Source organism: Collinsella sp. AM16-21 (genome assembly GCF_003471905.1).
In the GTDB taxonomy this organism is placed as follows: Bacteria; Actinomycetota; Coriobacteriia; order Coriobacteriales; family Coriobacteriaceae; genus Collinsella.
In genome coordinates this window covers 1-57,671 of record NZ_QRKJ01000015.1, presented here as the reverse complement: position 1 = coordinate 57,671, position 57,671 = coordinate 1, and the positions used below count along the sequence as shown (strand labels likewise).

The 57,671-nt window shown below is 59.5% G+C and carries 44 protein-coding genes (1 of these 44 running past the window's edge); 38 read left to right on the top strand and 6 right to left on the bottom strand.

The window, feature by feature from the left end; translation table 11 throughout:
- The 9 genes from DW180_RS08495 to larD all read left to right on the top strand — a co-directional run.
- Positions 1-641, top strand: partial view of a YhgE/Pip domain-containing protein gene (locus DW180_RS08495; protein ID WP_118238398.1) — the 3' end only. 1,549 nt of this gene lie to the left of the window's left edge; the window shows 641 of its 2,190 coding nt (coding positions 1,550-2,190); its start codon lies off the left edge, out of view; the stop codon is at positions 639-641.
- 339 nt (positions 642-980) lie between these two features.
- On the top strand, positions 981-1,964 hold the full coding sequence (locus tag DW180_RS08490) for a DMT family transporter (RefSeq protein WP_117765433.1): 984 nt from the start codon (positions 981-983) through the stop codon (positions 1,962-1,964).
- Between the two features lie 116 nt (positions 1,965-2,080).
- Positions 2,081-3,376, top strand: coding sequence for a M20 family metallopeptidase (locus DW180_RS08485; protein WP_118238397.1), 1,296 nt, complete (start codon positions 2,081-2,083; stop codon positions 3,374-3,376).
- A 40-nt stretch (positions 3,377-3,416) separates the two neighbouring features.
- Positions 3,417-3,599, top strand: coding sequence for a hypothetical protein (locus DW180_RS08480; RefSeq protein ID WP_117637367.1), 183 nt, complete (start codon positions 3,417-3,419; stop codon positions 3,597-3,599).
- The gene (locus DW180_RS08475; protein ID WP_199569960.1) at positions 3,556-3,825 is read left to right on the top strand and encodes a hypothetical protein; all 270 of its coding nucleotides are present in this window, start codon (positions 3,556-3,558) and stop codon (positions 3,823-3,825) included. The genes DW180_RS08480 and DW180_RS08475 overlap by 44 nt, the downstream gene beginning before the upstream one ends.
- Before the next feature lie 304 nt (positions 3,826-4,129).
- A complete protein-coding gene (gene hisS, locus DW180_RS08470) occupies positions 4,130-5,443 on the top strand; it encodes a histidine--tRNA ligase (protein ID WP_118238396.1) in 1,314 nt (437 codons plus the stop codon).
- Positions 5,444-5,700: 257 nt separating this feature from the next.
- Positions 5,701-8,514, top strand: a complete 2,814-nt coding sequence (locus DW180_RS08465) for a phosphoenolpyruvate carboxylase (RefSeq protein ID WP_369831527.1) — start codon at positions 5,701-5,703, stop codon at positions 8,512-8,514.
- Positions 8,515-9,047: 533 nt separating this feature from the next.
- The gene (larA, locus tag DW180_RS08460; protein WP_118066398.1) at positions 9,048-10,325 is read left to right on the top strand and encodes a nickel-dependent lactate racemase; all 1,278 of its coding nucleotides are present in this window, start codon (positions 9,048-9,050) and stop codon (positions 10,323-10,325) included.
- A gap of 49 nt (positions 10,326-10,374) precedes the next feature.
- Positions 10,375-11,106 carry a D/L-lactic acid transporter LarD gene (larD, locus tag DW180_RS08455; RefSeq protein WP_118238394.1) on the top strand — a complete coding sequence of 244 codons (732 nt, stop codon included), beginning with the start codon at positions 10,375-10,377 and terminating at the stop codon, positions 11,104-11,106.
- Between the two features lie 303 nt (positions 11,107-11,409).
- On the opposite strand, the gene DW180_RS08450 is transcribed toward larD, so the two are convergent.
- From DW180_RS08450 to serB, 4 genes are all read right to left on the bottom strand, one after another.
- Positions 11,410-11,949, bottom strand: a complete 540-nt coding sequence (locus tag DW180_RS08450; RefSeq protein ID WP_118238393.1) for a TetR/AcrR family transcriptional regulator — start codon at positions 11,947-11,949, stop codon at positions 11,410-11,412.
- Positions 11,950-11,951: 2 nt separating this feature from the next.
- On the bottom strand, positions 11,952-12,869 hold the full coding sequence (locus DW180_RS08445; protein ID WP_117773177.1) for a LarC family nickel insertion protein: 918 nt from the start codon (positions 12,867-12,869) through the stop codon (positions 11,952-11,954).
- Positions 12,870-12,879: 10 nt separating this feature from the next.
- Positions 12,880-13,662: a nickel pincer cofactor biosynthesis protein LarB gene (gene larB, locus DW180_RS08440; protein ID WP_117773175.1), complete on the bottom strand. Its 783-nt coding sequence runs from the start codon at positions 13,660-13,662 to the stop codon at positions 12,880-12,882.
- Between the two features lie 114 nt (positions 13,663-13,776).
- A complete protein-coding gene (gene serB, locus DW180_RS08435) occupies positions 13,777-14,412 on the bottom strand; it encodes a phosphoserine phosphatase SerB (RefSeq protein WP_117563673.1) in 636 nt (211 codons plus the stop codon).
- A gap of 256 nt (positions 14,413-14,668) precedes the next feature.
- Here serB and aspS point away from each other — a divergent pair, with 256 nt between their 5' ends.
- The 17 genes from aspS to ligA all read left to right on the top strand — a co-directional run bounded on the left by aspS (position 14,669) and on the right by ligA (position 35,083).
- Positions 14,669-16,456 carry an aspartate--tRNA ligase gene (aspS, locus tag DW180_RS08430; protein WP_117817672.1) on the top strand — a complete coding sequence of 596 codons (1,788 nt, stop codon included), beginning with the start codon at positions 14,669-14,671 and terminating at the stop codon, positions 16,454-16,456.
- A gap of 143 nt (positions 16,457-16,599) precedes the next feature.
- Positions 16,600-16,848, top strand: a complete 249-nt coding sequence (locus DW180_RS08425) for an HPr family phosphocarrier protein (RefSeq protein ID WP_035136856.1) — start codon at positions 16,600-16,602, stop codon at positions 16,846-16,848.
- Positions 16,849-17,084: 236 nt separating this feature from the next.
- Positions 17,085-17,327, top strand: coding sequence for a FeoA family protein (locus DW180_RS08420; protein ID WP_040358815.1), 243 nt, complete (start codon positions 17,085-17,087; stop codon positions 17,325-17,327).
- A gap of 40 nt (positions 17,328-17,367) precedes the next feature.
- Complete coding sequence (locus tag DW180_RS08415; RefSeq protein WP_006234774.1) at positions 17,368-17,589, top strand: FeoA family protein; 222 nt, start codon at positions 17,368-17,370, stop codon at positions 17,587-17,589.
- Positions 17,590-17,712: 123 nt separating this feature from the next.
- Positions 17,713-20,040, top strand: a complete 2,328-nt coding sequence (locus DW180_RS08410) for a ferrous iron transporter B (protein ID WP_118238392.1) — start codon at positions 17,713-17,715, stop codon at positions 20,038-20,040.
- Between the two features lie 175 nt (positions 20,041-20,215).
- The gene (locus DW180_RS08405) at positions 20,216-20,416 is read left to right on the top strand and encodes a hypothetical protein (protein ID WP_035136858.1); all 201 of its coding nucleotides are present in this window, start codon (positions 20,216-20,218) and stop codon (positions 20,414-20,416) included.
- 135 nt (positions 20,417-20,551) lie between these two features.
- The gene (locus DW180_RS08400) at positions 20,552-22,501 is read left to right on the top strand and encodes an NAD(P)/FAD-dependent oxidoreductase (protein ID WP_117805988.1); all 1,950 of its coding nucleotides are present in this window, start codon (positions 20,552-20,554) and stop codon (positions 22,499-22,501) included.
- 367 nt (positions 22,502-22,868) lie between these two features.
- Positions 22,869-24,122 (top strand): ATP-binding protein, encoded by a 1,254-nt coding sequence (locus tag DW180_RS08395; protein ID WP_158570974.1) that lies wholly within the window; start codon positions 22,869-22,871, stop codon positions 24,120-24,122.
- Between the two features lie 514 nt (positions 24,123-24,636).
- The gene (locus DW180_RS08390) at positions 24,637-25,368 is read left to right on the top strand and encodes a GntR family transcriptional regulator (protein ID WP_147348630.1); all 732 of its coding nucleotides are present in this window, start codon (positions 24,637-24,639) and stop codon (positions 25,366-25,368) included.
- A 125-nt stretch (positions 25,369-25,493) separates the two neighbouring features.
- Complete coding sequence (locus tag DW180_RS08385; protein ID WP_118238390.1) at positions 25,494-26,516, top strand: LacI family DNA-binding transcriptional regulator; 1,023 nt, start codon at positions 25,494-25,496, stop codon at positions 26,514-26,516.
- A gap of 134 nt (positions 26,517-26,650) precedes the next feature.
- Positions 26,651-27,988 (top strand): glutamine synthetase family protein, encoded by a 1,338-nt coding sequence (locus DW180_RS08380; RefSeq protein WP_118238389.1) that lies wholly within the window; start codon positions 26,651-26,653, stop codon positions 27,986-27,988.
- 50 nt (positions 27,989-28,038) lie between these two features.
- Positions 28,039-28,701: a response regulator transcription factor gene (locus tag DW180_RS08375; protein ID WP_006234733.1), complete on the top strand. Its 663-nt coding sequence runs from the start codon at positions 28,039-28,041 to the stop codon at positions 28,699-28,701.
- Positions 28,702-28,885: 184 nt separating this feature from the next.
- Positions 28,886-30,013 carry a hypothetical protein gene (locus DW180_RS08370; protein WP_117583360.1) on the top strand — a complete coding sequence of 376 codons (1,128 nt, stop codon included), beginning with the start codon at positions 28,886-28,888 and terminating at the stop codon, positions 30,011-30,013.
- A gap of 8 nt (positions 30,014-30,021) precedes the next feature.
- Positions 30,022-30,378 (top strand): hypothetical protein, encoded by a 357-nt coding sequence (locus DW180_RS10175; RefSeq protein WP_117648531.1) that lies wholly within the window; start codon positions 30,022-30,024, stop codon positions 30,376-30,378.
- 3 nt (positions 30,379-30,381) lie between these two features.
- Positions 30,382-30,966 carry a hypothetical protein gene (locus DW180_RS08365; RefSeq protein ID WP_117628960.1) on the top strand — a complete coding sequence of 195 codons (585 nt, stop codon included), beginning with the start codon at positions 30,382-30,384 and terminating at the stop codon, positions 30,964-30,966.
- 172 nt (positions 30,967-31,138) lie between these two features.
- A complete protein-coding gene (locus DW180_RS08360; RefSeq protein WP_118238388.1) occupies positions 31,139-32,608 on the top strand; it encodes a S1C family serine protease in 1,470 nt (489 codons plus the stop codon).
- Positions 32,609-32,854: 246 nt separating this feature from the next.
- Positions 32,855-35,083, top strand: a complete 2,229-nt coding sequence (gene ligA, locus DW180_RS08355) for an NAD-dependent DNA ligase LigA (RefSeq protein WP_118238387.1) — start codon at positions 32,855-32,857, stop codon at positions 35,081-35,083.
- Between the two features lie 57 nt (positions 35,084-35,140).
- Here ligA and DW180_RS08350 read toward each other — a convergent pair whose 3' ends face one another.
- Entirely contained in the window at positions 35,141-35,989 is an 849-nt protein-coding gene (locus tag DW180_RS08350) for a MerR family transcriptional regulator (protein WP_118238386.1), read from the bottom strand.
- Positions 35,990-36,043: 54 nt separating this feature from the next.
- A complete protein-coding gene (locus DW180_RS08345) occupies positions 36,044-37,390 on the bottom strand; it encodes an MATE family efflux transporter (RefSeq protein WP_118238385.1) in 1,347 nt (448 codons plus the stop codon).
- A 316-nt stretch (positions 37,391-37,706) separates the two neighbouring features.
- Between DW180_RS08345 and DW180_RS08340 the strand changes: the two genes are divergently transcribed.
- From DW180_RS08340 to DW180_RS08285, 12 genes are all read left to right on the top strand, one after another.
- Positions 37,707-38,744, top strand: a complete 1,038-nt coding sequence (locus tag DW180_RS08340) for a hypothetical protein (RefSeq protein ID WP_118238384.1) — start codon at positions 37,707-37,709, stop codon at positions 38,742-38,744.
- A gap of 233 nt (positions 38,745-38,977) precedes the next feature.
- Positions 38,978-40,033, top strand: coding sequence for a GTP 3',8-cyclase MoaA (moaA, locus tag DW180_RS08335; RefSeq protein WP_233545233.1), 1,056 nt, complete (start codon positions 38,978-38,980; stop codon positions 40,031-40,033).
- A 4-nt stretch (positions 40,034-40,037) separates the two neighbouring features.
- Positions 40,038-41,339: a molybdopterin-guanine dinucleotide biosynthesis protein B gene (mobB, locus tag DW180_RS10610; RefSeq protein WP_118238383.1), complete on the top strand. Its 1,302-nt coding sequence runs from the start codon at positions 40,038-40,040 to the stop codon at positions 41,337-41,339.
- 242 nt (positions 41,340-41,581) lie between these two features.
- Positions 41,582-42,166, top strand: a complete 585-nt coding sequence (locus DW180_RS08325) for a histidine phosphatase family protein (RefSeq protein WP_118238382.1) — start codon at positions 41,582-41,584, stop codon at positions 42,164-42,166.
- Positions 42,167-42,414: 248 nt separating this feature from the next.
- Complete coding sequence (locus DW180_RS08320) at positions 42,415-43,260, top strand: PRD domain-containing protein (RefSeq protein ID WP_117765392.1); 846 nt, start codon at positions 42,415-42,417, stop codon at positions 43,258-43,260.
- A gap of 118 nt (positions 43,261-43,378) precedes the next feature.
- Positions 43,379-44,818, top strand: a complete 1,440-nt coding sequence (locus DW180_RS08315; protein WP_118238381.1) for a PTS transporter subunit EIIC — start codon at positions 43,379-43,381, stop codon at positions 44,816-44,818.
- A 652-nt stretch (positions 44,819-45,470) separates the two neighbouring features.
- Entirely contained in the window at positions 45,471-46,919 is a 1,449-nt protein-coding gene (locus DW180_RS08310; RefSeq protein ID WP_117563637.1) for a glycoside hydrolase family 1 protein, read from the top strand.
- A gap of 236 nt (positions 46,920-47,155) precedes the next feature.
- On the top strand, positions 47,156-48,436 hold the full coding sequence (locus tag DW180_RS08305; RefSeq protein WP_158570973.1) for an MFS transporter: 1,281 nt from the start codon (positions 47,156-47,158) through the stop codon (positions 48,434-48,436).
- A gap of 224 nt (positions 48,437-48,660) precedes the next feature.
- Entirely contained in the window at positions 48,661-49,482 is an 822-nt protein-coding gene (locus tag DW180_RS08300; RefSeq protein ID WP_117817750.1) for an HAD family hydrolase, read from the top strand.
- Positions 49,483-50,020: 538 nt separating this feature from the next.
- Positions 50,021-53,458, top strand: a complete 3,438-nt coding sequence (locus tag DW180_RS08295; RefSeq protein WP_118238379.1) for a Spy0128 family protein — start codon at positions 50,021-50,023, stop codon at positions 53,456-53,458.
- A complete protein-coding gene (locus DW180_RS08290; RefSeq protein WP_158570972.1) occupies positions 53,451-55,118 on the top strand; it encodes a SpaA isopeptide-forming pilin-related protein in 1,668 nt (555 codons plus the stop codon). The genes DW180_RS08295 and DW180_RS08290 overlap by 8 nt, the downstream gene beginning before the upstream one ends.
- A 114-nt stretch (positions 55,119-55,232) precedes the next feature.
- A complete protein-coding gene (locus tag DW180_RS08285) occupies positions 55,233-57,002 on the top strand; it encodes a SpaA isopeptide-forming pilin-related protein (RefSeq protein ID WP_158570971.1) in 1,770 nt (589 codons plus the stop codon).
- The last annotated feature ends 669 nt before the right edge of the window (positions 57,003-57,671 follow it).

The window sequence follows — 57,671 nt, the reverse complement described above, 5'->3', positions numbered from 1 at the left end:
CGGTCTATCCGATCCGCAACTACGGTTCGGCCATGGCACCGTTCTACACGATTCTGTCGCTGTGGGTGGGCTCGATTGTACTGGCGGCCATGATGAAGGTCTCGGTTGACGATGAGCTCATCAACGAGCTGATCCCCGTGCGCCTGCACGAGATCTACCTGGGCCGCTACCTGTTCTTTGGAGGTCTGGCCCTGCTGCAGGCGACACTCGTGTGCGCGGGTGACATCCTGTTCTTTGGCATCCAATGCGACAACCCGCTGCAGTTTGTACTTGCCGGCTGGGTCGCGAGTCTCGTGTTCTCCAATATCGTCTACACGCTCACGGTTTCGTTTGGCGATATCGGCAAGGCGCTCGCCGTCGTGCTGTTGGTTATGCAGGTCGGCGGTTCGGGCGGTACGTTCCCCATCGAGATGACCGGCCCTGTGTTCCAGGCGATCTATCCGTTCCTGCCGTTCACCCACGGCATCAACGCCATGCACGCCGCCATGGCTGGCGCCTACCATATGGAGTACTGGATTGAGCTAGGCATTCTGGCGAGCTATCTGATTCCGTCGCTGGCACTGGGCGTCGTCTTCCGCCGCCCGGTCATCAAAGCCAACGACTGGATCATCGAAAAGCTGGAATCAACAAAGCTTATCTAGTACAGCAACGTTAACGCCGATGCAGCGCTAATGCCAGCGAGCGAGCCGCATTTGCGCCAAGGTGACGTGAAATGAAAGGGCGCTGACCTTCTGGTCGCGCCCTTGAAATTGAACGTCAGATTGGCGTGAATGCGGCTCGCGCAGCGTCGGCCGGTCCGCCGTTCGGTAGAACGGCGGAACAAAATGCTTTAGTGGGCTGGATTGCGGTGCAACGCTGGTTGTTGCTACAGTAGCGGGGCGTGCCGGGGGTCCGGCGCGTCCCGTTTTTATTTGACCATGAGGCGGCACGCAGCCATACGCGTGCGGACACCACGCCCAGATTGAGTGCGAGGATGTTCCATGGCCCAATACGCTGCCAACGAAATCGAAAACATGCCCGATAGCCCTGTAGCCCGTGAGGATTTGGGCGCGGGTGGTATTCCCCGGGGTGCCGGCGCACGCTCGCCGTTGTTCTGGAAAGTTCTACTGCTTTCGGTGGCGATTATCTGGGGCTACTCCTTTACCACTATGAAGGACGCACTCGACACCATTCCGGTGTTCGAGCTGGTCTATGTTCGCTTTCTCCCGGCATCACTGGTTATGTTTGCAATTTTCCATAAGCGCATCATCGCTCATTTCAATGCCCGCAACCTGATCGTCGGGCTTGGCATGGGCGCGCTCATGTGGGGTGCCTACGGTTTGCAGACGATCGGCCTGGCACAGACCACGGCGGGCAAGAGCGCTTTTTTGACCGGCACGTATTGCATCCTTGTGCCGTTTGCAAGCTATGTCCTGAGCGGTGAAAAGCTTACCCGGTATAACCTGGGTGCAGCGTTGTTGTGCCTGGCGGGTATTGGCCTGGTAGCGCTCGATAGCGTCGAGTTCAATGCCGGCGATGTTATTACCTTGGGCGGCGCGATCTTCTTCGCCATCCAGATGGCGGTGACTGCCAAGTACGGTCGCAAGATGGACATCAACGTCATCACGTTTTGGATGTTTGTGGGCAATGGCGTTTTGAGTTTAATCACGTCGCTGCTATTCGAGACTCAGGCGCCCCTCTCTGCATGGACGCCGGAGTTTATCGGTGTGGCTGTTTTCCTCTCGGTGGGCTGCACATGCGCGGCGCTGCTCGTCCAAAACGTCGGTTTGGCGCATGTCCCCGCCTCGACGGGCTCACTGCTTCTTTCGATGGAGTCGCCTTCGGGCGTGTTGTTTTCGGTGCTGCTGATGGGGGAGGCGCTCACCTCGCGCCTGCTCGCCGGCTTCGTACTTATCTTCCTGTCGATTATCTTGAGCGAGACTCACTTCGATTTTTTGCGCAAAAAGCCGCGCCCGCAATTGTAAACAACTTGTTGCGCCGCCCTCTCGGGGCGGCATTTTTTATGCGTCGCCCTTAAAGTTGTACCTTGCACTTTACGCTATCAAAGTGCTTGCTGCAAAAACGTTACTGGAGGGCATTTATGGCACCAGCTCTGTCCGATCTTCAACCGCAATCAGCGCCCAAGGCCACCGCAGCGGCGCAGGCCGCTATCGGTGACGGTCTCGTTGCAGAAGCTCAGGCTTTTGCAGACGAGCTCGCTGTGTGGCGACACGATTTACACCAGATGCCCGAGCTGGGTAATAGCCTCCCGCAGACCTCTGCGTATATTCAAGCGCGCCTGACCGAGATGGAAATCCCATTTGCCACGCTCGTCGATGGTTCCTGTGTTGTGGGCCTTGTCGGCGCCGGTGCCGCCGCGGCCCAGGGCAATGGCGTCTGCACGGACGAACAGGCCGGTACGGTCATCATGCTTCGCGGCGACATGGATGCCCTGCCCGTTGTCGAGGAATCGGGCGAGCCTTTCGCTTCCACCAACGGCTGCATGCACGCTTGTGGCCACGATATGCATGCGACGGCGCTGCTCGGCGCGGCCCGTTTGCTCAAGGCCCGCGAGTCCGAGCTTGTCGACGCTAACGCCACAGTTAAGTTGCTGTTCCAGCCGGGCGAGGAAACCTTTGAGGGTGCCCGCGCCGCCATCGCCGACGGTCTGCTGCAGAACCCGCGTCCCCAGGCCGCCTTTGCCATGCATGTCAATAGCCAGTCGCCGCTTGGCCTGGTGCTCTATGGGAGTCCGGCGCTCTCGGGCGTGTACGGTTTCCGCATCACGCTGCAGGGCAAGGGTGGCCATGGCTCGAGCCCCGAGATCTGCATCGACCCCATCACGGCCGGCGTGCATGTGCACCTGGCGCTTCAGGAGCTTATCTCTCGCGAGGTGCCGGCGGCCAAGGAGGTCGCGCTTACCGTGGGTAAGTTCGCTGGCGGTTTGGCGGCCAACGTCATCCCCGACACCTGCGTGCTCGAGGGAACGTTGCGCGGCTTCGATGTCGAGCTCATGGCTCACCTTAAGACCCGCATCGCGGAGGTCGTCAACGGCGTTGCCGCAACATATCGTACGCCGGCAACCATCGAGACGCTTTCGGACGTTCCGCCGCTGGTACTCGACGACGGCATGACGCAGGCGTCGCTTGGCTACGTGGGCGCGGTGCTGCCCAAGTCCGCCTTCCTGCCGCTGTTCCACGCCATGGCGAGCGAGGACTTCGCGTTGATCTCGAGCGAGATCCCGAGTGCGTACTTTACCGTGGGCGCTGCCGTGACTGATACGGACGAGCATTTTGCTCAGCATCATCCCAAGGCACGTTTTAGCGATGCCGAGCTTCCCCTTGGCGCCGCGGCTTATGCCGCCGTCGCTTTGGGCTACATCGCCGACCACCGGTAGCACCCAATCTTGCTACTCGTTTGTTTAAAAAAGGAACAGCATGTCTCAGCAACGTAAGCTCTTCCCCGGCTGGCTCGTGGTGGCCTCTGGCTTCGTGATCATGGCCACGTGCTACACGATTTTCGTCAACTGCATGAGCCTGTTCCAGCCGTTGATCGTCAGCGACCTGGGCATTTCCCTTGCGCAGTACACCATCTCCAACGCCCACGATCGCTGCGTCTAAGCAGTTTGGCATTGCCGACCTCGGTAAGGTCACGGGCACCATTACCTCGCTCGAGATGGTCGGCGGCACCGTGGGCGCCATCGTCTCGGGCGTGCTGTTCGATGCCACGGGCTCCTTTGCGAGCATCTGGATTGTGTGCCTGGCGTGCTCCGTGGTCATGCTGGCGTTCTTGCTGGCGTCTGAGCCCATCGCCGCCAAGCTGCGCGCGAGCGTGGCGGGGGAGTAGACGTCAGTCGCTCTTTTCTGTTTGCCCCGTTCTGTTCGTGGCCGCCCTGGAAGCCGAATGGATGCTCGTACCATCATTCGGTTTCCAAGGCGGCCACGGGCCTACGAAATGATCCGTTTTCCTCCGTCCCCAGCAGATCATGTGACCCAAAGGGGTCGGAGGAAAGCGGATCGGCTGCCGCGGCGGCGCATCTGGCCGAACGAGCCCCCATACCCTCGTTCGGTCAGATGCACCGCCGCGGTTTGTGTTTGTGCCGTATAATGTCCACTATCTATGACGCGATACAAAAGAAAGGTGTTTGCCCATGCAGGCACAGAAGGCGGAGGGAACCCGCGACCTTATCGGCGCCGAGATGCGCGCTTGGCAAAAGATGCAGCAGATTGCGGCCGGCGTATTCGAGCCGTTTGGCTTTAAGCCCATCGAGACGCCCGCGATCGAGCAGGTGGACGTCTTTGTCCACGGCATCGGCCAGTCGACCGACGTCGTGCGCAAGGAGATGTTCCGCGTCTTTAGCGGCGCCAACCTGGAGCGCGTCTTTGCTGAGGGCACCGATAGCAAGCTCAAGCCCAAGCAGCGCCTGGCGCTTCGTCCCGAGGGCACGGCCGGTGTGGTGCGCGCAATCGTGGAGAACAACCTGGTGCCCCAGGGCTCCACGCCGTTTAAGGCTTATTATGCCGAGGCCATGTTCCGTGGCGAGCGTCCCCAGAAGGGTCGCCTGCGCCAGTTCCACCAGGTGGGCATCGAGTGGCTCGGCGCTCCCGATCCGGCAGCAGACGCCGAGTGCATCATCATGCTCATGGAGTTCTACAAGCGCCTTGGTTTCGATCTTTCCAAGCTCCGTCTGCTCATTAACTCGATGGGCGATGCCCAATGCCGTCCGGCCTATCGCGAGCAGGTCAAGCAGTTTATCCTCGATCACGCCGACGAGATGTGCGACGAGTGCCGCGAGCGCGCCGAGCTCAATCCGCTGCGTGCCTTCGACTGCAAGAACGACCACTGCCGCGAAATCATGGCCGACGCACCGCTGATGGGCGACAACCTGTGCGATGAGTGCCGCGAGCACTACGAGCAGGTCAAGCGCTATTTGGATGCGGCGGGTATCGAGTATGTCGAGGATCCCACCTTGGTGCGTGGCTTGGACTACTACACCCGTACCGTCTTTGAGGTCGAGGCTCCCGGCGCCGGCGTCGGCTCCATCGGCGGCGGCGGCCGCTACGATGGCCTGGTCGAGCTCGAGGGTGGCAAGCCCACGGCGGGCGTCGGCTTCGCTGTCGGTTTTGAGCGCGCCCTGCTGGCCCTGCAGGCCTTTGGCAGCGATCTGGGTGCCGAGGAGGCCCCGTGCGTCTATGTCGCCAACGCCGGCAAGGAGCTGCGCCAGAACGTCTTTGCCATTACGCAGGAGCTTCGCGCCGCAGGTATCGTGACCGAGGCCGACTATCAGGGCCGTTCGCTCAAAGCTCAGTTTAAGCAGGCTGATAAGGTGGGCGCCAAGCTCATCCTGGTCCTGGGCGGCGACGAGCTTGCCGCCGGCAAGGTCAAGGTGCGCGACATGGAGAGCCACGAAGAGGTCCTTGCCGAGCTGGCCAACGTCGTCGAGGCGGTTCGTGAGCGCCTGTAGCGCATCTTTTTGAGCTGCGGACCCGCTTGAGTGTCTCGTCCATTGCGAGCGATTGTTACGGGGGTGTTTCGCATTTATGCGGAATGCCCCCGTTTGTGTATGCCGTCCACCGAGAAATACGACCATTTAGAGCAAAAACCCTTGCAATGCAGAAAATACTTTTGTGTGGTAAAGCGCAATCAGTGTCGAAAGTATTTCGCAAGCGCCTATAATGAATACCGCATGTTACGTGCATAGAAGGAGGAATGGGAGGAAACGTGGCTGAGAACCTAAGCAACCAGTCTGTACCCGAAGCCGCGGCGCGCGTCGCTGCCGTGGTCAACCGCCTCGTTAACCGAATCGGCTCGAATGCCGAGTCCAGGGAGCGTCTCGCCGAGATCGAGATCCCCGAGGAGCTGCGCGACAATCTGGCGCTGTTCCTGCGCCTGGAGCGTCGTGTGCTTAGCGAGTATGATCCTGAGATCGCGGACCTGTTCGACAAGATCCTGTCGGCCGAGATTGTGGCCAATGCCGGCAACCCCGGTACCCGCGCTGCCGACGAGGCCGTCGACGAGCAGGGCGTGCCCACCGCCGACGAGCCCACCGCCGTGGCATTCCGTGAGGTCGTCGATCTTATCGACAGTCTGCCGCTCGATAAGCAGCAGGTCATCGTTCGCGCCTTTACGAGCTTCTTCCACCTGGCAAACCTGTCGGAGGAGAACTACCGTGTGGCGCAGCTGCGCGAGCGCGAGGCCGGCGCATCGACCGATACCGAGGTCGATCCCGCCAACGAGCTCACCGTCGCCTATCACCGGTTGGTAAACGAGATGGGTGTCGAGGGCGCCAACGAGCTGCTCGGCAAGCTCGAGTTCCACCCTGTCTTTACCGCACATCCCACCGAGGCCCGTCGCAAGGCCGTCGAGGGCAAGATTCGCCGTATCTCCAATCTGCTGGAGGAGCGTCCGCGTCTGGGCGGCTCCGACCTGGTGGAGAACGAGCGCCATATGCTGCAGGAGATCGACGCCCTGGTGCGTACGAGCCCCATCGCGCTCAAGAAGCCCACGCCGGTCGAGGAAGCCGATACCATCATCGACATCTTCGATAACACGCTGTTCGACGTCATCCCCGTCATCTATCGTCGCTTTGACGACTGGGTGCTGGGCGACAAGGCCGGTACCGTGCCGCCGCTGTGCCCGGCGTTCTTCCATCCCGGCAGCTGGATCGGTTCCGACCGCGACGGTAACCCCAACGTCACCGCCAAGGTGAGCCGTGAGGTCGCCGCCAAGTACTTCACTCACATGGTGCTCAAGCTCGAGGACAAGTGCCGCCGCATCGGCCGCAACCTCACGCTCGAGGCCACCTACAGCAAGCCTTCTGCCGAGCTCATCAACCTGTGGAACCATCAGGTCGAGATGAGCACCCAGTACACGGCCCGCGCCGAGCTGATCTCCGAGCACGAGCCGCATCGCGCCGTCATGCTCGTCATGGCCGATCGTCTGAACGCCACCGTGCGTCGCATCACCGACACCATGTACCACAGCGCCGATGAGTTCCTGGATGACCTGCGCGTCGTCCAGCGCTCGCTGGCCGCTTGCGGTGCCGTCCGTGCTGCCTACGGCCCGGTCCAGACCATCATCTGGCAGGTCGAGTCCTTCGGCTTCCATATGGTCGAGATGGAGTTCCGTCAGCACTCCGTGGTGCACGCCCGCGCCCTCAAGGATATCCACGAGAACGGTATCCACGGCGATCTGCAGCCCATGACGCGCGAGGTCATCGATACCTTCCGTGCTATCGGCTCCATCCAAAAGCGCTACGGCAAGAAGATGGCGCACCGCTACATCATCTCGTTCACCAAGAGCGCCCAGCATGTGGCCGACGTCTTTGAGCTTGCCCACCTGTCCTTTGCACACGAGGAGGATGTCCCCGAGCTCGACGTGATCCCGCTGTTCGAGCAGCTCGAGGACCTCGAGGGCTGCGTCGACGTGCTCGACCAGATGCTTACGCTGCCCGTGGTGCAAAAGCGCCTTGCCCAGACCAACCGCCGCATGGAGGTCATGCTGGGCTATTCCGACTCCTCCAAGGATGCCGGTCCTACCACGGCCATGCTCGCGCTGCACTCCGCGCAGGAGCGCATTGCCAAGTGGGCCGAGAAGAACGATATCGACCTGGTGCTCATGCACGGTCGCGGCGGTGCCGTGGGCCGTGGCGGCGGTCCGGCCAACAAGGCCGTGCTGGCGCAGCCCAAGGGTTCGGTCAACTGCTTCTTTAAGCTCACCGAGCAGGGCGAGGTCATCTTTGCCCGTTACGGCAACCGCACGCTGGCTCAGCGCCATGTTGAGTCCGTTGCCGCCGCAACGCTTTTGCAGTCGGCCCCGAGCGTCGAGAAGACCAACACCGAGACCACGCAGAAGTTTTGGGATATGGCGGAGAAGCTCAACGCAGTAAGCCATGAGCGCTATCTGGACCTGCTGAATACCGAGGACTTTACACCGTGGTTCTCGACCGTGACGCCGCTGACCGAGGTCGGTCTGCTGCCGATCGGCTCGCGTCCCGCCAAGCGCGGTCTGGGTGCCAAGTCGCTCGACGACCTGCGTACCATTCCGTGGATCTTCAGCTGGAGCCAGGCGCGCATTAACCTGGCCGCTTGGTACGGCCTGGGCACCGCCTGCGAGCAGCTGGGCGATCTTGACCAGCTCAAGGCTGCCTACCAGGAGTGGCCGTTCTTCCGCACGTTCATCGACAACATCGAGATGTCGATCGCTAAGACCGATCAGCGCATCGCCAAGATGTACCTGCACCTGGGCGATCGCCAGGATCTGTCCGAGAAGGTCTTCACCGAGATGCAGCTTACCCGTAAGTGGGTCCTTGCCATCGTCGGTGACGAGTGGCCGCTGCAGCGTCGCCGCGTGCTTGGCTGCGCCGTTCGTGTGCGCAACCCCTACGTCGACGCCCTGTCCATCGCTCAGGTCCGCGCCCTTCGCGAGGTGCGTATGAACCAGGACGAGATGGCGGAGGAGAAGAAGGCCGAGTACATGAGCCTGATTCTTTCGACTGTGACCGGCGTCTCGGCAGGATTGCAGAACACGGGGTAATCGATAGCCCTGTAGTCGCTGTCCGGGGCCGCCGTATGTTTACTTTCCGGCGCGTCCTCGGACATGCAAGAAGCCCTCGCTGCGCACTTCGTGCGGCGAGGGCTTCTTGCGTCCTGTGGAGTGCGCCGGAAAGTAAACATATGGCGGCCCCTGCGATGTCCGGTCTTCGGAGGATTACTGGCTGGGGAAAAGATGGCGCGCTTCGCGCACTTTGATGGGGCTTCGTGCTGCGGAATGCATTCAGAGGGAAACCCGTCGGGTCCCTTCGTCCTCGGTCTTCTGGGATTAAAGCTGAAGGGAATAAGGCGCGCTTCGCGCCTCGCGTCTTATCGATCGGGATTGAGATGCATGTGGCGCTTCTTGACTTACGACTGTAGCGGCTGCGGTCCCGTTTGGGATCACGGCCGTTTTGTTGTGGGTCAAATATGAACGTTGTGTTAATGAGTCGGTGGACGGTGGAGTTTTTCGGTGAGCGGCGTATCCTTCCAACGGTTTATCTAGTGTGTCAGTTGAAAGGAAGAGGGCGCTCGTCATTGTTTGAATGTGAACTGCCGTTTGACCACAAGACGTTGCATCTGGAGCTCGAGGATAAGAACTTCGCGGGTGTGATGGAAGGTCATCAAAACGAGTTTAAGACTACAAAATCTCAGGAAGAGCTGGTAGAGGAGTCACTTGCCAACCCTTATGGCTCGCCTTCGCTCGAGGAGCTTTGTGCTGGCAAGAAGGATATCGTTATCATTAGCTCCGACCATACGCGTCCCGTTCCCTCGCGTGTGACGATGCCTATTCTGCTGCATCACATCCACGCTGCCGCTCCCGAGGCACGTGTGCGCATCCTGGTCGCGACCGGCATGCATCGCCCCTCGACGCACGAGGAACTCGTTAACAAGTACGGCGAGGAGATCGTCGCTAACGAGGAGATCGTCATGCATGTCGCGACCGACGACAGCATGATGAAAAAGATCGGTACCCTGCCTTCTGGTGGCGAGTGCATCATCAACAAGATTGCTGCCGATTGCGATCTGCTGCTTGCCGAGGGCTTCATTGAGCCGCATTTCTTTGCCGGTTTCTCTGGTAGCCGCAAGTCCGTCCTGCCCGGCATCGCCAGCTACAAGACCATCATGTACAACCACAACGGTCAGTTTGTGAACGATTCCCACTCGCGTGCCGGCAACCTGTGCCACAACCACGTGAGCGAGGATATGTTTGCCGCTGCCGAGATGGCTCACCTTGCCTTTGTGCTCAACGTGGTGCTCAACGGCAAGCACGAGGTCATTGGCTCCTTTGCCGGCGACATCCACAAGGCGCACGAGGCCGGCTGCGACTTCGTGAAGAGCCTTGCCGGCGTTGAGCCCGTCGAGTGCGAGATTGCCATCACTACCAACGGTGGTTACCCGCTCGACCAGAACATCTATCAGGCCGTGAAGGGCATGTGCGCTGCCGAGGCCACGCTTCCCGAGGGCGGTGTGATCATCGATGTCGCCGGTTGTGCCGACGGTCACGGTGGCGAGGGCTTCTATCACAACATCGCCGACAACGATCCGGCAGAGTTTGAGCGCGCCTGCATCGACCGTCCCAAGGACGAGACCCTGCCCGACCAGTGGACGAGCCAGATCTTTGCCCGCATCCTGGCGCATCACCCCGTGATCATGGTCACCGACCTGTGCGATCACCAGATGCTCAAGGATATGCACATGACGCCGGTCAACACTATCGAGGAGGCGCTCAAGCTCGCCTTTGAGATGAAGGGTGCCGATGCCAAGGTTGCCGTCATTCCCGATGGCCTGGGCGTTGTCGTCGCGCAGCACTAGTGCGTGGCCCAAACGAATCGTTTATAACCGACAAGAAAGATAAGGTTTTATGCTTACCAAACTCCTCTGCGAATTCGGCGCGACGGCCCTCATGATCGTCTTTGGCGTGGGCGTGCACTGCGATACCGTGCTCAAGGGCACCAAGTATCAGGGCTCTGGTCATATGTTTGCCATCACCACCTGGTCTTTTGGTATCTCGGCCTGCCTGTTTATCTTTGGCGGCGCCGTGTGCATGAACCCCGCCATGGTGCTTGCCCAGTGCATCGTCGGCCTGGTGCCGTGGGGCAACTGCATCCCCTTCATGCTTGCCGATATGCTCGGCGGCTTTGTGGGTGCCGTGATCGCTTGGTTTATGTATGCCGATGAGTTCAAGGCTTCCGAGGGCGTCGTCGACCCCATTGCCCAGCGCAACATCTTCTCGACCAACCCCACCACCGAGGGTACGAACTATGCCCGCAACTTCTTCTGCGAGGCCATCTGCACCTTCGTGTTCATTAGCGCCATCCTTGCTGCTGCTAGCCGTGCTGGCGAGAACGTTTTGATGCTCGCCATCTGCGTCGGCCTGATTGTCTGGGCCGTTGGCATGGGCATGGGCGGCATCACCGGCTTCGCCATGAACCAGGCACGCGACCTTGGTCCCCGCATGGCCTATCAGGTGCTACCGATCAAGAACAAGGCTGACAACAACTGGAAGTACGGTCTGCTTGTTCCTGGTATCGCTCCGTTTGTCGGTGCCATTGTGGCTGCGCTGTTTGTGCATGGTTTCTTGGGCATGTTTTAGTCCAAGGCTACATAGGTTGTCCGCCGTCCGCATGGGGTAACTTCCCAGCGCGTCCTCGGACATGAAAGAACCCCCGCTGCGCACTTCGTGCGGCGGGGGTTCTTTCGTCCTGCGGAATGCGCTGGGAAGTTACCCCATGCGGACAGCTGCGGGATCTTAGTCGCGTTGGAACAAGCAACCCAACATATAAATCTGAATTTGGATGGGAGGGGCTTGTTGCTGGTAGGGGCGTTGAAGCGCGAGTGACACTTTGGGATGCGTGGCGGCTTGGGTTGGGGCGATGCTTTGGGATGGGCTTCTTACTTAGCTGAAGAGAGGCTTAATGGCTGATAGGTAGTCTTTGGCTACTTCGGCTTTGTCTGCTTGGAAGTTGTGCCAGGCCCACCATTGGACCATTCCTACGAAGCTTGAGGCTATGTGGTGTAGTAGGAAGCTTCGGTCCATGGTGGCGGCGGGGCCGTTTGGGTCGGTGGGGACGGTTTCGGCTGCTCGTGACATGATGGTCTTGCGTAAGCAGTCGGCGAAGACGCGTGAGCCGGCGCCGGCTACGAGGGCTCGTACGCCCTGGCGGCGTTCCCAGAGGTTGTTGAGGATATGCTCGACTTGTACGAGCGGATCATCGAGCGGTGTGCCATCGTCGTCGAGGGCGTGGGTGCAGATGTCGCTCACGAGCTCGGACAGTAGGTCATCTTTGCTCTTGAAGAGGCCGTAGAACGTGGCCCGACCCACATGGGCGCGAGCGATGATGTCGCCGACGGTGATCTTGCCGTAGTCCTCCTCGCGAAGGAGCTCGGAGAATGCTGCAACGATGGCGGCGCGGCTTTTTTCCTTGCGGGCATCCATGGCTATGCGTCCGCGTGAACGAGCAGGCAGCGGAGCGTGCCGGAGCAGCCCTCGTAAGGGCGCTTGCCGGCGCCGTAGCCGACGGCCTCGATGTGGTAACGGACCGGCAGGTGCTCGGACGTGCGCAGTGCGGCGACGACGGCAGCGCCCGTGGGCGTCACGAGCTCACCAGCGACCGGTGCAGGCGTGAGGGCGATATTGCCCGCCTGACACAGGTTGACGACAGCGGGGACGGGAATGGGCATAAGGCCGTGGGCGCAACGGATGGTTCCGTGGCCCTCGGAGAGCGACTCGACCACGATATCCTCAATACCCAGATCGTCGAGGCAGATGGCAACGGAGCAGACGTCGACGACGGAGTCGACGGCGCCCACCTCATGAAACAGGACGGTGTCGGGCGTTTTGCCGTGAGCCTTTGCCTCGGCATCAGCGAGTACGGAAAAAATGGCGAGGGCGCGACGCTTGGCGCCATCGCTTAGCTGCGAGCCATCGATGATGGCGGTGACGTCCGCCAAAGAACGGTGGTGATGGCCGTGGGCGTGATGGTGACCCTCGTGGCCATGACCGTGGGCCTCATGGTCATGCTCGTGGCAGTGCTCGTGCTCGTGCTCGCCATGATCATGATGGTGGTGCTCATGCTCGTGTGTGTGCTCGGCAGCCGCTTTGTTGCCGTAGAGCCAGGCCATATCGTGATCGTGGTTCTCGAGTTCCTCTGCAAGCTGGACGTCAAAGTCGCAGGCGTCGATGCCATGCTTGCTTACGCGTGTGACGGCGATCGTAAAGCCGTCGACCGGCAGCGTGGCGAGCTGCTCGCGCAGGTGCTCCTCGCTGGCGCCTAGGTCGAGCAGGGCCGCGACGGTCATATCGCCGCTGATGCCCGAGGTGCCGTCGATGATAAGCGTGTGCTGATGATTGGACATGGAATGCTCCTTAACGGGCGCAGGGCGTGCCGGCGCCCAGATGATTGATAAGACTTGCCTGGTAGGCGGCACCAAAGCCGTTGTCGATGTTGACGACCGAAACGCCGCTGGCGCAGGAGTTGAGCATGGCGAGCAGCGCGGCTACGCCACCAAAGCTCGCGCCGTAACCCACGCTGGTGGGAACGGCTATGACCGGACAGCTTACCAGGCCGCCGACAACGCTCGCCAGTGCGCCCTCCATGCCGGCGATGGCGATGACCACCTGCGCCTGAGCAAGCTCCTCGGCATGCGCGAGTAGGCGGTGCAGGCCGGCGACACCTACGTCGTAGAGGCGGTCGACCTCGTTGCCATAGAACTCGGCCGTCAACGCGGCTTCTTCGGCGACGGGCAGGTCGCTCGTGCCGGCGCAGGCGACGACGATGCGTCCGTTGCCGGTGGGGGAGGGCTTGCCGCCCACGAGGGCGAGCTGGGCGTCCGGGACATATCCCAGGTCGATGCCGTTGCCGAGAAGCTCAGCGGTGCGCGCGGCTTTTTCGGCATCCAAGCGCGTGACCAGGATGCGCTCCTGGCCGGCATCGCGCAGTGCTTCGATAATGGCGGCAATCTGATCGGCGGTTTTACCGGCCCCGTAGACAACCTCGCCGGCTCCCTGGCGCACCCCGCGCGAAAGATCGAGCTGCGCAAAGCCCAAATCGGCGGTCGGAGCCGTCTGGATGCGCGTGAGGGCGTCGGCAGGGGTGACTGCTCCGCCGGCAACATCGCTCAGCAATTGCTCAAGATCTCGCTTATCCATATATGTTCCCTTCGACGGCGCAAAGTCTAGCACTCAAAGGGTATGTTTCCGAACACTAAGACAAAATTGTTCGGAAACTATAGGACAGACTGATTCACTTGTTAGATGGATTGACTAGTCGCGCAGGATGATGTCCATGGCGAGCATCAGGTTGCGTTCGTCGATGGCAAACGGGGCCGCCTCGCGCGTCTTGGGCTTGGCGCAAAACGCGATGCCCGTGCCCGCGGCCTGAATCATGGGGATGTCGTTGGCGCCGTCGCCGATCGCGACCGTGTGGGCCATATCGACGCCGCACTCAACTGCCCAATCTAGCAGCTGGATGAGCTTGGACTCCTTGGTCACGATGTCGGCCGCCAGCTTGCCGGTGAGCTTGCCGTCCACGACTTCCAGGCGGTTGGCCAGGCAAAAATCGATGCCCGCGGCGGCCACGATCTTGTCGGCGACCTCGTGAAAGCCGCCGCTTACCACGCCGACCTTCCAGCCCTTGCTGTGCGCTGAGCGCACAAGCTCCAACGCGCCGGGGGTAAATGTCACGCGCTCAAAGGTGCGCTCGAACACGCTCTCGTCCAGGCCGGCGAGCAGCCCCACGCGCTCCTCGAGCGCCTGCTTAAAGTCAAGCTCGCCGCGCATGGCGCGTTCGGTGATCTGTGCCACCTGCTCGCCCACGCCGGCCTCTTCGCCCAACAGGTCGATGACCTCCTGGTTGATGAGCGTGGAGTCGATATCCATAACGATGAGGCGTGCAGTCATGGCGGGCCTTTCCGAGTGCTGTTTTATTGGGGCATATTGTCGCACGTGACGAGTGCGGGCGGGTGCCGCGGCGTGTCAATTGTTTCGTCTCCGTCAAGTCTTTGGGCAAGAGCTACTTTTTCGCGGCACATCGACACAGGTGCGATAAGATAGAACGCCATGTCTGGCTGCGCGGTTTACGCAGGCCAGGCAAATCTGTACGACGCCGCCCGGAACGACACGGGGCGGCACAGATCCATAAAGGAGGATCACTGGTATGAGCCAGACCCGTCCCATCGACGAGCATTCCATGCACACCCGTACCTGCGGCGAGCTTCGCCGCGAGAACGTGGGCGAAGAGGTCACCCTCACCGGTTGGGTGAGCCGTCGCCGCGACCACGGCGGCCTTATCTTCTGCGACCTTCGCGACCGCGAGGGCATCACGCAGCTCACCTTCGACCCCGAGCACTCCGACGGCGACGCCTTTAAGATCGCCGAGACCATGCGTCCCGAGTGGCCCATCAAGATTCACGGCGTCGTGCGCGCCCGTGGCGAGGAGACCACCAACACCAAGCTCGCGACCGGCGAGATCGAGGTCCTGACCGACCACGCCGAGGTGCTCAACACATCCGTCACCCCGCCGTTCCAGATTGAGGACGGCATCGAGACCAGCGAGGACACCCGTCTGCGCTATCGCTATCTGGACCTCCGTCGTCCCGAGATGATGGCCAACCTCAAGCTGCGCTCCGACTTTACCTTTGCCATTCGCGAGGCGCTGCACAACCGTGAGTTCATGGAGGTCGAGACGCCCTCCCTGTTCAAGTCCACGCCCGAGGGCGCCCGCGACTTCATCGTTCCCAGCCGCATCCAGCCGGGCAACTTCTACGCCCTGCCGCAGTCCCCTCAGCTCCTGAAGCAGCTGCTTATGGTCGGTGGCGTCGAGCGCTACTACCAGGTTGCCAAGTGCTTCCGCGACGAGGACTTGCGTGCCGACCGTCAGCCCGAGTTCACCCAGGTCGATATCGAGATGTCCTTCGTGGACCAGAACGACGTTATGAGCGCGCTCGAGGAGGTCCTGGCCGACGCCTTCGGCCGCATGGGTGTCGAGATGCCCACGCCGCTGCGCCGCATGGACTATTGGGAAGCCATGGACACCTATGGCTCTGACAAGCCCGATACCCGCTATGGCATGCACCTGGTCGACCTGACCGACATCTTTGCCAACTCCAAGTTCAAGGTCTTTGCGACTGCCGCAAACGAGGAGGGCTCCGTCGTCAAGGCCATCAACGCCAAGGGCGCCGGTGCCTGGGCTCGCGCCAAGATCGATAAGCTCGCCGGTGTGGCCTCCACGTTTGGCGCCAAGGGCCTGGCCTGGATCGCATTCCGCGAGGACGGCTCCATCAACAGCCCCATCGTCAAGTTCTTCTCGGACGAGGAGATGGCGGCTCTGCGCGAGCGCATGGGCGTCGAGCCCGGCGACCTTGTGATGTTCGCCGCCGGTCCGCGCCTGCTCTCCGACGAGATCCTGGGCGGCATGCGTTCCCACATGGCCAATGCGCTCGAGATCAAGCGCGAGGGCCACGACTTCCTGTGGGTCGTCAACTTCCCGCTGTTCCACTGGGACGAGGATCGCAAGGCTTACGCTGCCGAGCACCAGCCCTTCACCCTGCCGACCGAGACCGACATCGCCAAGATCGAGGCCGACCCGCTGGCAGCCGGTTCGTGCACCTACGACTTTGTCATGGACGGCTTTGAGGCCGGCGGCGGCGGTATGCGTATCCACAACGCCGAGATGCAGATGTCCATGCTCAAGCTCCTGGGCTTTACCGAGGAGCGCGCCGAGTCGCAGTTTGGCTTCCTCATGGAGGCGCTCAAGTTTGGTGCACCCCCGATGGGCGGTTTCGCTCTGGGTCTGGATCGCGTGTGCATGCTGCTCACCGGTTCCGACTCCATCCGCGACGTCATGGCGTTCCCCAAGACGGCCAGCGGCTCCGACCTTATGTCGGGCGCTCCGAGTGCCGTTTCCGGCGCCCAGCTCAAGGATGTCAGCCTGCGCCTGATGTAAGCGAGCGGCTACATATTGCCCGCAACGAGGGAAGGACGCGTGCCTTCCCTCGTTTTTTGTGGGACGGGGGTGCGCCGGTAACGTACAATAACTACCACGTGGCTGGGTTTGCCGGCCGAATGTGCGATGCCGCGGGAGGGGACATGGTCGAGTTTACAAAGACGATTAAAGATCCGTTGGGATTGCATGCCCGCCCGGTTGCGCTGCTCTATGACATTATTGCCAAGCATCGTAGCGACGTATCGGTCAGCATCGGCGATCGCCATACCGACGGCCGCGATGTGATGGGGCTCATGGCTCTCTACGGCGAATGTGGCGAAGACATCGTGTTCCGCGTTTCGGGCGTGGATGAGGCCTCCTGCGTCACATCGATCAGAAACCTCTCGCTCTAACCTCAACAATGTGACAAGGGGACAGGCCCCTTTGTTGCATAAATTGGTATGACAAGGCACCGCAAAGAGATGGTCTTTGCGGTGCCTCTTTTGTTTCGTATAGGAAACTTTTTCGAAAACTGAATGGGGACCCTTCCAAAAAAGTTAACCACGTGCTAGTTTACTAAAGCGAACATAGACGTGGCTAACTTTTGCCATGTCGATGTTGAGGACGAACCGATGTTAGGAGCTCACTCATGTCTTGCGGACCGCAGATGCCGGCTATGCCGCTTTCGATGGTAAAGGCGGGCGAAACCGTGCGCGTGTCTCGTGTAAAGGGCAATGAGGACATGAAGCACCACCTCAAGGACCTCGGCTTTGTCGAGGGCAGCGAGATCCACGTGGTGAGCTCGAGTGGCGCCAATATCATCGTCACGGTGCTGGGTGCACGCTTTGGTATCGATTCCAAGGTTGCCATGCACATCATGACCGTCGGTTAGTTCGCAGCATTTCGCAAAAAGCTGAAAGGGGGACAAGTACATGAAGACGTTGGGTGACGTCAAGGTGGGCGAGAGCTCTACCATCGTCAAGCTTCACGGTGAGGGTGCACTGCGCCGTCACCTTATGGACCTGGGGCTCATCAAGGGCACGTCGTTTAAGGTCGTAAAGGTCGCACCGCTCGGAGATCCGGTCGAGATCAACGTGCGCGGCTACGAGCTTTCCATCCGCAAGGAGGAGGCTGCCGTCGTCGAGGTCCAGTAAGGGCCAGCGGCGAGTATTTCTGCAGATAAAGTTAGGTTTTTCTAACTTAATGCAGCAACTTTGAAGCACATTATCCAGCTCGCGCGGAGAAAGCAGCGCGGGCACACAAGGAAGAAGGATTGAATGGCGGACTCTCAGATCCATGTCGCGCTGGCGGGTAACCCCAACTGCGGCAAGACCACGCTTTTCAACCTGATCACCGGCGCCAACGGCTACGTTGGCAACTGGCCCGGCGTCACGGTTGAGAAAAAGGAAGCCAAGCTCCTGAGCGACAAGAACGTTACCATCACGGACCTCCCTGGCATCTACTCGCTTTCCCCCTACAGCCCCGAGGAGCAGTGCTCGCGCGATTACCTCATGAGCGGCGAGCCTGATGTCGTCGTCCAGGTGGTCGACGCTACCAACCTCGAGCGCAACCTGTACCTGGCGCTTCAGGTTATCGAGACCGGCCTGCCCGTGGTCGTTGCCCTCAACATGGCCGACTTGGTCGAGAAGAACGGCGACAAGATCGACACGGACAAGCTCTCCAAGAAGCTCGGCTGCCCGGTCATGATGATCTCCGCTCTTAAGAACAAGGGCATCACGGAGCTATTCGAGCAGGTCAAAAAGTCCGCTGCTTCCAAGGGCCAGGTGCCGAAGCACAAGTTCGATTCCTCCATTGAGGACGTTCTGGACCACATCGAGAACAATCTGCCGGCGAGCGTTCCCGCCAACAAGCGTCGCTACTACGCCGTCAAGCTGTTCGAGCGCGACGCGGACGCCTGCAAGCTCATCAACCTCACCAAGGAGAAGGCCGCTCGCGTCGAGCAGCTGGTCGCCCAGTGCGAGCAGGATTGCGACGACGACGCCGAGTCCATCATCACCGGCGAGCGCTACGGCGTGATTGCCCACATCATCGACGAGTGCCTCACTAAGGCTCCGGCAAAGATGAGCACCTCCGAGAAGATCGACCGCGTGGTTACCAACCGTATCCTGGGCCTGCCGATCTTTGTGGTCATCATGTTCTGTGTGTACTACATTGCCGTCTCTACCTTGGGCGGCACGGTGACTGACTTCACCAACGACCAACTCTTCGGCACCGACGGCTGGTACGTGCTCGGTCAGGGTCGCGACGCCTATGACGCAGCTGTTGAGGCTGCGGGCGACAATGCCGACTCGGTCGACCCGGCACAGTACGGCCCCTATGTCCCCGGCATCACCACCGTGGTGCACGACGCCCTTGTGGCGGGCGGTACCGAGGACGGTGGCCTGGTCGATTCGCTGGTCTGCGACGGCATCGTCGGCGGCCTGGGCGCTATCTTCGGCTTCGTCCCGCAGATGTTCCTGCTCTTTGTGATGCTGTCTTTCCTGGAGGACTGCGGCTACATGGCCCGCGTCGCCTTCATCATGGACCGCGTGTTCCGCCGGTTTGGCCTGTCCGGTAAGTCCTTCATCCCCATGCTCGTGTCCTCGGGCTGCGGTGTCCCCGGTGTCATGGCCACCAAGACCATCGAGAACGAGAAGGACCGCCGCATGACGGTCATGACCACCACGTTTATTCCCTGTGGCGCTAAGCTGCCGATCATCGCCCTGCTCATGGGTTCCATCATCGGCGATTCTTCTACCACTGCCGCATGGATCAGCCCGCTCTTCTACTTCCTGGGCGTCTTTGCCGTCATCGCCTCGGGCCTCATGCTCAAGAAGACCAAGCTCTTCGCCGGCCGTCCGACGCCGTTCGTTATGGAGCTTCCTGCCTACCACTTCCCGGCGATCCGCTCTTGGGCGCTGCATGTGTGGGAGCGCTGCTGGGCCTTTATCAAGAAGGCCGGCACGGTCATCTTTGCCTCCACTGTCGTGGTGTGGTTCCTGTCCAACTTTGGTAGCTACAACGGCACGTTTGGCTTCCTGCCTGCTATGGAGGGCATCCCCGAGGAGTTCATGGACTACTCCGTGCTTGCCATGCTGGGTAACCTGGTCGCCTGGATCTTCGCCCCGCTCGGCTTTAGCACCTGGCAGGCAACTGCGCTGACCGTCTCGGGCCTTGTCGCTAAGGAGAACGTCGTCGCCACCGCCGGTTCGCTGCTGTCCGTCGCCGACGCCGGCGAGACCGACCCGAGCCTGTGGACCGCGTTCGCCGGCATGTTCCCGACTATGGGCGCTTGCGTTGCCTTTGGTGCGTTCAACCTGCTGTGCGCTCCGTGCTTTGCCGCCATGGGCACTATCCGCAACCAGATGGATTCCGGCAAGTGGACCGCCATCGCGATCGGTTACGAGTGCGCCTTTGCTTGGGTCATTGGTCTGTTCATCAACCAGTTCTACAACCTGTTCGTTCTTGGACAGTTTGGTATCTGGACGGTTGTGGCCATCGTGCTGCTGGTTGCGATGCTCTTCCAGATCTTCCGTCCCATGCCTAAACATGCTTGGACCGACGAGGACGAGACCAACACTGCTTCCGCCGCAGTTTCCGCTTAAGTCCGAATAAGGATTAACCCCTTTCCATGAGCCCGGGTGTCCCAGCGACACTCGGGCTTTTTGGTGAGGGAGATGTGGCGTTTCCGCAGATAAAACCGACCAAAATATACCTGTCCCTTTTTGGCAGGTGGAGAATGGGGTAAAGTAAGTGGTGGTTAACTAGAGGAGGCTTGCTATGGCACCTATCGATATTGTTGTACTGGCTGTTATCGGCATTGCGTTTGTCGCCGTGTGCGTGCGCATTTATCGCAAGGGCACCTGCGCCGACTGCGCTCAAGGTGGCGTTTGCACAGGACATTGCTCCAACAAAAAGACCTGCGCCGCACTTAAGGGCGTAGACAAAATCGCCGAAGACTTGGGCCGCGGTATCAAATAAGGTGAACGGGGACGTCTCTGTTTCTCCTTTTGACGAGTGCCGTGCAATCTGCGATCTGTCGGGTGCTGCGCAGTTACTGCTACGATAGGTACGTTAGCAACTGCCGCCGAGCGGCTCAAACGAAAGGAACCCTGTATGGAGTCCTCCGCCTATCCGATGCTCTTTAGCCCGATCAAGGTCGGTACAACCGAGGTCAAGAACCGCGTCTTTATGCCGCCGGTATCTACCAACCTGGCCGATCATGGCTATGTGACCGACGACTTGGTCGATCATTACCGTGCCCGCGCCAAGGGCGGCGTGGGCCTCATCATCACCGAGGTCGTGACGGTCGAGCCCACCTATACCTATCTGCCGGGTGACATGTGCTGCTACGACGACACGTTTATCCCCGGCTGGGAAAAGCTCGCCGCGGCCGTCCACGAGTACGGCTGCAAGATCATGCCGCAGCTCTTCCACCCCGCCTACATGGCCTTTAACATTCCGGGCACGCCTCGCCTGATCGCTCCGTCCTTTGTGGGCCCGTCTTACGCCCGCGAGGCACCGCGCCCCATCACGGTCGACGAGATCCACGAGCTCACGCACCAGTTTGGCGACGCCGCCGTGCGTATGCAAAAGGCTGGCGTCGATGGCGTCGAGGTCCACGCGGCGCACGCCCACGGCATGCTCGGCGGCTTTTTGACCCCGCTCTACAACAAGCGCACCGACGAGTACGGCGGCTCGCTCGACGCCCGCATGCGCTTTTTGCTCGAGGTCATCGCCGAGATTCGCGAGCGCTGCGGCAAGGACTTTATCATCGACGTCCGCATCTCGGGTGACGAGTACACCGATGGTGGCCTGACCCTCAACGACATGATCTACGTCTCGCGTCGCCTGGAGAAGGCCGGCGTCGACATGATTCACGTGTCGGGCGGCACCACCATCAAGCGCGGCTCTGCGATTCCCGCCGCCGGCACGCAGCAGGCCTCGCACGCCGCCTGCTCGCGCGAGATCAAAAAGCACGTCAACATTCCCGTCGCCACCGTCGGACGTATCAACGAGGCTTGGATCGCCGAGGAGCTGATCGAGGACGGTGCTGCCGATATCTGCATGATGGGTCGCGCCAATCTGTGTGATGCCGAGTTCTGCAACAAAGCCGCTGCCGGCAACGCCGACGACATCCGCCCCTGCATTGGCTGTCTGCGCTGCCTGAACGGCATTATGTTTGGCAAGCGCATCTCCTGCACCGTCAACCCGGACGTGGAGCGCGATGAGGCCGGCTACGAGCCTGCCGCCGAGGCCAAGAACGTACTGGTTGTGGGCGCTGGTCCTGCGGGCATGGAGGCAGCCTACATTGCCGCCAAGCGCGGTCACAATGTGGTGCTCGTGGATAAACAGGACGAACCGGGCGGCGAGATGCGCATCGCGGCCGTTCCGCCGGCAAAGCAGGAACTCACCCGCGTGATCAAGTACCAGTATCGCCGTCTTGCTAAGGCGGGCGTGAAGTGCGTCTTTGGTACCGAGCTTTCGGCCGAGGACATTCAGCGTGACTACGCGGGCTACGAGGTTGTCCTGGCTTATGGCGCCGAGCCCATCGCCCCGGCCTTCATGCAGGGATTTAAGCAGGTCATGACGGCCGACGACCTGCTGGGTGGCAAGGCTTTCCCGGGCAAGAAGATTGTCATCGTGGGCGGCGGCACCGTCGGTTGCGAGACGGCCGACTACCTGGCCCCACTGGTCAACGATCTGTCGCCGGCCAATCGCGACGTCACCGTTATCGAGATGACCAAGACGCTCGCCGCCAACGAGGGTGGTGCCGGTCGCGCGGTGCTCATCACGCGCATGCTCTCCAAGGGCGTCCACGTGCTGACCGAGGCCAAGGTGACCGAGATCACCGAGGATGCCATCAGCTACGAGAAGGATGGCGAGGCCCATACCATCGCCGATGCCGATACGCTGGTGCTCGCCATGGGCTATCGTCCCAATACCAAGTTGGCCGACGACCTTGCCGCTGCCGGTGTTGCCACCCACGTGCTGGGCGATGCCAACAAGTGCGGCAACATCCGCGATGCCATCGGCGATGGCTACAAGGTTGCCTGCGAGCTCTAGTCAACCCCTTGTTGCGTGGGGGCAGGTTACTTTGCACCAACTTGGTGCATGTAAATCTGGCCCCATTGCACCATTGCGGCTTCATGGAGTAGCGCCCGTACGCATCGAATTTCTCCTCTCATAGATGTGCGGCACAAAGAGCCCCGAGTTCATACGAGCTCGGGGCTCTTTTCGTTTGGATTGCAGGCGTATTGACAGACGAAAACAGTCTGTGTCCGGTATTGAGCCATACGAAAGCGAAATTATGCGTCTTAATTCCGTACGCAAATAAAGACGAAAACCGTTTGCGTCTTTGATAAATCAGTACGCAAACGGTTTTCGTCTTATAATACGGTTATGAATGGTACGAAACGAGAGGGTTGTGCATATGGTTGTTAGAGAGAACCCTACAGTCGAATACAAGGAAAGCGTTACGCCGACGTTTCTTAAAACGGTGAGCGCCTATGCAAACTACGGGACGGGCAAGATTGAGTTTGGCGTTGATGACGAGGGCGTGGCTGTCGGCCTTGCAGATCCGGTCGCAGAGTGTCTCCGCATCGAGAACATGATTAATGACAGCTTGGATCCCGCTCCCCGTTACACGCTCGAGCGCGATGAGAAACACGGGACCGTAATCCTTACGGTTTATGAGGGCCAGGACAAACCCTATCGAAGCAAGGGAAAGGCCTACAGGCGAAACGATTCGGCAACGGTGGAGGTCGACCGGTTTGAGTATGGCAGGCTGACGCTCGAAGGCAGCAACGTAACGTTCGACGCGCTCACGTCGGCTCGCCAGGACTTGAGTTTTCACACGCTCGAGCATAAGTGTGTTGAACATCTCGGCATTTCCGAGCTAACGCCGGATATTATGCGCACGCTTCGCTTGCTCGGCAAAGATGGCTATACCAACGCTGCGGCGATTTTGGCGGATAAGAATGATTTTCCGGGCATCGACTGCGTCCGTTTTGGCGATACCGAGGATGTGATCTTGGACCGTGAGACGGCGACAAATGTATCCGCAATTGAGCAGGTGGACAGGGCGGTGGCTATGTTTGCACGCTACTACCGTTTTGAGCGTATCGAAGGGATGGAGCGCGTCCAAACCGATCGAATTTCTCTTGAGGCATTCCGCGAAGCTGTTGCAAACGCTTTGGTGCATCGGACGTGGGACGTTCGAGCGAATGTTCAAATTGCCTTGTACGACGATCGTGTTGTTGTGACTTCGCCCGGATCACTGCCCGCCGGTTTGACGACGGAACAATACCTGTATGGGCAGATATCCGTGCTCAGAAACCCAATTGTCGCCGAGGTCTTTTTAAAGCTGGATTACATCGAGAAATTTGGCACGGGAATCGCGCGCATTAGACGTGCCTATCGCGATTCGATCAATCAACCAATTTTTGATGTTCGCGGCGGCATGGTGGCCGTCACATTGCCCGCTACCGATGCCTTTGAAGGGTCCGAGGAAGAGATCCAGGTTCTCAATGCCTTGTCGGGCGGGCGAATTATGTCGCGAAGCGAGATTGAAAAACAGACGGGGCTGAGCCGCATGCGGACGTTGGCGGCACTCGAATCTCTGCTTGAACGGAATGCAATCGTAAGGCAGGGAACCGGGCGGGCCACGAAATACGAGCGCTCATAGTCCAAAAGAGCCATGGTACAAGACGGACCCCAAGCCAGCGTTGGCTTGGGGTCCGTTATATCCCGGATGGTAACGGGCCGATTATTGTCAAGTTATAGCAAAGTATAGCGACGTACAGCAAAGTATAGTGAAATATGGCAAGCCATATAGCGCGCCTTGATTATCAACCCTTGATTATCAACCCTTGATTATCAACCGTCCGTATTTCACAGCAACTTATAACAGGCTCGGGGTGCCAATTTGGGGTGCGGTAGTGCTGCGTCACGAAAAGGGCCTATCTACTACGTTTAAGCCGCAGGGGTCAACCATAGTCGGCTTTTTCGATAATTGACAAGCTGTCTACCTGCGGTTTTGTTTTCACGGTTTTCGGTATGGTCGAGGCTATCCGTGTTAACGTAGTAGATGGGCCACTTTTGTGGCAAGGGGCCGATCTGCGAGCCAGGGTAGCTAAAAGAGCCCCGTCCCAAAAAGACTGATTGGGAGCCGGGGCGTGTCGATGCGATAGTATTACGTGGTGGAATTCGACAAACCGTGGGCTTCATCCGAGGGCTTTATGGAACAACACCAGCATTATCAGAGCCTGCAAGATCAGGCATACAACGCACTGCGCTCCAAGATTATCTATGCCGAGCTCAAGCCCGGCACGCGCCTTTCGGCGATTGGTCTGGAAAAGGAGACGGGGATCGGGCGCACGCCAATTCGCGAGTCCTTTGTGCGCCTGCGCGAGCAAGAGCTGGTGGAAACGCGTCCCAAGAGCGGCACCTACGTCTCTAAGATCAGCATGGAACACGCCGAGAATGCCTGTTTCTTGCGCGAGAAACTCGAAAGAAGCGTACTCATTAAATGTTGTCCGGCTGCCACGTCCGAGCAAAAGCATCGGCTCGAGCAGATTCTTGCCGAGTCCGAGTCGCTCGACCATAGCGAGACGCGTCGCTTTTTCGACTTGGATAACCTGTTTCATGAGACGTGTTTTGAGATTGCCGGTCGTCACATGCTGTGGGATTGGATGAAGAGCGTCAACACGCATTTTGAGCGATACAACTGGTTGCGTATGGTGTCGCAGGATCTGGATTGGGAGCCGATTCGTCGACAACATCGTCGGATTCTCGAGGCCATTAAGAGGGGCGATACCGACACGGCGAGCTACCTGGCAGAGACGCACTTGCACCTGATGCCCGAGGAGCAGGGCCCGGTTATCGCCTTGCATCCCGACTATTTCGAGCTGTCCAAAGACTCGTATATCTAGCCCATCACCGCATCTGCTCGAGACGCAAAAACGATGCTGCTCACCTACAGCGTTTTGCAAGCGAGATTTTTAAAAAAATGCCTAACATGGCCCAGACTGCCGACAATTAGGAAACGGGGTGCGCTATGGCGCAGATGAGAATCAAGGACATTGCCGCCGAGGCGGGCGTGAGCCCGGCCACGGTTTCGCGCTATCTCAACAACCGCCCCGGGCAGATGACCGAGGAAACTCGTGCGCGCATCGCTGAAGTCATCGAGCGCACCGGCTATCGCCCGCGTGCCGCCGCGCGCAATCTGCGCAGCTCGCGCACCAACCTCATCGGCGTGATCCTGGCCGACATCGCCAACCCGTTCTCCAGCGCCATGCTCGAAGGGCTTTCCGCCAGTGCCGCCGCGCGCGGCTGCTCGCTTATGACTGCCATTAGCGGCAATGATTCCGCCAAGGAAGCAGAGTCGCTCACCAGACTTATCGATGCCGGCGTGGACGGCCTGGTCGTCAACACCTGTGGCGGCAATGACGAGGCAATCGCCGCGGCCGTGGGGCGCCTGCCCGTCGTGCTGCTCGACCGCGATGTCGCCGCCGGCGGTGTCGATCTGGTGACCTCCAACAACCGTGAGCTGGTCGCCGGCCTGGTAGACGCCTTGGCTGTCGCGGGCAGCGAGCGCCTGTGCCTGCTCACCGAGGCAAGCGATGACAGCCCTGTGCGTCGCGAGCGTGCCGAGGCCTTTGCCGACGAGCTTTCGCGACGCGGCCTTGCGGGTGAGGTCGTCACCCTGGCCGATGGTGGCGTCGAGGGTGTCAGTCGCCTGGACGAGACCATCCGCGGCTATGCGGGTAAAAAGCTCGGCCTCATTGCCGTCAACGGCTTGGTTTTCCTGCGTCTGACCGAGGCGCTGGCCCAGCTGGGGCCCTCGTTGCCGGCGGGTCTCAAGATTGCAACGTTTGACGACTATCCCTGGAACCACGTCCTCTTTGGCGGTGTGACCACGGCCGCGCAAGACACCCTTACCATTGCCGAGCGCGTAGTCGAGCGCCTGTCCGAGCGTATCGACATCGTTACCACTACGGTGGGCGATGCCGCAAAGCTCGCCCCCAAGCGCATCGAGATCCCCGGCCACATCGAACACCGCGCCTCGACCTCGCGCTAACTACTCGTTCGCAACTGCCTGTTCGCACACGTTTTTTGAGCGCTTGATACGCTTTAACCCTGCGGAAACATTTTTCTGCGATAGTATCTGCGATATAGACCAGTCGAAACCCGCCCGAAAGAAAGGGGAGCGACATGAACCAGCAGAACATCGATTACGTACTCCGCTCCGTAGAGCAGCGTGACATCCGCTTTGTGCGTCTGTGGTTTGTCGACATTCTCGGCCGCCTCAAGAACTTTGCCATTAGCCCCGAGGACCTCGAGGTCGCTTTTGAGGAGGGTATTGGCTTTGACGGCTCCGCTATCGAGGGCTTTGCCACGCCCGAGGAAGCCGACATGCTCGCATTCCCCGATGCTTCGACCTTCCAAATCCTGCCGTGGCGCCCGAGCCACAACGGCGTCGCCCGCGTGTTCTGCGACGTGTGCACTCCCGATCGCAAGCCGTTTGCCGGCGACCCACGCGATGCCCTGCGCCGCATGTTCCGCAAGGCCGAGAAGGCTGGCTATCTGCTCAACGTGGGTGCCGAGCTGGAGTATTACTACTTCCCCGACGAGCACACCCCCGAGCCGCTCGACAACGTGGGCTACTTCGATCTTTCGGTGAGCGATGCCGCCCGCGACCTGCGCCGCAACACGGTCCTCACGCTCGAGAAGATGTCCGTGCCCGTGGAGTACACCTTCCACGCCGCCGGTCGCTCGCAGCACGGCATGAGCCTGCGCCACGCCGAGGCCCTGAGCATGTCCGACGCCATCACCACGGCCAAGCTCATCATTAAGCAGCAGGCCTACGAGAGCGGTTGCCACGCTTCCTTTATGCCCAAGCCGTTGGCGGGCGAGGACGGCAGCGCCATGTTTTTGCATCAGTCGCTGTTCGACCACGACGGCAACAACGTCTTTTGGGGCGAGGACGACGAGAAGTACCACCTCTCCGAAATCGCCAAGCACTACATGGCCGGCATCTTGGCGCACGCGCGCGAGATCAGCGCCATCACCAACCCCACGGTCAACTCGTACAAGCGCATCACCACGGGTGGCGACTCCGTGCCGCAGTACGCCACGTGGGGCCTGCGCAACCGCGCGAGTATGGTCCGCATCCCGGTCTACAAGCCCGGCAAGCCGCTGTCCACGCGCATCGAGCTGCGCAGTCCCGACCCCATGGCCAACCCGTACCTGGTCAACGCCGTCACGCTGGCGGCTGGTCTGGACGGCATCGAGCGCAAGCTGGAGCTCCCGCCCGAGGCCACGGCCGAGACGCTCAAGCTTACCGACCGTCAGATGGTCGAGGCCGGCTACACGCCGCTGCCGCGCTCGCTCAAAGAGGCGCTCGACGTCTTTGAGGACTCGCAGTTTATGAAGGATGCCCTCGGCGAGCACATCCACAGCTTCTTCCTCAAAAAGAAGCGCGACGAGTGGCATAAGTTTGAGTCTACGATCACCGAGTGGGAGATCAAGCACTACCTGGCGAACTCCTAATCGCGCTGGCTTGTTCCAGTACGATTGAGCTCATTTCTTTGGAGGCCGATATGTCCGAAAAGAGTGCCCTGTTCATGGCGCGCACGACGCGCTTCCACGAGTTTGCCCGCAGCTTGACGACCACCCTGGGTGTCGAGGTGAGCCTTGCCACACCCGATTCGCCGACTGCGGCGCACGACTTCGACCTGCTGATCCTCGATTCCGATGGCATCCGCAGCGACCGCATCGATCAGATTGCCAAGTGGCTTGACGATCGCGGCGGTGTCCCCATGCTGGTGATCGTTGACGACGAGGCACTCGGTACCCTGCGCCTGCCCAATCACGCGCATGCCGACTTTGTGTGCCCCACGGCGACGCCCAACGAGCTCAAGGCTCGCGCGCAGCGCCTGATGGGCGAGGAGGAGACCGTCACCGCCGACGATGTGCTCAACATCGATAACCTCGAGATCAACCTGGCTACCTACCAGGTGACGCTCGATAACGAGCCCATCGACCTGACGCTGATGGAGTACTCGCTGCTGAGCTTTTTGGCGACGCACCCCAACCGCGCCTACAGCCGCGAGGTGCTGCTGCACCGCGTGTGGGGCTTTGAGTACTGCGGCGGCACGCGCACCGTCGACGTGCACATTCGACGCATCCGCTCCAAGGTGGGCCCGCAGATCGCGGCACACATCACCACCGTCCGCGGCGTGGGCTATCTGTTTAAGGACTAGCAAGTAAATAGAGGGCAATGTGAGGGTACCGGAGATTTCACCAGTACCCTTTTCTCGTTTAGGGCGAAAAGAAGACCTTTCACCGATTAAAAGTGTGTCAGTAAAAACAATATCAAACGTATAACACTATCTAGCAAATATCATCTAGTTACCGTATCTCCCTACTACACGGATGGAGGAAGAAATGCGTTATTCGAGAAAGGTGATTGTCGGATTCATAGTGTTGCTTGCCGCCCTGATGTCTCCAAGGTTGGTTTTTGGAGACGACGACTTGGTCCGTGTCACACCGCAAATAGCTGTGGAGCAAGCGCAGGCTTTCTTTGATGATGTATCGGATGAGCCGGTGACCGCTTGTGACCCAGTAAAAATGGTGAATTCCGATGGGGAATCAATCGGGTATATCGTTCGTGCGAAGCGGGATGACGTTAACTATGGCTACGTCGTATTTGATTCAGAGCGATCTTGGTGGATCAGCGAATACTGCTTGGCTCCGAACGCTCTTTTACCTATCGAGAGTGCAAGCGAAGAAATTGCACTCCTCGCATCCTCGGATAACGTCGTTGCGTTAAAGATTGACGAGCTAACTGTTGGCGTTGCCGACTTAGATAAAAACATTGTTTTAGACGCAAGTGGAAAAAAAGTACCAAATAAATTGTCCTCGGGAGGCAATCGCAGCGGATCGCCGGAACATTTCGATGACGTTTTTGTATCTGCCAAGGATTTGTATAAACAGGGATATGTTGTTGATGCGAGCAAAACGGTTTCGGGAATAATAACGCCAACGCAAACAGAAGTTATCAAAGAAACGGGGACTTATGCTTGCGCTGTTTCGGCAATGTTTGCAGTTAGCAGTCACTATGTGACTTTGAACCGCCTTAAATTGTCCGATTTATACTCGGAGCTTTGGAGGCTGTCGGGGACATGGGAAGAAGAAGAAAAGAAATATGATCAAGCGACTGGTCTGTACTTTACTCAAGGCAAGACTTCTCCTGACAAACCCGCTCCGGCCTTAAAGGAGTTTTGTGCAAGACGAGGCAAGGAGCTTGAGACGTCATTCGTTTGGTATCCGTCATGGGATTCCTTTAGGGTGAATACCGACTCGGGGAATCTGAGTATTTTCTCTGGAAGGCTCCGGTCAAATGGCAGCGGGCACGCAATGGCAGTTGTGGGCTACGTGGCAATGCATAACACATACTCGAATGCCAAGAAGTACCTGCTTGTTGTTTGGAATGGATGGACAAACCAGCTACAGTTTCTTCCATATGACGTATCAATTTACACGTCTCACGATGGCACATATTGCAAGGGTTGATTGTACTCGTGAACGGCGACAAGTTCATTCGAAGGGCAATGCTCCTATTGGTGCTTTCCTTTGCTTTGCTCACCGCAGCGAGCTTCTTTCTGTTAAGGGCGACTAATGGGGGAGAAAACGACACGGTTGTTGCAGTCGAGGTGCGCGCTCTATCGGATGTTCATAACGGGCAATTTGAGGCGCTTATGCCAAGTGGTTGCCGTAAGAGAATCGATATGCGCCGTAAGTCAAGTTCCGGATATGTCTCAGGGTTGAAAGCAGGTGATAAATGGATTCTAGTTTTTGTGGAAGATAAGGAACTTGACGGGACTGTTCTGTATCCCCATTCAGCTGAGAAAGTCAAATCAAGTAGACAAGGGGAATGAAGAATGATTGATAGAAAGCAGTTCTTAGGTCTGATGGCGGGGGCTCCTATTTTGATGCGAGCCGGGATGGCAGAAGCCGTGGAGTTGCCGGACGCTCAGAAGCGATTGACGCTCGTGGTCGACACGGTGGTCAGAGATGAAAATGGCAATGAAAAAACGCGAACAAGAAGCAGAGAGACTATTTTCACGCCAGAGAGCAAAACTGTGTCTGCCGACGCTATGGCCGGTGATGTCATAACAATCCAGAGGGAATCAGATGAAACGTTGCCGCTGCTTGCCAAGATTGAGCTCACAGTCGCTTATTATAACGATAAAACAGAAATTGAGATTCGTTCCGGAAAGTACTCGATAGTCCAAATCGATCCGCTTGTGATGTATGCAAACGCTTGGTATGCGCTCATGCAGAAAGATAAATATGTGATGAACTACTTCGCAGAAGGCGAAGCATCATATGAAACGGGGTGGGGGCCAACGCCATACGACGCGGAGAAGGATAAGTGGACGTGCGGATCAGGCATGGGCGCGACGATTACGGACTTCATTAACGATTCAACATATAGCTTTGCTATCGACTGTTATATCGAATAGACATGACGGCATAAAACGAATTGGCCTATAAGCATGTCATTACTTAAGCAAAGCTGAAATCTTGGCATCTAGTGCTCGGGACTGCCCAGCTTGGGGTACAACTCAACGTGAACAATGATGGCCCGCCACATGTTTGGCGGGCCTTTGGTTATTTGACGAAAGGATCGCAGCTATGAGCGAGTACGATTCCCAGCGTCCCCAGGATGCGGGCAACGCCGGCGAGACCCAACAGCAGCCGCGTGTGCAGGTAGAGTCGACGCCTGCCGATGGCAGCAACATTCCTTACGTGCAGGCCTACGACACGCAGACCGGAAAGCCGCTGGGCAGCCAGCAGGTTGTAAACAAGCACACAGTGGTCAAGACTAAGACCAAAAAGCTGCCGATCTTTATTACGGCGCTTGCCGGCTGTGCCTGCGGCGCCCTGCTGGTCATTGCGCTCATTATGAGCGGCACGCTCAACATTGGCGGCGGAAAGAATGCCGTGACGGCGGGTGCTTCGGGTTCATCGACGCAAAAGATCACGATCGACTCCGAGGACACCACGCTGCCCGAGGCCGTTTCTGCCAAGGCGTTGCCCTCCGTCGTTTCCATCACCGCCACTTCGAGCGGCGGCCAGAATGGCTCGCTTTCGCAGTCTGCCGACGAGTCGGACAGCTCGGGCAGCGTCGGCTCGGGCGTGGTGCTCGATACCGAGGGTCACATCCTCACCAACAACCACGTGGTCGATGGCTATGACCAGTACGTGGTGACCATGGACGACGGCACCACCTACGAGGCCGAGTTCGTGGGCAACGATGCTTCGAGCGACCTGGCCGTCATCAAGCTCAAGGACGCCGACGCCTCTAAGCTCACGCCGATCGAGATCGGCGACTCCTCCAAGCTCAACGTGGGCGAGTGGGTCATGGCGATTGGCTCGCCGTTCGGCAACGAGCAATCTGTCTCCACGGGTATCGTGTCGGCGCTGTATCGCTCAACAGCCATGAGCTCTACCAACGGTAACACCATCTATGCCAACATGATTCAGACCGATGCCGCCATCAACCCGGGCAACTCCGGTGGCGCGCTCGTTAACGACAACGGCGAGCTCGTGGGTATCAACTCGCTCATCGAGAGCTACTCGGGCTCCAGCTCGGGCGTGGGCTTTGCCATTCCCGTTAACTACGCCAAGAACATTGCCGACCAGATTATTGACGGCAAGACGCCGGTTCATCCGTACCTGGGCGCCACGCTTTCGAGCGTCAACGCGCTCAATGCCCGCACCAACAAGCTGAGCACCGATAGCGGTGCCTATGTGGCAAGCGTTGTCGAGGACGGCCCCGCCGCTAAGGCCGGTATCCAGGAGGGCGATGTCATTACCAAGCTGGGCGACGACGAGATCACGAGCGCCGACGGCCTGATCATCGCGCTGCGCAGCCACGAGGTGGGCGAGAAGGTCGAGATTACGCTCATGCGCGGCAAGGAAGAGAAGAAGGTCACCGTCGAGCTGGGCTCCGATGAGAAGCTGCAGAACCAGCAGCAGGACGACAGCGCGACTGACACCGGCAACGGTGGCATTACTGACGAGCAGCTGCGCCAGTATCTGGAGGAGCTGCTTGGACAGCAGGGCCAGGGCCAGGGTCAAGGCTACGGTCAGGGTTTCTAACGAGCTGTATCGCACATATCGAAGCTAGAGGGGCTGTTCCGCCAGCGCGGGACGGCCCCTCTTTTCTTATTGATCCGTTGGGGACGTGGAAACGGATCATTTAGAAATGGCACGGATATGAGTTGATCGCGCGATCCACTCCGGTCTGGCGGCTGCCGATTCGATGCGGTTCGAAAGGGTTATTCGGCGCCATGGTGACCGGTGGTACTCTTGTATCCGTTTGAAATCGAGCGAAGGAGTGCCGCTATGGAGCAATCGAGCCTGTTTGGTGACGGTGTGGACATCGATACCGAAACGCCCGCGAGCGTGGATGCCGCCGCACCGGCCGATGCCCGTGCCCAGGCGGCGGCGCGTGCGGCCGAGCTGCGCCACGAGCTCGATTACCACGCCTATCGCTACTACATGCTCGATGCGCCCGAGATCACGGACGCCGCCTTTGACAAAATGCTCGTTGAGCTGCAGGAAATCGAGGCGGCCTACCCCGATCTGGTGACGCCCGACAGCTATACCCAGCGCGTGGGCGGCTACGTGAGCGAGCAGTTTACGCCGGTCACGCATATGGCACGCATGTATTCCATGGACGATGCCATGGATCTGGACGAACTCGACGCGTGGCTCCAGCGTACCGAGGATGCGCTCGGTGCCGGTAGCGTCACCTATACCTGCGAGCTTAAGATCGACGGCCTGGGCGTGGCGCTTACCTACCAAAACGGAACCTTCGTGCGCGCCGCCACACGTGGCGATGGCACAACGGGCGAGGACGTGTCGCTCAACGTGCGTACCATCAAGGATGTGCCCATGCACCTGTCCGAGCCGGCGCTCGCCCACATGGGCGCCGACCGCGAGCGTACCATCGAAGTACGTGGCGAGGTCTATATGCCCAAGGGCAGCTTTGTTCGTCTGAACGATGAGGCCGATGCCGAGGGCCGCGACCCTTTTGCCAACCCGCGCAACGCTGCTGCAGGATCCCTGCGCCAAAAGGACCCCAAGGTCACGGCGCGTCGCGACTTGGCCACCTTTATCTATGCCATTGCCGATACCGACCCACTGCACGTCCACAGCCAGCGCGAGTTTCTGGACTGGCTGCGTAGCGCCGGCTTTAGCGTCAACCCCAACGTGGCCCGCTGCGCCACGCCGGCCGAGGTCCACGAGTTCTGTGCCCAGGCCCTCGAGCATCGCGGTGACCTGGACTACGACATCGACGGCGTGGTCGTAAAGGTCGACAGCTTCCAGCAGCAGCTCGACATGGGCTTTACCGCTCGCGCACCGCGCTGGGCCATTGCCTTTAAGTTCCCGCCCGAGGAAAAGCAGACCGTACTGCGCGAGATTCGCATCCAGGTAGGCCGCACCGGTGTGCTCACGCCGGTCGCCGAGTTCGACCCGGTGACGGTTGCCGGCTCCACTATCGCGCGCGCCACGCTGCACAACATCGACGAGATCCGTCGCAAAAACGTGCGCGAGGGCGACACTATCATCGTGCACAAGGCGGGCGACGTGATCCCCGAGGTCGTGGGCCCGGTGCTCGACAAGCGTCCGGCCGATTCGGTCGACTGGCACATGCCCGAGGTCTGCCCCGTGTGCGGTAGCCCCGTGGTCCACGAGGATGGCGAGGTTGCCTACCGCTGCGTGTCCATCGACTGCCCCGCACAGCTCAAGGAGCGTTTGCTCCACTGGGTGAGCCGCGGCTGCATGGACGTCGATGGCCTGGGCGACGAGATCGTCGACAAGATGATCGCCGCCGGCCTGATCCACGATGTCGCGGACTTCTACCAGCTCACGGTCGACGACATCGCCGGTCTGGACACGGGGCGCACCTATGCCAGCTCCAACAGCAAAAAGGGCGTCAAGAAGGGCGATCCCATTCCGGTGGGCCTCAAGACGGCCGAGAAAATCATCGCCGAGCTCAACAAGTCCAAGAGCCAGCCGCTCGGTCGCGTGCTGTTTGCCCTGGGCATCCGCCACGTGGGCAAGAGCGTGGGCGAGGTCATCGCCGAGCGATTCCTGTCGATTGACAAGCTCATCTTGGCGAGCGAAGAGGACATCGCCGAGTGCGAGGGTATCGGTCCCAAGATTGCGGCGAGCGTCAAGCAGTTCCTGGCCGTGCCCGAAAACCTTGCCGTGCTGGAGCGCCTGCGCCAGGCGGGCCTGTCGCTCGAGGTCGACTTGGGCGCCGCGCATGCACAAGCCGCAGCCGACGCTGGCGTGGCAGGCGATCTCGCTGACGCACAGCCGCTCGCGGGTCTGACCTTCGTGCTGACGGGCACGCTCGTCAACCGCACACGCGACGAGGCGGGTGCGGCGCTCAAGGTGCTCGGCGCCAAGGTTTCGGGCAGTGTTTCAAAGAAGACGAGCTATCTGGTCGCCGGCCCCAAAGCGGGCTCCAAGCTCACCAAGGCCGAGCAGTTGGGCGTGCCTGTATTGGATGAGGACGCACTCGAGCAGATCTTGGCTACTGGTCAGGTGCCAGAGGTGTAAGGCATCGATAGCCAAATTGAAGAACCGCCCGGAAGCACGATGCCTTCGGGGCGGTTCTTACTTTGCTGGGGAAACGGGCACCGTGATCTGCGTCACGTAGGTCTCTGGATCGTCGCTGATGATGTCATCGATAAGGGCGATCTCGCGTGAGGGACCGGCGGGGGTCAGGCCGTGCTCGCACATATAGCCGAGCAGCTGCTCGTAGCGTGGGGCTGCTTGCCCATGTGTACCGCGGAAGCTTATGGTCAGACAGCGCGCGGCGGGCCGCACCTCGACGTCGCCCACGTAATCATCGGTGTCATCGAGCAGCAGGAAGACCTCGTCGTAGCCATCAAAGTCGCCGGCGGCGAGGCGCTCGGCGCCAATCCCGACGCCCAAGTTGCCCAGAAAGACAAAGGTCTCGTGCTGGCCCTTCTGCAGTTGACGAATCTGCCACTCCAGCGCATAGGCGTCGGTAGGGTTGACGCGTTCGCGCAACACGGCGCAGCGAAGCTCGGGCGCATCGATTTCGCGGATGGTATCGAGCTCGGTGCTCAAGGCATCGTGTAGCAGAGCAAGCCGGTTGTCGATCTTGCGCGATACGCGCTCCAGCTCGCGGTGCTTGCGCTCGATGAGTTCCTGCTGCTGAGCCAGCTGCCGCTGCATGAGGTCCACATCGCGCGTGGTCACAAACTCGCGGATCTGTGCCAGCGGCAGGTCCAGAACACGCAGGTGGCTGATGGTGTTGAGGGTGGAGAGCTGCCGCGATCCGTAGTAGCGGTACCCACTCGCCGGATCGATGTGCGCCGGGTCCAGTAGGCCCATCTGCTCGTAATGGCGCAACGTGCCCACGCTCAGGTTAAACAGGCGCGCCACCTCGCCAATGCGGAGCAGGCCCTCGGTATGTTCAGTTGGCGAGTCGGCCATAGGAACGCTCCTTTCAATAGAGCCGGGGAGGGGCGCCGGGCTCGCGTTGCCCCGCTACGCCATCAGCTTGTCAAAAGCCCCGCGCCGGTTGAGCACGGTAAATGCAATCACACAGATGACCGCCGACAGAATGGACCCGCACGGCGAGGCAATGCCCATGGGAAACAACGTATCGGAATAGGCGTTCGACAGCAGCCATGCACCGGGCACGCGAATGAGCGCCACGGCCAGCACGTTGTGCGCAAAGCCGATGTAGCTCTTGCCGTATGCAGCGAAAAAGCCGCTAAAGCAAATGTGGATGCCGGCAAAAATCGCGTCGAAAATATAACTGTGCATATAGCCAGTACCGGCGGCGACCACCGCGGGGTCCTTGGCAAAAAAGCCGATAAACGCCGGCGCCACCAGCCACATCAGCACCGTGATCAGGCAGCCGTACACCACCGAGATGGTCATGGCGTCCTTGAGTACCTGACGCGCGCGATCGCCCTTGCCCGCGCCGGCATTTTGCGCCGTGAGCGCGCTGACGGTAGCGCCCATGGAACTCGGCACAATGAACAAAAAGCTGATCATCTTTTCGACCAGGCCCACGGCGGCGGCGTCGACCAGACCGCGGTGGTTGGCGATGACGGTGATGAACATAAACGCCACCTGGATGCAGCCGTCCTGCACGGCCACGGGCACGCCGATCTTAAGAATGCTACCGAGCACCTCGGGCTGGGGGCGCAGGTCGCTGCGCTTAACGTGGATGTTCGTGCGGCGGCTCTTGAGCCACACGAGCGCGAGGGCAACGCTGGCCGTCTGCGCGGTCACCGTGCCGAGCGCCGCGCCCACGGGGCCGAGCCCCATGTGGCCGATAAACAGAAAATCGAGCGCGATGTTGATGATGCATGCCACGCCAATCACGTACATGGGCGAGCGCGAATCGCCCAGGCCGCGAAAGATGGCCGAAAGAATGTTGTACGCGGCGATAAAGGGAATGCCGATAAAGCAGATACGCAGGTAGGCGGCAGTGCCTTCGACGGCTTCGGCGGGAGTGCCAATGAGCGCCACGATCTGCGGGCAAAGCGCGAGCAGGACAGCGGCCAGTACCACCGAGACACCCATAAAGAGCGTGATGGTGTTGCCGATGGCAGTCTCGGCGCGATCGAAGCGGCGCGAGCCCACGGCGTGGCCGACGATGACCGTCGTTCCCATGGCCAGACCCACGAGCGTCACGGTTATGATATAGAGCGTCTGCGCGCCATTGCCCACGGCGGTGATGCCGGCGGCGCCGCTAAACTGCCCCATCATGTACAGGTCGGCCATGCCGTAGAGCATCTGCAAAAAGTACGAGAGCATATAGGGCAGGGCAAAGACCGCGATGGTCTTGAGGACATTGCCGCGTGTGAGGTCGTGTTCCATGGGCGGGGCTTTCTGGCTTGGTCTGTTTACGTACCAGTGTAGTGAAAACCCTACAACGATTGTAGAGTCAAGGTTTGTGTTGGCGGCGGGGCGAAAAAGTCACGCTCCAAGCACGATGCTTTGACCCCTCCGTGCCTCTCACCTCGCCTCAAACCATCACAACATTCGACGTTTTTTGCCAAAAACGGGAAAAGCATCGAATGTTGTGATGGTTTTTCTGCCACTCGATCGGGTGGAATCGCTTTCTTGTGCACGAAGGTGTGCGGACCCGTGGGCAGGGGAATAAGGTTGGTTATCCGACTCCATTGGAGGGCTCATGGACCTGCCGATCGTCCTGTCCCATAAGACTGCCTGGCTGTACCACAACGTGGCGCGCCCGTTCGAGCCGCTCTCGCGAGCAAGCAGCCTATACGATGAGGACTCGCTTGCTGGCGAGGCGGAGCCGACTGCGAGCCTGCCCAAATTGGGGCTCGATGCCAAGGGGCTGAGGGCTTCAACGGCAGTTGGGATCGTTACCGACTATCTGGTTTCGCTTGGTATTCCACGAGAAGAGCTCGATCATATCGACACGCTCGTCAACTTCGATTTTGAGCGCTCGACGCCGGCTGGATTTAGGTGCCATGTGTTTGGAGCACCGGTACCTCCAGGCCATCTTATCGAGGTGGCAGAGGGCCTTCTGGTGGTTGATGAGGCCATGTGCTTTGTCCAGGCGGGTTCGTGGATGAGTGAGCCCGAGCAGTTGGAATATGGCTACGAAATCTGCGCCCGATACCATTTGAATCATCTGTCGACAGGCGATTATATCGAGATGGGGCAGAGGTATACCGTTGCCGACTTGATTGCCTATTGCAATGAGAACCGATCTCGTCAGGGGGCCATACGCGCGGCCGCCGTGCTCAAGCGCGTGCACGATGGCGCGCGGTCGCCCATGGAGACGGCCACCGCAATCATGGTCGTAGCAAAACGTTCCCAGGGAGGGCTGGGATACGCCAAGGTTGAGCTCAACCATCGGGTCGATGTTCCCAGCGAGTTAAAGTATCTCGCAAAGGCCGGGTATTTCGAGATCGACGTATATGCGCCTGCGAGCGGTACGGGGATTGAATACAACGGTTCGGGCCATCTTGATAAACAGCGCAGCGCGTCGGATGCGGAGCGTATGACCGTACTGAGCGCGCTGGGCTTTAGGATGATCGTCCTCACCGGGACTCAGTTTGCCCATCAGCTGCAATTGCACCGGGCGATGAACGCCATTGCGCTCGCTATGGGCCTCAAGTGCGACCGAAGCGAAGCGTTCCAAAAGCGGCAGAACGACCTGCGAGAATTCGTGATTCGACACTGGGACGGCGGCCTCTAGGGGCGTTTTGGTCCTTCTACGGGGTGCCGTGGGCAGGCAGACCATCACAACATTCGACGTTTTTCGCCAAAATCGGGAAAAGCATCGAATGTTGTGATGGTCTGTGCTGAGGATGGGCTTGGAAAGTCCGTTTTGCTTGAAGTGACCTGTCCTGTCGTACGGGTGTCGGCATGATTCTCCCGTGGGGTATTATGTTTTCCGAAGAATAAAACGCCGCGTGAGGGGAGGGCTGCGTGGACGGGCACGTGCAACATGACGGCTTTGGTCGCGATATCAATTACCTGCGCATTGCCGTTACCGACAAGTGCAATTTCCGCTGCATTTACTGCATGCCGGCCGATGGCGTGGCACCCCGCGCGCACGACGAGCTGCTCAGTGCCGAGGAAATCGCCCGCTTTGTGCGCTTGGTGGCGGGGGAGGGCATTCGCCGCGTACGCCTGACGGGCGGCGAGCCGCTGGTCAGCCGCCGTATCATTCCGCTCATTCGCGACATCCGCGCGATCCCGCAGATCGAGGACATCTCGCTTACCACCAACGGCGCCTTGCTGCCCAAGCTGGCGCCGCAGCTCAAAGACGCGGGGCTTAACCGCGTCAACATCTCGCTCGACACGCTCGACCCCTCGCTGTTTGGAAAGATCACGCGCCTGGGTCGGCTCGAGCAGACCATGGCTGGCATCGACGCGGCACTGGCTTGGGGCTTTGAGCCCGTTAAGGTCAACTGCGTTGTTGTGCGCCGGCTCAACCAAGATGTGGCGGCCCTCGCGCGGCTCACGCTCGACCGTCCCATCCACCTGCGCTTTATCGAATACATGCCCATCGGCGACGAGCGCACGAGTTCGCATTGTGCCGTGGATCCGCATGCACCCGCGCTCAATCCCGAGTTGTGGGACGCGAGCGATACCGTGCCGAGCGACGAGCTACGGGCGCGCATCAATGCCGGGGCCGCCGCGGCGGGACTGGGTGAGCTCGAGCCGCTCAACATCAACGACGCTCCTGCCGGCGCGGGCCCTGCGCGCTATTGGCACTTTCCGGGCGCGGCGGGAACGGTTGGTTTCATTAGCGCCATGTCCAACCATTTTTGCGCGAACTGCAACCGTCTGCGCCTGACGGCCGATGGCAACGTGCGCCCGTGCCTGTTCAGCGATGCCGAGTATTCGGTGCGCGACGCCCTGCGCCGTGGTGATGATATGCAGGTACTTTCGATTTGGCGCGATGCCGTCGCCCACAAACCGCAGGAACACGCGATAATTGAGGGCACGCAACGATTTATGTCCCAAATCGGAGGATGATCATATGGCCAAGAGCAGGTACGCCGATGCCACCAAGGCCGCTCGCAGGGCCGCGATGTCTGCCCACAAAGCCACGGCTGCGGCGAATGCTGGCAGCGCCGACGCGTCCGTGCAGCCGTCCGCCAGCACTGTCGCCGAGTCCGCCCGTGACGCCCGTCGCGACGAGCTGACGCACGTGGACGCCAAGGGCGAGGTGCGCATGGTCGACGTGTCCGACAAGGCCGAGACCCATCGCATCGCCATCGCCGAGGGCACCATCCTCATGCACCCCGAGACGCAGGCCATGGTGCTGCAGGACCGCGCCAAAAAGGGCGACGTGCTTGCCTGCGCACGTGTGGCGGGCATTATGGCCATCAAACGCACGAGCGACATCATCCCCATGTGCCATCCGTTGCTCATTACCAAGAGCAAGTGCGACATTGCGCCCATCGCTCCGGCGGGGACGCCGGCCGAGGACGTGCCCGAGGGCTGGGCGCCGGCGCGCGCAGACGGGCAAGTTGGCTTTCACGTGCTGGTCACGGCAGGCGTGACGGGCAAGACGGGTATCGAGATGGAGGCCCTGACCGGCGCGAGTGCCGCGTGTCTGACCATCTACGACATGTGCAAGGCCGTCGATCGCGGCATGGAGATCGTCGACGTGCGCCTGTTGCACAAGGAAGGCGGCCGCTCAGGCGTGTGGGATCGCGCCGAGCGTCAGGCCGCTGCTGTTGAGGCCGTGGCCGCTGACGGTGCCACACCCGCGAGCGCACCCGTCACCGTCGCGCCCGCAGCTCCGGCCTCGGCCGTCCCCGCGATCGCGTTTATCGGCTACCAGAACTCGGGCAAGACCACGCTCGTCGAGAAGGTTATCGCCGAGCTCACCCGCCGCGGCCTGCGCGTGGGTTCGCTCAAGCATCATGGGCATCATGGCTTTGATATCGACGTGCCCGCTAAGGATACGTGGCGCCATCACCAGGCCGGATCCAAGCACGTGGGCCTCATCTGCGCCACGCGCTGGGCGGAGTACGCCGACACGCGCGAGGAGGACGAGATGCCCGCGCGCGAGCTGCTGTCGCGCTACAACGATGTCGATGTGGTGATCATCGAGGGCTACAAGACCGAGGGCTTCGACAACATCGTGGTCGCGCGCTCCGGTGTCGACCGTCTGCGCGGCAAGAGCTCACTCGACCTGGTCGACGGCCACACGCTGGCCCTTGCCTGCAACGAGGCCCTGGCACGTCAGGCCTTCGACGCCGGCTTTGCGACCCGAGCCATCAACATCAACGACGCCCGAGCCATCTGCGACCTCATCCAAGACCACCTTTAAGGCTTGACGCTGCGCCGGCCCCAAGCACCCCATCTCGCCCCTCAAGCCGTCGCTCGCGTACCAAAGTACGCGTCGCTCCTCTTTCGGGGCGACCTGGGGCACTTGGAACCGGCTCGCTGCGCTGCCATAACATGCCAAAAAGGGACAGGCATCTTTGTGGTGGTTTTTGCAAAAAAGCTTTGACTTAAAGTTAGCTCAAGGTGTCATAATCGCTGACAAACGATTGCGATCACGGAGGCCTCATGTCAAAACTGTACTTTATGCGTCACGGTCAAACGCTCTTTAACTTGCTTCGTCGCAAGCAGGGCTGGTGTGACTCGCCGCTCACCGAGCTGGGAATCGAGCAGGCTAAAACTGTCGGTGCGACCCTGCGAGGGCGTGGCCTTACGTTTGACCATGCGTACAGTTCGACGTCCGAGCGTGCGTGCGACACGCTTGAGCTTGCGTTCCCCGGTCAGCCTTACGAGCGCGTCAAGGGCCTTAAGGAGTGGAACTTTGGCAAATTTGAGGGCGCGAGCGAGGATTTGAATCCGCGCCTGCCGTACGGCGATTTTTACAAGCAGTATGACGGCGAGGGCGAAGTCGAGTTTCGCGAGCGTATGATGGCGACCATCACCGAGTTCATGCAGCGCCCTGGACATGAGAGAGTGTTGTGCGTGAGCCATGGCGCCGCAGCGGCTCAGGTCATGCGCGGCGTGGGCGTGGAGCCGCTCAAGATGAAGCACCGCATTGGCAACTGCTGTGTGCTCGAACTCGACTTTGATGCTACTACCGGCACATTTGCTCTTGCAGATTTGTACAACCCCTACGGCACCCCGCGCGAGTAACATCGGGGCATCAGCCAAAACCACCACAAAGGGGCCAGGCACCTTTGTGGTGGTTTTGCCGTTTACAGGCGATTTCCTACCGTTCAGCGGACTTTCGCACCAATGGGGCTTACGCTGCATGCAAGTTTCATCCTACAATCGCCCACGTGCTCACAAGTTTGTTACTCCTCGGGAGGCATCACTTGCGCATAATAGAAGACGAGGAATATCGCCCCGTCGTCTAGCGCCGATGTCCGAGGAGTTTTTTCATGCTCATTTTAAAGAAGATCAACAATAACGTTGCTCTCGCCGCCAGCGATGACGGCCGAGAGGTTGTTGTCTTTGGCAAGGGCATCGGTTTTCACGAGATGCCCTACGAGCTTGTCGATGAGTCGCTCATCCAGCGCAAATTCTATAACGTTCCCGAGAGCCTGCAGGATATGGTCGGCACACTTCCCGACGACGTTCTGCTCGCGGCAAGCGACATTGCCTGCTTCGCATCCCAGCAGCTTGGTTGCAAGCTGTCCGGTGGCCTGCCCTTTATCCTGGCAGATCACCTGCAGTTTGCCGTTCAGCGCGACGACGACCAGATCAGCGCTCCCAACCCGCTCGAGCATGAGGTGGCTTTCATCTACCCGCGTGAGCTCGAAATCGGTCAGGCCGCGCTCGCCATCGTGCAAAAGCACACCGGCGCCAAGCTGGGTCAGAACGAGGCCACGAGCATCGCGCTCCACATCGTTAACGCCGAGGTCGACGGCATGGGCCGCGCCAAGGACATGGACTTCATCATGAAGAGCACCCGCGTGCTTGACGAGGTAACCCATTCCGTGGAAAAGCAGCTCGGCTGCTCGCTCGACACGGCTTCGTACTGCTACATTCGCTTTCTTGCGCACCTGCGCTTTTTGGTTCGCCGCCTTGTTAAGGGCAGCTGCACGCAGACCGAGAACTCCTCACTGTTTATGCAGGCCGCCCGCGATTTTCCCGAGGCCTACCAGTGTGCGTACGCCATCAACCGCGTGTTCGAGAAAGAGTTCAAGCAGAGCTGCTCGGACGAGGAGCTCTTGTATCTGATGATGCATATCAACCGTCTGCGATCGGCTTCGCAGACCGAGTGAGTAAAGCCGCCAGCCCGGCGGCAATCGCAACAATTCTTTTTGGTTTCTAACTGCGGGCAAGGTACCGGCTCGCGGTAGGGGATATTTTTGTCGAAATTTGGAAAAGAGAGGACAGATCATGGCAGGTAAATACGACGATCTTGCTGCCCAGATCGTAGAGCTGGTTGGCGGCAAGTCCAACGTCAAATGCGTCGCACACTGCATTACCCGTGTTCGTTTTAAGCTCAAGGACGAGTCGAAGGCCAATGACGAGGCAATCTCCGAGCTGCCCAACGTCATCAAGGTCATGCACGCCAACGGCCAGTACCAGGTTGTTGTGGGCAACATCGTCGAGGACGTCTACGACGCCGTTCTCAAGGCCGGCGGTTTTAGCGACGGCGGCGCCGTCGACGCCGATGACGACGATGCCGCTCCCAAGGGCGTTACCGATGTGATCATCGACCTCATCTCGGGCATCTTCGCCCCCATGCTCGGCACCTTCGCCGCTGCCGGTATCATGAAGGGCCTGCTGGCGCTCGCTACCTTCCTGGTCCCGAGCTTTGCCAACGACGGCGCCTACACGCTGCTCTACACCGTCGCTGACGGCATGTTCTACTTCCTGCCCGTGGTGCTTGGCTTTACCGCGGCCAAGAAGTTCAAGATGAGCGAGTTCAACGGCATGGCCATCGCCTTTGCCCTGGTGTATCCCACCATGGTTGCCCTGACCTCGGGCGAGGTTGTCGGCTCCGTCGAGCTCGGCTTTGCTGGCACCTTCTCTTGGTACACCACGTTCCTGGGCCTGCCGCTCATCATGCCTGCCTCGGGTTACACCAGCTCCGTTATCCCCATCCTGCTCATGGTCTGGTTTGGCTCCACCCTCGAGCACTGGGTTAAGAAGTGGATGCCCGCTTCTATGAAGATGTTCTTCACCCCGCTGATCGTCGTCACCGTTACCGTCGCCCTTGGCTATCTGGTCATTGGCCCCATCGCCACGCTCATCACCAACCTGCTTGGTGAGTTCTTCGCGCTGCTGTTTGGCCTGCCCATGATCGGCTCCCTCCTGGGCTGCACCCTCGTCGGTGCCTTCTGGATGTGCCTGGTCATCTTTGGCTTCCACTGGTCGCTCGTGCCCATCGCGCTGGTCAACCTGTCCACTCTGGGCCACGACTACATCCTGGGCTCCGTTATCGCCCACTCCTTCTCGCTGGGCGCCGTGCTCTTCGCCATGTATCTCAAGAACAAGGACGAGAAGTTCCGCGGTATCGCGCTGCCGGCCATGATCTCCGCCTTCTTCTTTGGTGTCACCGAGCCCGCTATCTACGGTGTCGCCCTGCCCGATAAGAAGGCCTTCATCAACGCCAGCATCGGTTCTGCTGTGGGCGGCCTCATCATTGGTCTCTCCGGCGCCGTGGTGTACATGTCCGGTGGTCTGGGCGTCTTCAACTGGCTGTCCTTCATCGACCCCTCCGGTGTTAACGGCATCAACCACATGATCTGGGCTATCGTTGCCTCTTTCGTGGGTGCCGCCGTGGGCTTTGCGATCGAGTTTGCCACCTACAAGCCCGAGGCTGCCAAGTAGCCCAAACGACAAAGACTCGGTACCAAGCCGGCGGGGGGGGAGCGCCCCGCCGGTTTTTTTTCAAAGGGGCTAGATGCCATGCGCTCGTCCGAGCGACTGCCCAAAATCAAAACCATGCCGGATTACGGGGCTGAAACGGTGAGTGCTGACCATACCCCGTTTTTCCGTAAACTGACAAGCCTCCTACCTGCGGTTTTGTCCTTGCCGTTTCTGGCATGCTCAAGGGGCACTGGTTCTGCCCCGTAAACCGGCATGGTTTTGAACCTGCCAATAAGGGACAGGTTTATTTTGGTCGGTTTTATCTGGGCAAACGTCGTCTCCGTCAGCTCCGTCCGCATATCTTAAGCCGGCATAGTTTCGATGGGTCGGTCCGTGCGCGTCCCGCAACATGCCTCGCCACGAAACCGGCCTATCTACTACGTTTAAGTGGTAGGGGCCAACCACACGGTGGTTTTTCGAAAACCGCCAAGCCGTCTACCTGCGGTTTTATTTTTGACAATTGCGGCGTGGTCGGGGGTTCACGACTAAACGTAGTAGATGGGCCGGTTTCGTGGCGGCCGACTCAACGCGAACTCCGATCGGGACGCAAATTACCTCGTGGACGCCGCTTCGGCGCCCACGCAACATCCCAACACGTACGAAAGGAGCCAACATGGCTTTTCCCGATGGATTTCTGTGGGGCGGTGCCACTGCCGCCAATCAGTGCGAAGGCGGATACAACGAGGACGGCAAGGGCCTCGGCGTTCCCGACATCATGACCGGCGGCACGGTCTCCGAGCCGCGCCACATTACCGACGGCATTCTGCCCCAGTACCACTATCCCAGCCACGAGGCCGTGGACATGTACCATCACTATCTCGACGACATCAAGCTTTTTGGCGAGATGGGCTTTAAGTGCTACCGCATGTCCATCAACTGGAGCCGTATCTTCCCCAACGGCGACGAGGCCGAGCCCAACCAGGCCGGCATCGAGTTCTACCGCCGTGTGTTCCAGGCCTGTCAGGAGCAGGGCATCGAGCCCATGGTCACCCTTAGCCACTATGAGCTGCCTTATGGTCTGTCCAAAAACTACGGAGGCTGGAAGAACCCCAAGCTCATCGATTTCTACCTCAACTACGCCCGCACCGTCATGACCGAGTACAAGGGCCTGGTGCGCTACTGGCTCACCTTTAACGAAATCAATTGCCTGCTCATGGGCGGCTTTGGCGGCGTGATGGGCGGCGGCATGGTGCCCGAGGCAACCGACACGCCTATGGCCTTTGGCGACTGCGACTGGGACGACCCGCAGGCGCGCTTCGATGCCCTGCACCATCAGTTCCTGGCGAGCGCCAAGTGCGTCACCATGGGCCATCAGATCGATCCCCAGAACAAGATCGGCTGCATGATCGCCGGCAACGCCTGCTACCCGCACACGTGCAATCCGGCAGACGTTCTGGCCGCACAAAAGCAGCAGCGCGAGATGAACTTCTACTGCGGCGACGTGCAGGTGCGCGGTGCGTATCCCTCGTGGGCGCCCAGCGTGTGGCGCCGCGAAGGCGTGCACGTGGAGGTTTCGCCCGAGGACGCCGCCACGCTGGCCGCCGGCAAGGTCGACTTCTACAGCTTTAGCTACTACATGAGCGCCACGGCCACGGCTGACCCGGTGCTGCTGGAGCAGGGCAACATCTTTGGTGGCGCCGGCAACGAGTACCTCAAGAAGAGCGATTGGGGTTGGGCGATCGACCCCGAGGGCCTGCGTTACTACCTGGAGGAGGTCTACGACCGCTACCAGGTGCCGCTGATGATCGTCGAGAACGGCCTGGGCGCGGTGGACGAGGTCGAGGCGGACGGTGCGATTCACGACGGCTACCGCATCGATTACCTGCGCGAGCATATCAAGCAGATGGAGATTGCCATCGAGGACGGCGTGGACCTGATGGGCTACACCATGTGGGGCTGCATCGATTTGGTGAGCGCCTCGACCGGCGAGATGAAGAAGCGCTACGGCTTCATCTACGTCGACAAGGACAACGACGGCAACGGCACGCTCGCCCGCAGCCGCAAGGACAGCTTCTTCTGGTACAAGAAGGTCATCGCCACCAACGGCGCCGACCTGGCCTAGCCAAGTCTCAACCAGCGTAAACGTCGCAACCACCACAAAGGGGCCAGGCACCTTTGTGGTGGTTTTTGCTTTGGTAGATGTGTGGGACATGCCTTACAATCTACCAAGTAGTTCATGACGGGCGAAAAACGGAGAGAAGGGTCCTGATGTGTCCTTAATGTTTCATGCGGATAGATTGATTTGACAGACGGTGGCGAATGCCCACCGCCCGTATTCGTATGAAACAAGGAGTCTCCATGCTCGCATCTCTTTTCTCAAAGCCTCAATCATCGCTGTCCGTGCAGGCTAAACGCCTGGTGGCAATGCGCTTCCTCATCTACACCGGGTTTCAGACCAGTTATTTTATCGGCATCATCGGAACGCTTACCTATGCGGACGATGCCTCGGTCGTCGCGACGTCGCTGGCCGTCCTGTTCATGAACGTTTTCGTGATCCTGGGTTCCTTTGCGGGTGGCGCTGCGCTCGACGCATGGGGTCCGCGCCGCCATTTCTTGCTGAGCATCGTCGGCGCTCTCGCAACTGGCACGGCAATCATCGCCTTTGGTAGCGCGACCGGCGTCGTCCTACTCGGCGCGGTGTTCCTGGGCTTTGTGATGGGATTTGCCCAGCCCATCGCCACGTCCTATCCGGCCTACCTCACCGACGATCCTGTCGAGCTCAAAGACATCAACTCCGCCATCGCCATGTTTTCAAACGTGAGTATCATCGTTGGCCCCACGCTGGGCGGCTTTGTCGCGGCGGCTGCATCGTCGCGCGCGGTGTTCGTGCTCATGATGCTCTTTACCGTGCTGGCGTTCGTTGTCGGTTGGGGCTTTAGGCCGCAGACCAGCCATGTCGCCGGGCATGCGGATGCCGATTCGGCAGAGGAAGGGGAGCGTGCGGGACAAAGCTCCAACCCCAGCACGTCCGCCCGCGCCACCTTCGCAGCCAGCATCAAGACAGTCTTCACCAACAGCGTCCTCGCCCTGCTGTTCTGCATCATTTTTCTTTCGAACTTTGGCTACGGAGCCTTCGATCCGCTGGAGTCGTTCTTCTACCGCGATGTCCTGCACGTCGGCGTTGAGTGGATGGGCTGGCTCTCGTCTGCCTGCGGTGTCGGCGCGGTGCTGGGTGCCGTGCTCGCGCTCCGCTTGCCGCCGCACCTGGTCAACCTTAAAACGCTGCTCGTGGCACTTATGTCCGTGGGCCTGGGAAGCCTGCTCTATGTGGGGACGCCGTACGTGGGTGTGGCCCTCGTCGGTCAGGTCGCCCTGGGCATAGCTTGGGGCATCGTCAACCCGCTCCACAACACCATTGTGCAGACGACGGCACCGCTCGAGCAGCTTGGCCGTGTGAACTCGGTCATGGGCTTTGGCAATATGTTCGCCGGCGTGGCCCCTCTGGCGATTGCCCCGTGGCTGGCGGCAACATTTGGCGTACAACGGACACTCGTGGGAGCGGGCATGGTCGTGACGGCGGTTCCCGCGGCGCTGCTGCTGTTTGGACGTCGGCATCTGGATCGTGCCGCAAAGCAGTAAAAACCATCACAACATTCGATGAAAATCGCAATTTTGCCGAATAACGTCGAATGTTGTGATGGTTTGCGCCCCGGGCCAGGCCACCCTGCGGGTCCGGCCACCACAAAGGAGCCAGGCACCTTTGTGGTGGTTTTTGCTTTAACGGGCCGCGCCTGCGCCTTGGTATAGCATGTACGCCGTTCACGACCACACCCCACACCGCCGCGCAACCCAGAAAGGCCCCCATGGACACCACCTTCAGCCACATCAAAGCCGTGTTCTGCGATATCGACGGTACGCTGCTCACGAGCCAGCATACGGTGTCCCCGCGCACCGTGGCGGCGATCCGCGCCCTGCGCGACCGCGGCGTGCTTTTTGGCCTGTGCACCGGGCGCGACGCCCACGCGACCGAGGCCATGTACGAGTTCTGGGGCATCGAAGGCCTGGTGGACGTGCTCGTGGGCTGCGGTGGCGCCGAGGTCATCGATCGCGCGCACGCCATCAACGAGCTGAGCTTTCCGCTGCCGGGCGAGACCATCGCGCGCATCTGCAAGCACATGGCGGACCTTCCGGCAACACCCGTCTGCCCCCGAGACGGCGTGTTCTACGTGCCCGAGAGCAACGCGTGCGTCGAGCACCTGTCGCGCGTCGACGGCGTGCCCTACCAGGTGGTCGATTTTGCCGAGTTTTTGCGCGAGCCGCAGCCCAAGGTGATGTTTACCATGGCGCCCGAGGTAATGCCGCGGGTGATTGAGCGGGCGTCGACGTTTGCCGATGACACTGTTAAGGCGGCGGCCCTGCAGACCACGCAGCGGCTCTACGAGTTCATGGATCCGCGCGTGTCCAAGACGCGCGGCCTTGTGCGCGTGGCGGAGCTCAACGGCATGGAGCTTCAGAACATCTGCGTGTTTGGCGATGCCGATAACGATACCTGCATGGTGGCCGACGCCGGCGTGGGTGTGGCCATGGCAAATGGCAGCGACGCCACCCGTGCCGCCGCGGACTTTGTAACCGCGAGCAACGACGAGGACGGCATCGCGGTCTTTATCCAGGAGCATCTGCTGTAGCGCCTGGGGGCAGCCACAAAGAGGGCAGAGCGCCTTTGTGGTGGTTTTCCAAGCGTCCCAACAGTCGATTGTTGGGACGCTTTTTTGTAGCGAGGAGATTTGCAGCCGGTAACATGCGATGTCATTCAAGTGTCGATGTATGAACATGTCGGCACACGCTGGTTGTGCAGTAATTGACCAATTAGCTCATAACTAATATTTGCAGGTAGATATACTGCCATTCACGGCGCAATTTTGACCGTTCACAGATTGAGCGGGTTAAAACAAAGTGTTGTACAAACAATGATAAAGTGTCATTTATCTAGATTTGCTAACGAGTTTACCAGCGTCTTTCCGAAATTTAACCCTCGAAAAACAATGCATAGTTTGAATAATTGTCAAGAAGTTAAGGCAACGTAAAGCAAAACTGACATTGTTAGGCTTGCGTTGTTTAAACAAAGAGTAATAATATGCATATCGAGCGCGAGCAATTATAGGTTGCGCGCCCAAGTTTGATGGTGAAAGAGCAAGATCGCGGTCTCTTGGGGAGGAGACATCGATGAAAGCGAATTCAGACAAATCTAAGCAGAGTAAAAAAGCGATGCGCCGTGTACTGGCAGGCGTTTTGTGCGGAGCCTCCGTTTTGAGCCTGGTACTGTCGCTCGTCATGCCCCCGATCTCGCAGGCCATTGCCAACGACGCCCAGACGGTTTCTGCCGAGAAAACTGTGATGGGGGGGGGTTCCTCAAGTGAGTCTACTGATGTAGACAACACTACTAACGAGGATACCGAGAACCAGGATAATGACGATGCTGCGGGCGACGACGAAATTCAGCAGGAGGAGCAGCCCAAGGACGAGTCGCAGGCAGAAGAAAATGAAGCGATCGACGATGGCGCTGGTACGTCAGCCGAGGAGGCTGTGGCGAGCGAAGAGACGGCCGCGGACATCAAGAATGCCGGTGACTTGCAGGGAAAGCTTCTAGGCGTTGAGGAAAATCAAACCGCCAGCTTTACGCTTGCGGCTGATATTGACTTTCCTGGTGAAATCACACTTAACAAAGGCGGCAGCAATATCACCCTTGACCTAAGTGGTCATAAGATTAAGCACTCGAGCGCCGACAAGCCGTTATTCAATGTTGCCGGTGGTGCGTCACTTACAATTAGGGATTCTGCACAGGTGGGTGAGACGGTCAGCGAGGGCCAGCAGCTAGCTGATCAGGGGCAGAGCCTGAATGCCGATAATTATGACAAGAATGCCGCCAATTATGGCAAGAATGCCGAACTGACTTACGATAACGATAACATTCCATCTAATCTTACCTACTACGTGACCGAATCGTCCCCGAGCGGAACAGGCACAACCGAGACACTTGTCAAACATGACGTTGAGATTAAAGGCGCCATCGTGGCGTGCGGCGGCAACGCAAATCTAAAGCTCATCAATCTATATAACAACAACGGCAAGGGCGGCACGTTTAACCTTGTGAGCGGCGTGATCACGCAAAAACAAGGCGGCAGCGTTAGCAGCTTGGTCTATGCCGAGAACGGCTCTACCGTCAACATGCGCGGCGGCTATGTGTGTGGAGCTTCTGGCTCGGGTGCGGGCGGTGGAATTGAAATACACGGTAATTCGACCCTCGAGGTTTCCGGTGGCGTAATTGCCGGCAACAGTGCTCCTAGTGGCGGTGGTGTGTATGCTAAAGACTCCACGGTCAACATAACTAATGGCGTAATCTCCGGCAACAGCACGCTTGCTACTGGTGTTGGTTTCGGCGGCGGCATCATGGCCGAAGGCGGCAGCGTTACTGTTTCTGGTGGCTACATTACTAACAATAAATATGCCAATTACTGTGGTAACGATGGTAATGGCGATCATGGCGGTGCTGGACTTGCCGCTAAAAACGGTACTCATGTCACCATTTCGGGCGGCCAGATCACGGGCAACTATTCTGAGGAAGCCGGCGGCGGCGTCTATGTGACCGACATCGAACACCAAGGGGCGAGCTCGCGCAAGACAATGGCATGGCTCAACATTACGGGGGGAACTATTGCCTCTAACGTGAGTTTTCGCTCTGAGGGTGCCGGCATTCGCGTGGGCCAGATGGTTGACGCGATGATAAAAGGAACGTCAAATTCAAATCCAGTCTATATCACTAATAACCACTGCATGTCTCGCTTTGACTGGGGTGGAGGCGGCATCTTCGTCCAGGGCGATTCTAAGGTCGCGTCTAATGCTGGTAGGCTATTTGTCTATAACTCCTATATAAGCAGCAATGAGGCCGGTGGCTACGGTGGCGGCGTTGCGGTTTGCCCGACGGGTAAGACTTTGGTGACAGGCACCGACGGCACGGCGATTTTCGGTAATACTTCTGCCGGAAATGAGCAAAACGCGAACGATTACGAATCCGTGAGTAATACAGGCAATAACGGCACCCCCCATCTTTCCGGCGGTGGTCACGGTAAGGACCAGGACTCCGACGCCTACAATGCCGAAGTGTTTCGCAAAAACGGCCACGCGGACTTCTTCCTTGCGGCGGAGGGTCATACGACTCCGATCGCGGCGGTGATTGGCAAAATGCTTGGCGGCGGCGATGCTAAGTATCGGGGAAGCTTAGAGCTTCAGAAAGCCATTACTATCCCCGCTAACGGTGGCGTGCAGGTATATAACAGCATCGGCCTGAGTTCGGATGTTAAGGCTCAAGACCCCGAGGCGATCAATGCGCGAAAGGCTGCGCTAGAGGCGGGCGCGACGTTTATCACGGGCAATTATTCCTGGAACCATGGCGGCGGCATCATGTCGAACGGCGACCTGTACATGGGCGCGCCTGAGGACACGTATGTCTATCCGAGCCTCAAGCTCAAGGCGACCAAGAAGCTGGAAGGCCGCAAGCTCAATGATGGGGAGTTCTCCTTTACGGTGTATCGCAAGGATTCAGACGACCCTTTGGCTGGCACGACAGCTGGCACGACATTCAATCGCGACGTTTGCACCGAGGTTGGAACAGCAGCAAATGATGCAGAAGGCAGCATTACGTTTGACCTTGGTGAACAATTCGCATCGAGTGGCGCGGGTAACGAAATCACATACTACTTGGTCGAAGATCCCGGTGGTGATTCTGGCATCACGTACGACTCCAGCGTGTATAAGATTGTGGTGACGGCCGAAGATACCAAGACCTTGCTCATGTCTGTTCCGAGTAAAGAAAACTCAAGCCAACTGAAGGATCTTTACATCCATAACTACACGATTAAAAACGTCGGTGTAACCAAGTACGAATTCCGCGAGTCGTCTGGGAAGTGGGAGAACGTAAAAGCGAGGAGCAAGGTGCAGAAGAGTGGAGACTATTATCCAATTATCTGTGAGGGTGACTCCACGACTTTCACTAACAAGTTCACCCCGTACGACTCGACTGGCTCTTGGACCCCTAAGGCGACCAAGGTCGTTGAGGGTGGCGAGATGAAGGAGTTTACGCTCGAGTTTGCGGATAACGACAAGTTCGATAAGGCCGAGGCGGTTAAGACCAAAGCCAACGACAAAAACTCTCAGCTCCTGAGCTTCAAACCGATTGAGTACAAGCTCGATCAACTTAACAAACTCGAGACTGACCCCACTGGTCGCGGTGCAAGCAATACCTTTACTTATTACGTGCGCGAGCAGCAGCCAACCACACCGTTTACGAACTATAAGTACGACCGGTCGATCTATCAGATTACGGTCAACGCGGTTGACGACACTGAGGGCAAGATCAACATCTCTGCGACCTACAAGCAGATTCAGGATCGTGATGGCAAGCCAGTGACCAACGACACGGGCCGCGAACTCACTGAAAGTTCCACTCCCACCTTCACCAACACCTACTCAACCTCTTTGCCCCTTTCTGGTATGTCGGGCGTCACTCTGACGTACCTTGCCGGCGCGGCGGTGCTTTGCGCTGCTGCGGCCTGGATGCACATTCGTCGCAAGGCGAATGCGAAGGGAGGTAAGCGTCGTGAATAAGAAAGTTTGCTCCTTCCCGATCTTGTTTGCGCTGCTTGCCCTCCTGATCGGCACCTGCGCGGTTGTGTTCCCCGCATCCGCGCAGGCCGCGCCGACCTCGACCGGTTCCATCACGGTGAGCGGCACCGTGGCGAGTAGCTACGACGCCTACCAGATCTTTAGCGCCAACGTCGTCGACGGCGACAGCGACGCCAAGACCTTCACCGACCTTGCCTGGGCAAGCGACGCCGTGCGCGACGCCGCGCTGCCTGTGCTGCACAGCGCCGGCATGCCAAATTCCCAGATCACCGCGCAGGAAGCTGCCGAGTGGCTCAACACCGATTCCCACCTTACGAGCGCGCTGAGCGTACAGTTCGCTCGTTCCCTTCAGAGCTCTGGTGCCGTGTCTGTGACCCTTAACGCGGGCACGACGGCCGACCTGTCCTGTGGCTACTGGCTCATCGTCGCCGACGACGACGCCATCGCTCAGGGCGAGGTCGGCACCGCGCCGATTATGACCCTGGTGGGCGGCAGCGCCGTCACCGTCAAGCCCAAGGCGGCGACTCCCAAGGTCGCCAAGCATGTGCTGGAGGACAGCGCCGCCGCCTGGCAGAAGGCCGCCGACGCCACGGCCGCCGACGACCTGTACTGGCGCCTCTCGGCCACGGTCCCGGCGGGTCTTACCGCCTACGACACCTATGCGGTGCGGTTCGTCGACACCATGAGCGCAGGGCTCGACCCCTCCAAGGTGGCCGCGAGCATGCATGTATACGTGGCGACGGGCGCGGACGGCGGCTTTGACGCCGTCGCCACCGGCAAGGACGGACACGCCGGCACCAAGGCCGCGAAGGGCTGGACCGACATCACGGCCCAGTGCGCCACCAAGGTGGCCGCGGACGGGACCTTCACCGTGCGCACCGGCGACCTGGTCGCCGCGCTCGGCGGGGCCGACGCCTTCGCCGCGGGCGCCCGCGTGGTCGCCGTGTACAACGCACCGCTCAACAGCGCGTGCAACCACGGCATCGCGAAGGGCAACCCCAACGAGGTCTACCTGCGCTACCCGCGCTCTCCCTTTGCCGACCAGTCCGGCGACGCCGGCTTCACCCGCACGCCGAGCGACGACGCGTGCGCCTACACCTGGGACCTCGCGCTCACCAAGCGCGGCAGCGACGGCGACAAGCCGCTGCCCGGGGCGGTTCTGAGCATCGCCGACGACCGCGGTCGTACGCTAGCGGCCGACGGTACGTGGGATGCGGAGGGCAAGGCCACCGTCACCACGGGCGAGGACGGCCGTGTGACCGTCTCGGGCGTGGACTCGGGCAAGCTGGAGATTCGCGAGCTCAAGGCACCCAAGGGCTACACCGCCTTTAAGGGCACGCGCTCCGTGACGGTCAAGGCCGAGGGCCTGGACGTCGACCAGGTGGCCGCCGCCAAGCCCAAACTCACCATCACGGCCGAGTCGCCCCTGCGTGCCGACAGCGCGGACGGGTCGACGGGCAGCCTAGAGGCGTCGCTCATCAACACGCCCACCGGCACACCCCCTAGCATTACCACCGGAGGCTTTATGCCCTCGACTGGCGATATGGCAATGTACGCCGCGGCCGCCGCAGCGGTCGCCGGAGCCGCGCTCATCGTGGTCGCGCTCCTGGTCAAGCGGGGAGGTGGCAGCCATAAAGAGTAGCTGGCAGCCCCACAGAGAGCGGGGCGAGACGTAGCGAAGTAGATGCTAAGACACAGACATACAGATTTAGATCGAATAGAATTCAAGCAGAAAGCAGAGGAAAAGAAGATGAGCATGAACAAGAACATCGCACGCCTGGCAGTAACCGCCGGCCTCACCGCAGCCCTGAGCTTCGGCGGCGTCATGGCCCCGGTGACCATGGCGTTTGCTGGGGGCGTGCCGACGGTGGCCCAGAGCGGCGACGTGACGATTAAGGATTCGACCTATACGGATACGACTTTTAAGGGCATCCAGATTTTCAAGGCGAAGGTTACGCAGGATCAGAAGGATAGCGCCTGGAATGGGCCTAAGACGGTTTCTGACATCGAGTGGGCGTCGGATTCAGTTAGGGATGCTGTGACGGGGGCGTTTACCGACGACGATTCCACAAAGCCCTCTGGCAACGATGCTCAAGAGTGGGCAGAATGGATTAAAAAGAAAACCAAAGCTGAGTACACGTCTGGTACAGACGCGAGCACTAAGCTTGACGCCGGAACGACCCTCGACAAGATTGCCAAGGCACTGGAAAAAGCCACAACCGCTGAAGGGACGAATGGCTGGAGAACAGGCACCGACGGCAAGTTCAGCAGCCTGGATGCCGGCTACTGGCTCTTTGTGACTGCGAGTGTCGGCGAAACCGCAAATGCCACCGCGGGCAACACGGATACTTTCACCTCGCCGATTTTCGCTGTTGTCGGTGGCTCCGATGAGAACTTAACTCCCAAGAAGCAGGTCCCCACTGTGACCAAGGCCGTCAAGGATGACGCTAAGGGTGGCACATTCGGTTCATTCAAGAAGCCCAACATGGCTGCCGACTCTCAGATGGACCAATATGTCGACTACCAGCTCATCGGTACCGTCGCGGGCAACATCAACAGTTACGGCACCTACAAGTACGCCTTTACGGACAAACTCCCCAATTCCATGACGCCCAAGTTCAAGGATGGCGGTACGACGCCCGATGTTAAGGTCATGATCGGCGATACCGTGGTCGCGTCCGGCTATAACGCCAAGTACGAGGATAATACGCTTACTGTCGACTTCCCCGATCTCAAGAAATGCGGGGCTGAGGGCAAGACTGCCATTGCGCTGAACGGCGACTCGAAGGTGACTGTCGAGTACAAGGCCAAGCTCGACTCTACCAAGATCTTTGAAAGCGGTACGATCAAAACTGAGTTCAATGGTTTGGTTGGTAAAGCCCAGAAAAATACCGTTAAGCTGACTTATTCCAACAACCCGCACACTACTGATGGTACTGGTACCACGGTCGAGCACCCCGCCTACGACTACACCTACGGCATCGACGTCACCAAGGTCGGTTCCGATGATGAAGGCAAGGGGCTCGAGGGCGTTGAATTCACGCTGCAGGAGCAGGATGATACGAACAACTTTATCAAGGCGGATGGTACCAAGACGAAGGATAACGAGCAGGCTAAGCTGAAGACCGACGCAAGCGGCAAGATCAACGTCGTTGGTCTTGATGAGGGTACTTACGTCCTTACGGAGGTCAAGCCGGCGCCTGGATATAACAACTCCCACAGCGCTGGCATCACGTTCACCATTACTCGCGGGACGCTTCCGGCAGACGATACGACTGTTGTTAACCCGGGCTGCACTCTTGCTACTGGTACTAATGAGAATCTCGTCAAGGTGGCTCAAACTAATACCGAGGCCGCTGACGGCAAGGTACACCTCACTGTCACCGACCAGAAGGGCACCGGCCTTCCCCTCACCGGCCTCAACGGCGTGACCTTCACTTGGATCGCTGGTGGCGCGGTGCTGTGCATCGGCGTGGCGCACCTCATCCGCAGCCGTAAGCAGGCTGAGGAGTCCGAGCAGGAGTAACGCTCGCTCACCCATCCCTTTGGCAGGTGGGATGTGATGGCCATGAGACTTGCGGACACTTTTCTCGTCCATCCACGTTCTTGCTTTGCCATTCTCTTTTCGGGGCAGACTCCGCACTGGAGTCTGCCCCGTTTTTTTGGGATAACGCAGTCAGCCTCCATCGTCCGATGCGGGCGCGCTCGTCATCGCGTTTCTTGACTCGTATGAGGTTCGGTTTAAGGTCCGTAGGCGCACGCGCGGTGCGGACGGTAGAAGGCATTTGCGCCGCGCGTGCAAATTAAAATGCCCGGGGTTAGAGGCCCGGGCATTTAACAAAACCAGAAAACTAGGCCGCCCGCGCTCTCGTATATTTACGCGGGGTGCATCGTTTTCTATTGACATAGTATCCCGAATCGCCCAGCCGATCCGGGACATTTTGAAAACGCAAACACGTCGGGCAAACCCGGACAATGCGGCCAGGCTCCGCCGGACGAGGAACCGTGTTTGTGACTATCGAACAAATGTTTGTCAAAATCGCGTTTACCAGCTGTGGGTGCATGCATTCGCAGTAAAATGGCCTTGCGACGCATCCCGTGCGCGGGCGGCCGACGACTCGATCGGAGGTCACCATATGCTGAAATTCCGGCTTATAGGACAAAATGTGTGTCCCGATAGAACATCCGTTTCCAT

Coding starts and splice junctions, on each gene's coding strand:
- DW180_RS08345 (WP_118238385.1), bottom strand. CDS start 37,390: ATGGAACACGACCTCACACGCGGCAATGTCCTCAAGACCATCGCGGTC.
- DW180_RS08360 (WP_118238388.1), top strand. CDS start 31,139: ATGAGCGAGTACGATTCCCAGCGTCCCCAGGATGCGGGCAACGCCGGC.
- ligA (WP_118238387.1), top strand. CDS start 32,855: ATGGAGCAATCGAGCCTGTTTGGTGACGGTGTGGACATCGATACCGAA.
- DW180_RS08385 (WP_118238390.1), top strand. CDS start 25,494: ATGGCGCAGATGAGAATCAAGGACATTGCCGCCGAGGCGGGCGTGAGC.
- DW180_RS08445 (WP_117773177.1), bottom strand. CDS start 12,869: ATGTCCAATCATCAGCACACGCTTATCATCGACGGCACCTCGGGCATC.
- DW180_RS08350 (WP_118238386.1), bottom strand. CDS start 35,989: ATGGCCGACTCGCCAACTGAACATACCGAGGGCCTGCTCCGCATTGGC.
- larB (WP_117773175.1), bottom strand. CDS start 13,662: ATGGATAAGCGAGATCTTGAGCAATTGCTGAGCGATGTTGCCGGCGGA.
- larD (WP_118238394.1), top strand. CDS start 10,375: ATGCTTACCAAACTCCTCTGCGAATTCGGCGCGACGGCCCTCATGATC.
- DW180_RS08325 (WP_118238382.1), top strand. CDS start 41,582: ATGTCAAAACTGTACTTTATGCGTCACGGTCAAACGCTCTTTAACTTG.
- DW180_RS08370 (WP_117583360.1), top strand. CDS start 28,886: ATGCGTTATTCGAGAAAGGTGATTGTCGGATTCATAGTGTTGCTTGCC.
- DW180_RS08340 (WP_118238384.1), top strand. CDS start 37,707: ATGGACCTGCCGATCGTCCTGTCCCATAAGACTGCCTGGCTGTACCAC.
- DW180_RS08420 (WP_040358815.1), top strand. CDS start 17,085: ATGTCTTGCGGACCGCAGATGCCGGCTATGCCGCTTTCGATGGTAAAG.
- mobB (WP_118238383.1), top strand. CDS start 40,038: ATGGCCAAGAGCAGGTACGCCGATGCCACCAAGGCCGCTCGCAGGGCC.
- DW180_RS08295 (WP_118238379.1), top strand. CDS start 50,021: ATGAAAGCGAATTCAGACAAATCTAAGCAGAGTAAAAAAGCGATGCGC.
- DW180_RS08450 (WP_118238393.1), bottom strand. CDS start 11,949: ATGGATGCCCGCAAGGAAAAAAGCCGCGCCGCCATCGTTGCAGCATTC.
- DW180_RS08285 (WP_158570971.1), top strand. CDS start 55,233: ATGAACAAGAACATCGCACGCCTGGCAGTAACCGCCGGCCTCACCGCA.
- DW180_RS08485 (WP_118238397.1), top strand. CDS start 2,081: ATGGCACCAGCTCTGTCCGATCTTCAACCGCAATCAGCGCCCAAGGCC.
- DW180_RS08490 (WP_117765433.1), top strand. CDS start 981: ATGGCCCAATACGCTGCCAACGAAATCGAAAACATGCCCGATAGCCCT.
- DW180_RS08320 (WP_117765392.1), top strand. CDS start 42,415: ATGCTCATTTTAAAGAAGATCAACAATAACGTTGCTCTCGCCGCCAGC.
- DW180_RS08305 (WP_158570973.1), top strand. CDS start 47,156: ATGCTCGCATCTCTTTTCTCAAAGCCTCAATCATCGCTGTCCGTGCAG.
- hisS (WP_118238396.1), top strand. CDS start 4,130: ATGCAGGCACAGAAGGCGGAGGGAACCCGCGACCTTATCGGCGCCGAG.
- DW180_RS08365 (WP_117628960.1), top strand. CDS start 30,382: ATGATTGATAGAAAGCAGTTCTTAGGTCTGATGGCGGGGGCTCCTATT.
- DW180_RS08410 (WP_118238392.1), top strand. CDS start 17,713: ATGGCGGACTCTCAGATCCATGTCGCGCTGGCGGGTAACCCCAACTGC.
- DW180_RS08375 (WP_006234733.1), top strand. CDS start 28,039: ATGTCCGAAAAGAGTGCCCTGTTCATGGCGCGCACGACGCGCTTCCAC.
- DW180_RS08480 (WP_117637367.1), top strand. CDS start 3,417: ATGTCTCAGCAACGTAAGCTCTTCCCCGGCTGGCTCGTGGTGGCCTCT.
- serB (WP_117563673.1), bottom strand. CDS start 14,412: ATGACTGCACGCCTCATCGTTATGGATATCGACTCCACGCTCATCAAC.
- DW180_RS08415 (WP_006234774.1), top strand. CDS start 17,368: ATGAAGACGTTGGGTGACGTCAAGGTGGGCGAGAGCTCTACCATCGTC.
- DW180_RS08300 (WP_117817750.1), top strand. CDS start 48,661: ATGGACACCACCTTCAGCCACATCAAAGCCGTGTTCTGCGATATCGAC.
- DW180_RS08425 (WP_035136856.1), top strand. CDS start 16,600: ATGGTCGAGTTTACAAAGACGATTAAAGATCCGTTGGGATTGCATGCC.
- DW180_RS08380 (WP_118238389.1), top strand. CDS start 26,651: ATGAACCAGCAGAACATCGATTACGTACTCCGCTCCGTAGAGCAGCGT.
- DW180_RS08405 (WP_035136858.1), top strand. CDS start 20,216: ATGGCACCTATCGATATTGTTGTACTGGCTGTTATCGGCATTGCGTTT.
- DW180_RS08395 (WP_158570974.1), top strand. CDS start 22,869: ATGGTTGTTAGAGAGAACCCTACAGTCGAATACAAGGAAAGCGTTACG.
- DW180_RS08310 (WP_117563637.1), top strand. CDS start 45,471: ATGGCTTTTCCCGATGGATTTCTGTGGGGCGGTGCCACTGCCGCCAAT.
- DW180_RS08400 (WP_117805988.1), top strand. CDS start 20,552: ATGGAGTCCTCCGCCTATCCGATGCTCTTTAGCCCGATCAAGGTCGGT.
- DW180_RS08315 (WP_118238381.1), top strand. CDS start 43,379: ATGGCAGGTAAATACGACGATCTTGCTGCCCAGATCGTAGAGCTGGTT.
- aspS (WP_117817672.1), top strand. CDS start 14,669: ATGAGCCAGACCCGTCCCATCGACGAGCATTCCATGCACACCCGTACC.